The organism is Collinsella sp. HCP28S3_E9 (genome assembly GCF_052065455.1).
Lineage (GTDB): Bacteria > Actinomycetota > Coriobacteriia > Coriobacteriales > Coriobacteriaceae > Collinsella.
In genome coordinates, this window is sequence record NZ_JBQHTZ010000001.1 from 111,463 (window position 1) to 169,133 (window position 57,671).

49 protein-coding genes (2 of these 49 only partly in view) are annotated in these 57,671 nt (G+C 60.9%); 21 read left to right on the forward strand and 28 right to left on the reverse strand.

The genetic code is table 11. The features are described 5' to 3' along the window. Both ACTNA2_RS00570 and ACTNA2_RS00575 read left to right on the forward strand, forming a co-directional pair. Positions 1 to 512, forward strand: partial view of an HdeD family acid-resistance protein gene (locus tag ACTNA2_RS00570; RefSeq protein WP_118099399.1) — the 3' portion only. The gene continues 91 nt to the left of window position 1, outside the view; the window shows 512 of its 603 coding nt (coding positions 92-603); the start codon falls outside the window, past its left edge; the stop codon is at positions 510 to 512. Then, positions 513 to 995, forward strand: coding sequence for a YaiI/YqxD family protein (locus tag ACTNA2_RS00575; RefSeq protein WP_154515742.1), 483 nt, complete (start codon positions 513 to 515; stop codon positions 993 to 995). 132 nt (positions 996 to 1,127) lie between these two features. Here ACTNA2_RS00575 and ACTNA2_RS00580 read toward each other — a convergent pair whose 3' ends face one another. After that, entirely contained in the window at positions 1,128 to 2,210 is a 1,083-nt protein-coding gene (locus ACTNA2_RS00580) for a putative manganese transporter (RefSeq protein ID WP_154515745.1), read from the reverse strand. Between the two features lie 171 nt (positions 2,211 to 2,381). Here ACTNA2_RS00580 and ACTNA2_RS00585 point away from each other — a divergent pair, with 171 nt between their 5' ends. The 5 genes from ACTNA2_RS00585 to ACTNA2_RS00605 all read left to right on the forward strand — a co-directional run bounded on the left by ACTNA2_RS00585 (position 2,382) and on the right by ACTNA2_RS00605 (position 8,095). Next, positions 2,382 to 3,350, forward strand: a complete 969-nt coding sequence (locus tag ACTNA2_RS00585; RefSeq protein WP_441048241.1) for a 3'-5' exonuclease — start codon at positions 2,382 to 2,384, stop codon at positions 3,348 to 3,350. 432 nt (positions 3,351 to 3,782) lie between these two features. Next, entirely contained in the window at positions 3,783 to 4,982 is a 1,200-nt protein-coding gene (locus tag ACTNA2_RS00590) for a hypothetical protein (protein ID WP_441048243.1), read from the forward strand. A 410-nt stretch (positions 4,983 to 5,392) separates the two neighbouring features. Then, a complete protein-coding gene (locus tag ACTNA2_RS00595) occupies positions 5,393 to 5,761 on the forward strand; it encodes an ArsR/SmtB family transcription factor (protein WP_117794534.1) in 369 nt (122 codons plus the stop codon). Positions 5,762 to 5,824: 63 nt separating this feature from the next. Beyond that, the gene (locus ACTNA2_RS00600; protein ID WP_117583778.1) at positions 5,825 to 6,043 is read left to right on the forward strand and encodes a cation transporter; all 219 of its coding nucleotides are present in this window, start codon (positions 5,825 to 5,827) and stop codon (positions 6,041 to 6,043) included. Between the two features lie 99 nt (positions 6,044 to 6,142). Further along, a complete protein-coding gene (locus tag ACTNA2_RS00605) occupies positions 6,143 to 8,095 on the forward strand; it encodes a heavy metal translocating P-type ATPase (RefSeq protein ID WP_441048244.1) in 1,953 nt (650 codons plus the stop codon). A 98-nt stretch (positions 8,096 to 8,193) separates the two neighbouring features. Here the strand turns inward: ACTNA2_RS00605 and ACTNA2_RS00610 are convergent, their stop codons facing one another. The 8 genes from ACTNA2_RS00610 to ACTNA2_RS00645 form a co-directional block, all read right to left on the reverse strand. Continuing rightward, on the reverse strand, positions 8,194 to 8,964 hold the full coding sequence (locus ACTNA2_RS00610; protein WP_441048246.1) for a Cof-type HAD-IIB family hydrolase: 771 nt from the start codon (positions 8,962 to 8,964) through the stop codon (positions 8,194 to 8,196). A 6-nt stretch (positions 8,965 to 8,970) separates the two neighbouring features. After that, a complete protein-coding gene (locus tag ACTNA2_RS00615; RefSeq protein WP_441048247.1) occupies positions 8,971 to 10,830 on the reverse strand; it encodes an ABC-F family ATP-binding cassette domain-containing protein in 1,860 nt (619 codons plus the stop codon). A gap of 205 nt (positions 10,831 to 11,035) precedes the next feature. Then, positions 11,036 to 11,908 carry a phosphate ABC transporter ATP-binding protein PstB gene (pstB, locus tag ACTNA2_RS00620; protein ID WP_441048248.1) on the reverse strand — a complete coding sequence of 291 codons (873 nt, stop codon included), beginning with the start codon at positions 11,906 to 11,908 and terminating at the stop codon, positions 11,036 to 11,038. Further along, entirely contained in the window at positions 11,905 to 12,831 is a 927-nt protein-coding gene (gene pstA, locus ACTNA2_RS00625; RefSeq protein WP_441048250.1) for a phosphate ABC transporter permease PstA, read from the reverse strand. The genes pstB and pstA overlap by 4 nt, the downstream gene beginning before the upstream one ends. Beyond that, positions 12,824 to 13,732: a phosphate ABC transporter permease subunit PstC gene (gene pstC, locus ACTNA2_RS00630; RefSeq protein WP_427719566.1), complete on the reverse strand. Its 909-nt coding sequence runs from the start codon at positions 13,730 to 13,732 to the stop codon at positions 12,824 to 12,826. The genes pstA and pstC overlap by 8 nt, the downstream gene beginning before the upstream one ends. Before the next feature lie 24 nt (positions 13,733 to 13,756). Then, on the reverse strand, positions 13,757 to 14,692 hold the full coding sequence (locus ACTNA2_RS00635; protein WP_154515770.1) for a phosphate ABC transporter substrate-binding protein: 936 nt from the start codon (positions 14,690 to 14,692) through the stop codon (positions 13,757 to 13,759). 293 nt (positions 14,693 to 14,985) lie between these two features. After that, on the reverse strand, positions 14,986 to 16,422 hold the full coding sequence (locus tag ACTNA2_RS00640) for a M20 family metallopeptidase (RefSeq protein WP_427794615.1): 1,437 nt from the start codon (positions 16,420 to 16,422) through the stop codon (positions 14,986 to 14,988). 54 nt (positions 16,423 to 16,476) lie between these two features. Then, on the reverse strand, positions 16,477 to 17,139 hold the full coding sequence (locus ACTNA2_RS00645; protein WP_229770639.1) for an HAD hydrolase-like protein: 663 nt from the start codon (positions 17,137 to 17,139) through the stop codon (positions 16,477 to 16,479). Between the two features lie 157 nt (positions 17,140 to 17,296). Here ACTNA2_RS00645 and ACTNA2_RS00650 point away from each other — a divergent pair, with 157 nt between their 5' ends. Both ACTNA2_RS00650 and ACTNA2_RS00655 read left to right on the forward strand, forming a co-directional pair. Further along, the gene (locus tag ACTNA2_RS00650) at positions 17,297 to 17,455 is read left to right on the forward strand and encodes a DegV family protein (RefSeq protein WP_441048251.1); all 159 of its coding nucleotides are present in this window, start codon (positions 17,297 to 17,299) and stop codon (positions 17,453 to 17,455) included. After that, positions 17,431 to 17,592 (forward strand): hypothetical protein, encoded by a 162-nt coding sequence (locus tag ACTNA2_RS00655; protein ID WP_441048253.1) that lies wholly within the window; start codon positions 17,431 to 17,433, stop codon positions 17,590 to 17,592. Before ACTNA2_RS00650 ends, ACTNA2_RS00655 begins: the two co-directional genes overlap by 25 nt. Before the next feature lie 50 nt (positions 17,593 to 17,642). Here ACTNA2_RS00655 and ACTNA2_RS00660 read toward each other — a convergent pair whose 3' ends face one another. Together ACTNA2_RS00660 and tgt are read right to left on the reverse strand one after the other, a co-directional pair. After that, positions 17,643 to 18,401, reverse strand: coding sequence for a TIGR00730 family Rossman fold protein (locus ACTNA2_RS00660; RefSeq protein ID WP_154515782.1), 759 nt, complete (start codon positions 18,399 to 18,401; stop codon positions 17,643 to 17,645). 233 nt (positions 18,402 to 18,634) lie between these two features. Continuing rightward, positions 18,635 to 19,774 (reverse strand): tRNA guanosine(34) transglycosylase Tgt, encoded by a 1,140-nt coding sequence (tgt, locus tag ACTNA2_RS00665; RefSeq protein WP_195622157.1) that lies wholly within the window; start codon positions 19,772 to 19,774, stop codon positions 18,635 to 18,637. Between the two features lie 233 nt (positions 19,775 to 20,007). Here tgt and ACTNA2_RS00670 point away from each other — a divergent pair, with 233 nt between their 5' ends. Next, positions 20,008 to 21,780 carry a hypothetical protein gene (locus ACTNA2_RS00670; RefSeq protein WP_441048255.1) on the forward strand — a complete coding sequence of 591 codons (1,773 nt, stop codon included), beginning with the start codon at positions 20,008 to 20,010 and terminating at the stop codon, positions 21,778 to 21,780. A gap of 399 nt (positions 21,781 to 22,179) precedes the next feature. Here the strand turns inward: ACTNA2_RS00670 and queA are convergent, their stop codons facing one another. The 3 genes from queA to ACTNA2_RS00685 form a co-directional block, all read right to left on the reverse strand. After that, entirely contained in the window at positions 22,180 to 23,391 is a 1,212-nt protein-coding gene (gene queA / locus ACTNA2_RS00675) for a tRNA preQ1(34) S-adenosylmethionine ribosyltransferase-isomerase QueA (RefSeq protein ID WP_441048327.1), read from the reverse strand. 70 nt (positions 23,392 to 23,461) lie between these two features. Beyond that, positions 23,462 to 24,037 (reverse strand): epoxyqueuosine reductase QueH, encoded by a 576-nt coding sequence (locus ACTNA2_RS00680; protein ID WP_441048256.1) that lies wholly within the window; start codon positions 24,035 to 24,037, stop codon positions 23,462 to 23,464. A gap of 129 nt (positions 24,038 to 24,166) precedes the next feature. After that, a complete protein-coding gene (locus ACTNA2_RS00685) occupies positions 24,167 to 24,736 on the reverse strand; it encodes a DUF3267 domain-containing protein (protein WP_441048257.1) in 570 nt (189 codons plus the stop codon). 132 nt (positions 24,737 to 24,868) lie between these two features. Here ACTNA2_RS00685 and ACTNA2_RS00690 point away from each other — a divergent pair, with 132 nt between their 5' ends. Together ACTNA2_RS00690 and ACTNA2_RS00695 are read left to right on the forward strand one after the other, a co-directional pair. Then, complete coding sequence (locus ACTNA2_RS00690) at positions 24,869 to 27,019, forward strand: methionine--tRNA ligase (protein ID WP_441048258.1); 2,151 nt, start codon at positions 24,869 to 24,871, stop codon at positions 27,017 to 27,019. Positions 27,020 to 27,170: 151 nt separating this feature from the next. Further along, a complete protein-coding gene (locus ACTNA2_RS00695; RefSeq protein WP_441048259.1) occupies positions 27,171 to 28,274 on the forward strand; it encodes an RsmB/NOP family class I SAM-dependent RNA methyltransferase in 1,104 nt (367 codons plus the stop codon). Between the two features lie 21 nt (positions 28,275 to 28,295). Here the strand turns inward: ACTNA2_RS00695 and ACTNA2_RS00700 are convergent, their stop codons facing one another. After that, positions 28,296 to 28,466 carry a hypothetical protein gene (locus tag ACTNA2_RS00700; protein ID WP_427728972.1) on the reverse strand — a complete coding sequence of 57 codons (171 nt, stop codon included), beginning with the start codon at positions 28,464 to 28,466 and terminating at the stop codon, positions 28,296 to 28,298. Between the two features lie 189 nt (positions 28,467 to 28,655). Between ACTNA2_RS00700 and ACTNA2_RS00705 the strand changes: the two genes are divergently transcribed. Continuing rightward, positions 28,656 to 29,747 carry a hypothetical protein gene (locus tag ACTNA2_RS00705; protein ID WP_427728970.1) on the forward strand — a complete coding sequence of 364 codons (1,092 nt, stop codon included), beginning with the start codon at positions 28,656 to 28,658 and terminating at the stop codon, positions 29,745 to 29,747. A 107-nt stretch (positions 29,748 to 29,854) separates the two neighbouring features. Here ACTNA2_RS00705 and ACTNA2_RS00710 read toward each other — a convergent pair whose 3' ends face one another. Beyond that, positions 29,855 to 30,745: a DegV family protein gene (locus ACTNA2_RS00710; protein ID WP_441048261.1), complete on the reverse strand. Its 891-nt coding sequence runs from the start codon at positions 30,743 to 30,745 to the stop codon at positions 29,855 to 29,857. A 318-nt stretch (positions 30,746 to 31,063) separates the two neighbouring features. Between ACTNA2_RS00710 and ACTNA2_RS00715 the strand changes: the two genes are divergently transcribed. The 3 genes from ACTNA2_RS00715 (at position 31,064) to ACTNA2_RS00725 (ending at position 34,083) form a co-directional block, all read left to right on the forward strand. Next, complete coding sequence (locus ACTNA2_RS00715; RefSeq protein WP_441048263.1) at positions 31,064 to 32,980, forward strand: fructose-1,6-bisphosphatase; 1,917 nt, start codon at positions 31,064 to 31,066, stop codon at positions 32,978 to 32,980. A 78-nt stretch (positions 32,981 to 33,058) separates the two neighbouring features. After that, positions 33,059 to 33,454 (forward strand): GtrA family protein, encoded by a 396-nt coding sequence (locus tag ACTNA2_RS00720; RefSeq protein WP_441048264.1) that lies wholly within the window; start codon positions 33,059 to 33,061, stop codon positions 33,452 to 33,454. A gap of 221 nt (positions 33,455 to 33,675) precedes the next feature. Next, positions 33,676 to 34,083, forward strand: a complete 408-nt coding sequence (locus tag ACTNA2_RS00725; RefSeq protein ID WP_370450581.1) for a GtrA family protein — start codon at positions 33,676 to 33,678, stop codon at positions 34,081 to 34,083. A 585-nt stretch (positions 34,084 to 34,668) separates the two neighbouring features. Here ACTNA2_RS00725 and ACTNA2_RS00730 read toward each other — a convergent pair. The 7 genes from ACTNA2_RS00730 to ACTNA2_RS00760 form a co-directional block, all read right to left on the reverse strand. Beyond that, positions 34,669 to 35,559, reverse strand: a complete 891-nt coding sequence (locus tag ACTNA2_RS00730) for a DUF4430 domain-containing protein (RefSeq protein WP_441048266.1) — start codon at positions 35,557 to 35,559, stop codon at positions 34,669 to 34,671. Positions 35,560 to 35,568: 9 nt separating this feature from the next. Further along, positions 35,569 to 41,388, reverse strand: a complete 5,820-nt coding sequence (locus tag ACTNA2_RS00735; protein WP_441048267.1) for an InlB B-repeat-containing protein — start codon at positions 41,386 to 41,388, stop codon at positions 35,569 to 35,571. Positions 41,389 to 42,054: 666 nt separating this feature from the next. Further along, complete coding sequence (locus ACTNA2_RS00740; protein ID WP_441048268.1) at positions 42,055 to 43,818, reverse strand: ABC1 kinase family protein; 1,764 nt, start codon at positions 43,816 to 43,818, stop codon at positions 42,055 to 42,057. 8 nt (positions 43,819 to 43,826) lie between these two features. Continuing rightward, the gene (locus ACTNA2_RS00745) at positions 43,827 to 44,243 is read right to left on the reverse strand and encodes a hypothetical protein (protein ID WP_154515830.1); all 417 of its coding nucleotides are present in this window, start codon (positions 44,241 to 44,243) and stop codon (positions 43,827 to 43,829) included. A 147-nt stretch (positions 44,244 to 44,390) separates the two neighbouring features. Then, entirely contained in the window at positions 44,391 to 45,914 is a 1,524-nt protein-coding gene (locus ACTNA2_RS00750; RefSeq protein ID WP_441048269.1) for a C69 family dipeptidase, read from the reverse strand. A gap of 99 nt (positions 45,915 to 46,013) precedes the next feature. Next, complete coding sequence (locus ACTNA2_RS00755) at positions 46,014 to 46,868, reverse strand: bifunctional 5,10-methylenetetrahydrofolate dehydrogenase/5,10-methenyltetrahydrofolate cyclohydrolase (protein WP_441048270.1); 855 nt, start codon at positions 46,866 to 46,868, stop codon at positions 46,014 to 46,016. A gap of 2 nt (positions 46,869 to 46,870) precedes the next feature. Then, complete coding sequence (locus tag ACTNA2_RS00760) at positions 46,871 to 47,503, reverse strand: cyclodeaminase/cyclohydrolase family protein (protein WP_441048272.1); 633 nt, start codon at positions 47,501 to 47,503, stop codon at positions 46,871 to 46,873. Positions 47,504 to 47,753: 250 nt separating this feature from the next. Between ACTNA2_RS00760 and ACTNA2_RS00765 the strand changes: the two genes are divergently transcribed. The 3 genes from ACTNA2_RS00765 to ACTNA2_RS00775 all read left to right on the forward strand — a co-directional run bounded on the left by ACTNA2_RS00765 (position 47,754) and on the right by ACTNA2_RS00775 (position 49,498). After that, on the forward strand, positions 47,754 to 48,107 hold the full coding sequence (locus ACTNA2_RS00765) for a hypothetical protein (RefSeq protein WP_441048274.1): 354 nt from the start codon (positions 47,754 to 47,756) through the stop codon (positions 48,105 to 48,107). Positions 48,108 to 48,455: 348 nt separating this feature from the next. Continuing rightward, on the forward strand, positions 48,456 to 49,241 hold the full coding sequence (locus ACTNA2_RS00770; RefSeq protein WP_441048276.1) for an ADP-ribosylglycohydrolase family protein: 786 nt from the start codon (positions 48,456 to 48,458) through the stop codon (positions 49,239 to 49,241). Positions 49,242 to 49,276: 35 nt separating this feature from the next. Further along, complete coding sequence (locus ACTNA2_RS00775) at positions 49,277 to 49,498, forward strand: hypothetical protein (RefSeq protein ID WP_441048277.1); 222 nt, start codon at positions 49,277 to 49,279, stop codon at positions 49,496 to 49,498. Between the two features lie 267 nt (positions 49,499 to 49,765). On the opposite strand, the gene ACTNA2_RS00780 is transcribed toward ACTNA2_RS00775, so the two are convergent. Continuing rightward, complete coding sequence (locus ACTNA2_RS00780; RefSeq protein ID WP_441048278.1) at positions 49,766 to 51,103, reverse strand: hypothetical protein; 1,338 nt, start codon at positions 51,101 to 51,103, stop codon at positions 49,766 to 49,768. Positions 51,104 to 51,321: 218 nt separating this feature from the next. Between ACTNA2_RS00780 and ACTNA2_RS00785 the strand changes: the two genes are divergently transcribed. Then, complete coding sequence (locus tag ACTNA2_RS00785) at positions 51,322 to 52,503, forward strand: cation diffusion facilitator family transporter (RefSeq protein WP_441048280.1); 1,182 nt, start codon at positions 51,322 to 51,324, stop codon at positions 52,501 to 52,503. Between the two features lie 18 nt (positions 52,504 to 52,521). Here the strand turns inward: ACTNA2_RS00785 and ACTNA2_RS00790 are convergent, their stop codons facing one another. Beyond that, positions 52,522 to 53,478, reverse strand: a complete 957-nt coding sequence (locus ACTNA2_RS00790; protein WP_441048282.1) for a hypothetical protein — start codon at positions 53,476 to 53,478, stop codon at positions 52,522 to 52,524. A 138-nt stretch (positions 53,479 to 53,616) separates the two neighbouring features. Here ACTNA2_RS00790 and ACTNA2_RS00795 point away from each other — a divergent pair, with 138 nt between their 5' ends. Beyond that, the gene (locus tag ACTNA2_RS00795) at positions 53,617 to 53,853 is read left to right on the forward strand and encodes a hypothetical protein (protein ID WP_035137347.1); all 237 of its coding nucleotides are present in this window, start codon (positions 53,617 to 53,619) and stop codon (positions 53,851 to 53,853) included. A gap of 494 nt (positions 53,854 to 54,347) precedes the next feature. Here ACTNA2_RS00795 and ACTNA2_RS00800 read toward each other — a convergent pair whose 3' ends face one another. The 3 genes from ACTNA2_RS00800 to ruvA all read right to left on the reverse strand — a co-directional run. Beyond that, positions 54,348 to 56,015 (reverse strand): formate--tetrahydrofolate ligase, encoded by a 1,668-nt coding sequence (locus ACTNA2_RS00800; RefSeq protein ID WP_427794639.1) that lies wholly within the window; start codon positions 56,013 to 56,015, stop codon positions 54,348 to 54,350. 146 nt (positions 56,016 to 56,161) lie between these two features. Further along, entirely contained in the window at positions 56,162 to 57,229 is a 1,068-nt protein-coding gene (ruvB, locus tag ACTNA2_RS00805; protein WP_128620210.1) for a Holliday junction branch migration DNA helicase RuvB, read from the reverse strand. Beyond that, positions 57,229 to 57,671, reverse strand: partial view of a Holliday junction branch migration protein RuvA gene (ruvA, locus tag ACTNA2_RS00810; protein ID WP_441048284.1) — the 3' portion only. It continues 178 nt past the right edge of the window; 443 of the gene's 621 nt are visible here — the last part of the coding sequence; the start codon falls outside the window, past its right edge; it ends in the stop codon at positions 57,229 to 57,231. Before ruvA ends, ruvB begins: the two co-directional genes overlap by 1 nt.

Here is a 57,671-nt window from a genome sequence, read left to right on the forward strand (position 1 = left end):
GGATCTACGCCGCCACGGGTGTCATCGCGCTCATCGCCGGCATCGCGCTGCTGTTTGCACCCGCTAAGACCCTCGTCTTTTTGACGACCGTACTGGGCTTCTACTTTGTGATCACGGCTGGCGTCAGGCTGTTCACCGCCATTTTTGAGCCGCTGCTGCCCGCCGGCTGGCGCGTCACGAGCATCCTCGCCAACCTGCTCATCATCTTGGGCGGCGTGGTGATCCTGCGCAACCAGGCGCTTTCGACCGCGACGCTCAGCACGCTTGTGGTGGTCGTGGCCGGCTTTGGCTGGATTGTCGAGGGCATCATGTCGATTCTGGAGTCCGAGCTTTCTTCCAACCGCGCCCTCGCCATCCTAAGCGGCGCGCTCTCCATCATCGCCGGCGTGTTCGTGTTCATCTACCCGCTGTGGTCGGCAAAGATGCTCGTCATCTTTACCGGCGCTGCGCTCCTGGTGTTTGGCGTGACGCTGGTTATTCGTGCTATCCGCTTTGGCAAGCTGGTGCACTAGATGCCGCGAACGCTGTTTATTGATGCCGACGCCTGCCCGGTCACGCGTGAGTCGATCGACTGCGCGCGACGGGCGGGTGTTGCCGTGGTTGTCGCCGGCAACAGCACGCAAAACCTGGAGCGGCACATTCGCCGTGACGACCCGCGCGATGCCGAGCACGCGCGACGTGGCTTTTGGGTCACAACGCTCGACGTGAGCGTAGGCGCCGATAGCGCCGACTTTGCCATTATCGAGCGTCTGCAGGCAGGCGATGTGGTCGTGACACAGGACATTGGCCTGGCGAGCATGGTGCTCGGTCGCGATGCCGCCGCCATCGGCGTGCGCGGGCGCGTGTACGACAAAGCCACCATCGATATGCAGCTGTTTATTCGTCACGAAGAAAAGAAAGTGCGCCGCGCCGGCGGTCGCACCCGTGGACCGGCAGCCTTCACCAGCGAAGACCGCGCCCGCTTTAAGCGCAACCTCACCGACCTGCTGCGCTAACCAAGGTAGATTTTTGGGACATGCCTAAAAATCTACCTTTTTGTTTTGGCGATTGGCGCGCATCCAACGCCGGTCATGGCGGTAGATGTTTGAGGCATGCCCCAGTTTTTACGGGATACATCAAACATCTACTTAGAGGCCAAAGGCGGAAAGGATAAGGCCCCAGCCCGCGCCGATGACGTACATCATGACCAGGAACACGGCGTTTTCGCGGGCGCTGCGGTTGGTGCGGAACAGTACCAGGTAACCCACGCCGGCAGAAATGAGCGTGCCGGCGAGCATCGGTGCCAGCTGCAGCGCGCCTTCCAGATACAGCTGCGTAATGACCACGCTCGCCGAGCAGTTGGGAATGAGGCCGACAAGCGCCGAACCCAGGACAGCAAGCGTCTCGTTGCCGCGCAGGAACTGCTCGATCGCGGACTCGCCGAAGGTCTCGAGCACGGCGACTAGGACCAGCGTCACCAGGAAAATGAATACCGAAACCTGTACGGTGTGCGAGATCGCGCTGCGGATAATCGACAGGACAGGCGCGCCTTTGTGTGAGTGGGAGTGACCGTGGTGGTGTTCGTGCTCGCCCTCGTGTCCGTGGTCGTGGCCATGTCCGTGGTCACGCTCGTCCTCGTCTTCATCACAACCGCAATGGTCACGCTCGCACAGCTCATGGATGTGGTCGGCGCTCACGCCCGCCTCGGCCACCTCGTCGATGATGTCACCGCCGCTGTGATCGTCATGCGCGCAGTTAACGTGCGCCGGATTGGCAGCGGTTCCCAACACGGTACGGCGGATCGCCGCATGAGCACGGGCGTTGCGACGCAGGCCGCGAATGGCGGCATCCACGATAAAGCCCGTGACCAGCGCGATCAGCGCCTTCGAAGCCAAAAGCATCGCCATAGTCTGCACGGGAACCTGCTCGGCAAGTAGCAGTGGCAGCATCTCGTCGGAGGTCGAGAGAAACACCGCCACCAGGGTGCCCAACGTCACGACGCGACCGGCGTACAGCGTTGCCGCCATCGCCGAAAAGCCACACTGCGGCACCATGCCCAGCAACGAGCCAACCACGGGGCCAGCGGCGCCGGCACGCTTGATGGCGCCGTTGACGCGATCGCCCGCCACATGCTCTAACGTCTCGAGGGCCAGATATGTCACCAACAAGAACGGCACCAGCGAGAGCGTGTCCTTGCCGGCGTCAAGCAAAATATCAATCAGCAAATCCATGACGGATGGAACCTTTCGTGTCTTTCGGCAGCATTGTAAAAGTCCTAGCGGTCAACTAGGGTATTGTAGTTGTCCTAGGCGTGATGCCAATAGTTGCCTGTGGTAAACTATCATCTCGCCACATCTCAATGACCCCGAGCCGCACGACGCGGCCCGTCCAAGGAGCAGTATATGAACGTTTCACAAGCACTCGAATACGAGCGCCAGCCGTTTATCCCCATGTTCATCTATGGCGATCACGCCGCCATGGAATCCGAGCGTCAAAAAGGCGAAGAGGCCCTCAAGGTGCTCGAGACCGAGTACTTTACCGCCGAGGGCGACCCTGGCTTCGACTTTGCCACCGTGCGCGACCTGGCCGACCGCAACCGCGACCTATGCGACCAGATTGGCGAGGCGCGCCTGCGCAACGTGACGCCCGCGACGCTTTCGCGCGGCCTGTCCGACGCCGATACCTGCGCCGCCATCGGCAAGATGCAAAAGCGCACCGCCGCGTCCGTCATGCGCGAGATCCGCGGCGACCGCGATGCGCTCGGCGTGGCGTACGCCCGCAAGCCCATCCAGGGCACGGTGCTCGGCATCGACATCGAGACCACCGGCCGTGCACCCGAGCGCGGCTACATCATCAACGTGGGCTGGGAGATCATGGAGCTCACCAGCGACGCCGTCCCGCACGACGCCGAGGCACACTATTGCGGCCTGCCCGATATCTACCGCGGCGAAGATGTGCCGCTGTCGAATATCCACCACATCACCTGGGACGACATCGACGGCAAAACGCCCTTCCGCGAGAACAAGGAGCTGCAAAAGCAGCTGCTCAAGCTCATGAAGAAATACCCGTACATGGCGCACAACGCCGCCTTTGAGGACAGCTGGTTCAAGATCCATCTGGACGGCTATGCCGAGGCGCGCCGAGCCGGCAAGATTATCGTCATCGACTCGCGCCAGATCTGCCGCAGCCTGGACGCCGACGTGCGCTCGCTCCCCCGCGAGTCCGCACCCGCCGCACTCGAGAACTGGGCACGCCGTCGCGGCACCCTCGCGCCCGACGCCAACGAGCAGCACCTGGGCCTCGACGACACCGACCTCATGCTCCGCACGGTGCAGGCCGAGTTCAACCTCAAGAACCTGTTTGCCAAGTAGATTGCCAAGCAGAGGCGCCATTCGCGAGCAATACTTGCCGGACCATAGCGCCCCGCGCAAAAGCGACACGCCGAGGCGCCCCCCCCCTCAAGCGGCGCAATACGGGCCGATGTCCAAGCGGATATCGGCCCGTTTTTCGCGCCGTACAACATGGCCCTCCAGCCCCCGATGTCTAGCCGCCGCATAACCAAGTACTTCATCTGCGTATGTTCAAGCCAAATTGCACATTTTTGTTGACGCCGCCTTTGCATCAAAACGATGCTGACCAGCATCAGTTGTGGAGGTCTGCGTAGCCAGCGAGCTGCGACAATGCTCCAAATAGCATCTTTCTCCATCATTGGCGTCAAGCGCTTGGACAGCTTTTGTTATGCCGCGCCATTTTGCCTTGGCATTCATTGCGAGCCCCGCTGCCTGGTCTGCCATGCTATCTGTATGAGTATCGTACTTTCACATAACACGGCAAAAGCGGTCTACCAAGCCGCATACTCGGTATCCGCAATTGGCACCGAGCCCTGCAGCCCTGCCAAGATCTACGGGGCGCGCCCCAGCAAGGAGCTGCTCGACTCTGCCGCCGACTGGCTCGCCAGGCACAACGTCGCTCTGGATAACGATGCCCCGCTCGATACAACGGTGTTCGAGCGCGCAAACGTGCGCAGCATGACGGGCTGCAAGTGCCACGTATCATCCAAGCGATTCGCGGGCTCGCGCTTTATCAAGCTTGCCGACGACATCTATATTGTCGGCGTCGAACTCTGTGCGCTTCAGGCCGCAACCTATCTTCCCTTTCGAGAACTTGTGGAGTACTACTTCGAACTGTGTGGCGCCTATTCCCTTGGGCACGATGCCTCGACATCCTATACCGAGCGCTTCGCGCTCACCTCGACTTCGAGCCTTAAACATTTCTTTAACTCCCTCATCGACTGCAAGGGCCTCGAACTTGCCCGAAAAGCCATCCAATGCGTGCGGGACGGATGCCGATCGCCGATGGAAACGGCGTTTGTCATGATGCTCACGCTACCCAGGCGCGAGGGCGGTCTTGGCATTAGCGAGATCGAGACCGACTACGAAGTAAAGGTCACAGCTGCCGCAAAGAATCTCACGCGGCGCGAAAAGTTCTATATGGATGCATATCTCAAGCGGTCCCGAACCGACATCGAATACAACGGATTTCAGCACGATGCCGAAGAAGACCGCGCCATTGACGAAGAGCGCAAGAACGCGCTGGCGTCCATGGGCTACGGAATCATTACCGTCAGTCGCTATTCCTTTATGCACGCCAGCGCCTTCGCCAGGGTTATGGAGGCAATCCAGCGAAAGGAGGGCATTCGCCCATCGCGCCTGCCCAAAGATTTCGCAATCAAGCAAGAAGAGCTGCGACGGTTTGTGCTCAGGAGATTTATCGAGGAAAAGAAGCGTATTGAGGAGCTCCTCCGTCAAGACGCAGCGCAGGGTAATGCACTTGAGCTCGAGCGCGCAGTGCTCGAGGGCATCTCGCTGGACGACCCGACGATCAACAATGTCCCGGCCATCGACGACATGCAAGTCATCGAGCTGGATTGCCCGGAGTTCGCCCAAACAAGCACCTCCACACCCGAAGGCAGGGTGTACGGGGCCAGAACAGAGGCGGACTGACAGGGTGGGTACCCCGGCGACGTGCAAAAACGGGAGTTTTCAGCAGAGCCGAGTATCCGAGGGCGGCCGAATTGCCCCATTTTGCACCGAAGCCGCTGTTTTTGATGTAATTTAGGCAACAGCTGGGGAATATCTATTGCCATTTGCACTCCAGTAAAGCCCTGTGGCGGCAAACGACGCCGTATCATGCAATAAATAACCCCTCGTCGATGCTGAAAACTCCCGTTTTTGCACGTCGCCGGGATACCCACGTTGGCATCGGCGGCCTTAACCGCGTCCACAATGCCCTTAGCCGCCTCTGGGGCCAATCGATAGCAAAATATTTCGCAAATTATATTGACATATGAACATGCGCTCATATACTCGGAAGTAAGTTATATGAGCACATGTTCATATGAAAGGATATTGCAATGAGCGAACACGCCGATGAAATAAGGACCGATATCGACACCACCATCGTGCCCGACATCCCCACCACTTGCTCGCCCGAGGACCTTCCCGACGAGGAGCTGCTGTACGACCTTGCCGACTTGTTCAAGGTTTTCAGCGACACCACGCGTATCAAGATCCTCTACGCTCTCATGGGCCGCGAACTCTGCGTGGCCGACATCGCCGAGGCGACCGCAACCTCGCAGTCCGCGGTGTCGCACCAGCTGCGCACGCTCAAACAGTCGCACCTGGTTAAATTCCGGCGCGACGGGCGCAATATCCTCTACTCGCTCGCCGACGATCATGTCTACACCATGCTCAACCAAGGCATGAGCCACATCTGCGAATAGCGACCAACCACGGTACCAGCGCGGTCTGCACCCAAGCCGAAAATACAGGGAAAGGAACCCATCATGAAAAAGCAGTTCAAGCTCGACGAGATCGACTGCGCCAACTGCGCGCGTGAGCTTCAGGACGAACTCGCCAAGCTCGAGGGAGTCAAGTCCGTTTCGGTCAACTTTATGACTCAGAAGCTGACGCTCGAAGCCGACGACGCTGAGTTCGACGAGGTCCTTGATCGCGTCGTGGAGTTCACCGCCGACGCCGAGCCGGACTGCGAGATCATTCTCTAGCCTGCGCATACGCTGATACGCAAGGTCGCGCTTGTCGCGGCCTTTGTCGCGATGTTATATGAGCGGGTGTTCATACATTCAAATGGGAGGATACGAGTCATGGCCACCGCCGACCCCAAGAAGAAAAAGAAGAAGCGCAAGAAAAAAGAGTCACTCGAGCATAAACGCAACCGCATCCTGGTAGCGCTGGGTATTTTTGTCGTGGTGTACGCCCTCGATGAGCTCGGCGCCCTCACCGCCGCATTCGGCACCCCAGGCAACATCTACGCCAGCTTTGCGCTGTTCCTCGTGCCGTTTTTGATTGCCGGCTACGACGTGCTCCAAAAGGCATTCAGCAACATCCGCCGCGGCAAGGCGTTCGACGAGAGCTTTCTCATGGCCGTCGCGACCATCGGCGCGTTTGCCATGGTGCTCTTCCCCGATACCGACCCGCACATGGCCGAAGGCGCCGCCGTTATGCTGTTCTACCAGGTCGGCGAGCTGTTCCAGGCATACGCCGTGGGCAAGAGCCGCAAATCGATCAGCGCCATGATGGACATCGCGCCCGATTACGCCAACGTTGAGCAGGCTGACGGCACGCTCGAGCAGGTCTTTCCCGATGACATCGCCGTCGGCACCGTCATTGTCATCAAGCCCGGCGAGCGCGTGCCCATCGACGGCGTTATCGTCGAGGGCGTAACCCAGCTCGACACCGCCGCCCTCACCGGCGAGTCGGTCCCCCGTACCGCCAAGACCGGCGACGATATCATCAGCGGCTGCATCAACATGACGGGTCTTATCCGCGTGCGCACCACCAAACCCTTTGGCGAGTCCACCGTCGCGCGCGTCCTGGAGCTCGTGGAGAATGCCAGCGAAAAGAAGGCGCGCACCGAAAACTTCATCACACGGTTCGCCCGCGTCTACACGCCCGCCGTCACCGGCGCGGCAGCGGTGCTCGCGCTCGGCGGCGGCCTGGTGACCGGTGCTTGGTCCGATTGGATCCTGCGCGGCCTGACCTTCCTCGTCGTCAGCTGCCCGTGCGCACTCGTGATTAGCGTGCCGCTGAGCTTCTTTGGCGGCATCGGCGGCGCGTCCAAGCTGGGAGTTCTCATCAAAGGCTCCAACTACCTCGAGGCGCTCGCCGATGTGGATACCGTCGTCTTCGACAAAACCGGCACGCTCACCAACGGCACGTTCTCGGTCGTCGCGGTGCACCCCGAGGGCGGCTATACCGAGCAATCGCTGCTTGAAGTCGCAGCCCTCGCCGAGTCGTTCTCCGACCACCCCATCGCGCAGTCGGTGCGCGCCGCCTTCCAGGGCCAACTCGACCCCAAGCGTGTATGCGACTCCGCCAACGACGCGGGCCATGGCGTGACGGCGAACATCGACGGCAAGCACGTCGTCGTCGGCAATGCCAAGATGCTCGCCGCGGTCGGCATCGAAGCACCCGATTGCGAAGTCGTCGGCACTATCCTCCATGTGCTGGTCGATGACGTCTATGCCGGTCACATCGTAATTGCCGACACCGTCAAAGCCGATGCCGAGCAAACGATTCGCGACCTGCATGCCGCCGGTGTCAAGCGCACCGTCATGCTCACGGGAGACCGCGAGGAAGTGGCCGCCGCCGTGGCCAATCAGCTGGGAGTCGATGAGTTTCACGCGCAGCTTCTGCCAGGTGACAAGGTCGAGCGCGTCGAGGCATTGCTGGCGACCGAATCGGGCAAGGGCAAGCTCGCCTTTGTGGGCGACGGTATCAACGATGCGCCCGTGCTCACCCGTGCCGATGTGGGCATTGCCATGGGCGCCATGGGCTCCGACGCCGCGATTGAGGCCGCCGACGTTGTACTCATGGACGACAAGCCGTCCAACATTTCCCGTGCAATCCGCGTGGCTCGCAAGACCATGACGATTGTTTGGCAGAACATCATTTTTGCACTGGGTATTAAGATGCTGATTCTGGTACTTGCGGCACTGGGCATTGCCAACATGTGGCTCGCCGTCTTTGGCGACGTGGGCGTGGCGATCATCGCCATCCTGAACGCCATGCGCGCGATGGGTGTCAAGAACCTGTAGCATACGTGGCTTTCCGGCCGGGCGACGCGGCACACCACGCGCAAGGGGCGTCCCCAACTGCCGGCAGAAAAGGAACGTCCCCAAGTGCCGAGCCGCAGCTATAGCAGCCCAAAGTGCTTTGCGGCGTTGTAAATTCCGTCGTCGTCCACGGCAGTCGTCACGTAGCTCGCCGCGGCCTTCACGGTATCCTGCGCGTTGCCCATGGCCACGCTCGTGCCCACGGCGGCAAACATCGACAGGTCGTTCTCGCCATCGCCAAAGGCGATCGCCTCGCTCGCGTCGATGCCCAGACGCTCCAGCGTCGCCGCCACGCCCAGGTCCTTGCCGCCATTGGCCGGAATAATGTCGCAGAACAGGTCGCACCAGCGCGTGGTGAGCGAATGCGACACGGCGTCGGTCACGATATGCTCGTCGGCAGGATCCACAAAGGCGCAAAACTGGTAAACCGGCGCATCGAAGGCGTGCTCAAACGGCTCCTCGTGGTAGACGATTCCCGCGTTGTTACCGGCCGTCACCACGCGCTCGGACAGGCAGTTCACAAACGAGTTCTCGCCCTGCATGCACAGCGAGTCGTAGCGCCCCTCGGCCACCTGGTCCACAATCACCGCAACGTCCTCCGGATCAATCGGACAGCTGCGGTAGACGCCCTCGGCATCAAAGCAGTGCTGGCCCGAAAGCGTAATGTACGCATCCCAGCCCAAGTCGAACAGCCAATCCGGCATCTGGTAGGTCGGACGGCCCGTGGCGATCACGCACGCAATCCCCTGCTCGTGAAAGCTGTCGAGCACTTGCTGCGCCGACGCCGGAATCCGGTGCGTCTTAAAGCTCAGTAGCGTGCCGTCGATATCGAAAAACGCGGCTTTGATCATCCTCGTCTACTCCTCGCCCTCGAGCTTCTCGCTCGCCTCGAGCCACGCCATCTCCAGCTCGTCCATAGCGGCGTGAGCCTCGTCGATCTTTGCCTGCTGCTCGCCCAGCGCCGTGTAGTTGGTGGGGTCGACCTGAGCCATCGCGGCCTCGGCCTCCTCCACGCGAGCGCGCTGCGTCTCCATCTTGCGCTCGAGCGAGCTCACCTCGCGGCGGAGCTTCTGGCGCTCGGCATTGGAAAGGCCATTGGGCTGACCGCTCGCCTTGGGCTTTTCGGCCGCAGCTGCCGCGGTACCGGTGTCAAACGTGCCGGTCTTGGCGCTCGGCGCACCCACGGGCTCGCCCTCGGCGGTGGCATTGCACAGGCGCAGGTACTGGTCGACGCCGCCGGGCATGTGCGTCAGGTGGCCGTCGAGCAGCGCCCACTGCTGGTCGGTCACGCGCTCCATCAAAAAGCGGTCATGCGTTACCAGAATCAACGTGCCGGGCCAACCATCGAGCAGGTCCTCGACAATCGCCAGCATGTCGGTATCCAGGTCGTTGCCGGGCTCGTCCAGGATGAGCACATTGGGCTCGTCCAGGATCGTCAGCAGCAGCGACAGGCGACGGCGCTGTCCGCCCGAAAGATCGCCGATACGACTCCAGAGCTGCTGCGTCGTAAAGCCCAGACGCTCGCAGAGCTTCTCGGGCGAGGTCTCCTTGCCATCGATAACGTAGTACTTCTTGTAGTTGCTGAGCACCTCGCGGATCGTGTCGCCCATGTAGGGCTCGAGCTCCTCGAGCTGCTGCGACAGCACGCCAAAGCGCACCGTCTGGCCAATCTTCACGCGGCCGCGCAGGGGCGCGATCTTGCCCTGAATCACATCGAGCAGTGTGGACTTGCCGGCGCCGTTCTCGCCCAAAAGACCATAGCGGTCGCCCGCACCAATGAGCCAGGTCACGTCGGAGAGCACTTGCTTGGGCGCGCCGTCGGTATCGGCATAGCCGGCGTCCACATTGACCACGTCGATAACCTGCTTGCCCAGGCGACTCACCGCCAGGCGCTTGAGCTCCAGCTCGTCGCGCACGGGCGGCACGTCGGCGATGAGCTCGCGAGCGGCCTCCACACGAAACTTGGGCTTGGTGGAGCGCGCCTGTGCGCCGCGGCTCAGCCATGCGAGCTCCTTACGCGCCATGTTGCGACGGCGCTCCTCGGTAACGGCGGCCATGCGGTCGCGCTCTACGCGCTGTAGGATATATGCGGAGTAGCCGCCCTCGAAGGGGTCGACCTGGCCATCGTGGACCTCCCACATGCTGGTGCAGACCTCGTCCAAGAACCAACGGTCGTGCGTGACCACGAGCATGGCGCCCTGGCCGCGCTGCCAGCGGGCCTTTAAGTGGCGCGCGAGCCAGTTGATGGTGCGCATGTCCAGGTGGTTGGTGGGCTCGTCGAGCATGAGTACATCGTAGTCGCCGATCAGCAGGCGCGCGAGGTCCACGCGACGGCGCTGACCGCCCGAAAGCTCGCCCACCGTGCCCTCCCAGGGCACATCGCTAATAAGGCCGGCCAGGATCTGACGCGTACGCGGGCTCGACGCCCATTCGTACTCGGGCGTGTCGCCGACGACGGCATGATGCACGGTGTCGGTATCGACCAGGTTGTCCTTTTGGCCGAGCAAACCAATCGTCGTGTCGCGTCGATGCGTCACGCGGCCGTCGTCGGGCTCCAGCGTACCGGCGAGCACACTCAGCAGCGTCGACTTGCCGTCGCCGTTTTTACCGACGATGCCAATGCGGTCACCCTCGTCCACGCCGAGCGTCACGCTATCGAAAATATGCTTGGTGGGAAACTCTAGGCTGACGGAATCGCATCCCAAAAGAATCGCCATATGCCCTGCTCCTTCGTAGAAATTCAACGTTGTCCATGATAGCAGCGAGCCCCACCTCAAACCACCACGAAGGTGCCTGTCCCCTTTGTGGTGGTCGTTTCGGTCGCAGAGCAAAAAGGCGGGCCATCTCCCGCAAGAGATGACCCGCCTCTCCAATCAGTCCCGCGGCAACCATGGCCGCCGCGGGCCTCAAGCATGTCCCGGACTAGGAGAACATGCCGGTGAGGTAATCATTCAGCCGCTTATCCTTGGGCCGTTGGAAAATCTCGTCGGTCTCGTCGTACTCGACCATATCGCCCATGTAGAAAAACGCCGTGCGGTTGGACACGCGCGACGCCTGCTCCATGTTGTGCGTCACGATGACGATGGCGCGGTCGGCAACAATCGATGACATCAGGTCCTCGATTGCCAGCGTCGAGATGGGGTCGAGCGCCGAGCAGGGCTCGTCAAACAGAATCACATCGGGATTGAGCGCCAGCGTGCGCGCAATGCACAGGCGTTGCTGCTGGCCGCCCGAAAGCGCGTAGGCGCTCTTGTCGAGCTTGTCCTTGACCTCGTCCCACAGCGCCGCGCCGCGCAGGCTTTCCTCGACCATGCGATCGAGCTCGTCGCGGTCAGTAATGCCGTGGCGTTTGGGCGCAAACGTGATGTTGTCGCGAATAGACTTGCGAAAGGGGTTGGGCTGCTGAAACACCATGCCAATGGAGCGACGCAGCTCGTAGGTGTTCTCGGTCTTGGTGTTCACGTTGCGCCCGCGGTAGTTGATCTCGCCCTCCACGCGGCAACCGAGAATCTCGCGATTCATAAGGTTGAGGCTGCGCAAAAAGGTCGACTTACCGCAGCCCGAAGGCCCGATGAGCGCCGTGATCTCGCCCTTGTGAAAGTCGAGCGACGTATCGTGCAGCGCATGGTGGTCGCCATAGTAAACGTTGACGTCCTTGGTGGAAAGCACGACCTCGTCGCTCACGGCTTTGCCGCTTACGCGCACGCGCTTCTCGCTCTCCCCCACGCTCGACAAAAAGTCCTGGGTCTCGGACGCGGCCGCCTCGGTTGCGGGCGTTGCATTTATCTCGCTCATTCGGCCGTCATCCTCCTTGCCAGTTGCTTGCCCACGATACGGGCGACTACGTTAAACAGCAGCACGCATATCATCAGCAGTGCCGCGGTGCCCCAAACAATCTGCTGGGCCTCGGGGCTGCCCTCGCCGTAGATCTTATAGATGTGCACGGCGAGCGACTCACCGGGGCGGAACACGTTCCAGGCGCAAGTGGGACTCGACAGGTTAAAGCTCAAGAAGTTCAGACGCACCGGCGAGCTCATGCCCGAGGTAAAGAGCAGCGCCGCGGCCTCGCCAAACACGCGGCCGGCCGAAAGCACGATACCGGTCACGATGGCGGGCATGGCCTCGGGGATCAGGATGTGCAGCGTGGCCTCCCAGCGGGTGAGGCCCATAGCCAGGCACGCATCGCGCTGGGCCTGTGGCACGTCCTCGAGCGCCTGCTGGATCACGCGCACCAGGATGGGGATGTTGAACATGGTGAGCGCGACGGCGCCGGAGATGATGGAGTACTTCCAGCCCAGCTGCACCGAGAACACCAGAAAGCCGAACATGCCGACGACGATGGAAGGCAGCGAGGACAGCGTCTCGATGGCGGTGGAGGCGATGTCACGGATGGGGCCGTCCGGCGCGTACTCAACCAGGAAAACCGCGCCGCCCAAGCTGATGGGCACCGAGATACTTAAGGTGATCAGCAGCAGATAGAACGAGTCGAACAGCTGGTAGAGCACGCCGCCCTGGGTTCCGTTGGCGCGCGCGGGCTGCGTGAGAAATCCCGGCTGGAACAGCGTCGAGATGCCCTCGAACAGAATATAGGCCACCATGGAGACGACGATGAGCATGACGATGGCGACGATTGCCGTCAGCACGCCCGTGGCGATGCGGTCCTGCTTTTGGACGCGCCTGAGTCTCGCCTCGTCGATATGAATGCGCGTGCTAGCCACGAGCCTTCGCCCCCTTGCGGCCGATAAGGTGGATGATCAGGATAAAGATGAGGCTCATGCCCATCAGCAGCAGACCGAGCGCCCACAGGACGTCGTCTTGGGCAGAGCCCTCGGCATAGACCGCCATAGACGTGGTGAGCGTGGTGGTGATGGTGGACGCCGGCGACAGCAAAGACGTCGGCATGGCCTCGATGCCGCCGATAACCATGCGCACGGCGAGCGTCTCGCCAAAGGCACGGGTCATGCCAAGGATGACCGCGGTCATGAGCGACGGCATGGCGGATTTGAGTACCACGTGCCAGATGGTCTGCCAGCGGGTGTAGCCCAGCGCGAGCGAACCCTGACGGTAGCTATCGGGCACAGCACGCAGGCCATCGACCGAAAGGGTGGTCATCGTCGGCAAGATCATGACGGCCAGCACAATGGCGCCGGGCAAGATGCCCAGGCCCGTGCTCACGTGGAAAACGCTCTTCATAAGACCGACGACCACGTGAAAGCCGACCAGGCCAAAGACGACCGAGGGAATGCCGGTCAAAAGCTCAATAAGCGGCTGAAACACCTTGGAGCCAAACTTAGGGCTAATCTCGACCGCAAAGATGGCAGAGCCGATGGCGATGGGCAGCGCGATAAGCGTGGAGAGCACCATGACCGCAAACGAGGTGACGATCAGGGGCAGGGCGCCGGTATAGGGCAGGCCGTTTTCGGCCGTGTTGGCCAGGTCCCACTTGGTGCCGGTAAAGAACTCGACGACCGAAACGCCGTCCTTGAGAAAAGCCGAGAGGCCCTTTTGGGCGACCATAAAGATGAGCGCGGCAACGACAAGCGTCACGAGCGCTACGCACGCGCCCGTGACGCCCAGGCCCACGTTCTCAAGGTCGCGCTTTGGCAGCTGTTTTGCCATTGCAAACCTTTCCGGGGCGATTACTTATTTAGCGGAGACCTTGCCGCTGGCGTCCTTGACGACCTTCATGGCAGAGACGGGGATAAAGCCCTGCTCCTCGACAAGTTTGCCCTGGACGTCGTCGGAAAGCATGAACTCCAGGAAGGCCTTGGTGGCATCGTCGGCGTCCTTTGCGCAGTACATGTGCTCGGTCGCCCAGATCTTAAAGGAGTCGTCGGTGACGTTTGCGCTCTTGGGCTCCACGCCCTCGACCTTGATGGCGTTGAACTTGGAGTCGTCGAAGTGCGAGAAGTCGAGGTAGGAGATGGCGTTGTCGGTGCTGGCCATCTGAGTCTGGACGTCGCCGGACTTGTCGAGCTCGGCGTCGCCCTTAAAGTCGACGGCCTCGTCACCAAAGACGGCGGCCTCGAAGGTGGCGCGGGTGCCGGAGCCGGCCTTGCGGTTGAGAACGACGATGGTGGCGTCGTCGCCGCCGACCTCCTTCCAGTTGGTGATCTGGCCGGAGAAGATGCCCTTGAGCTGCTCGAGGGACAAGTCGTCGACCTTCACGTTCTTGGAGACGACGGGACCCATGCCCACGACGGCGACCTCGTGGTCGACGAGGTTCTTGACCTGGTCGGCCTCGAGCTTGGTCTCGGCGAAGACGTCGGAGTTACCGATGGTGACGGTACCGGCGGCAACGGCGGTCAGGCCCTTGCCCGAACCGTTGCCCGAGCCAGAGACGGAGACGTCCGGGTTGGCGTCCATGAACTTCTCGGCAGCGGCCTCGACGAGAGCCTGGAACGAGGAGGCGCCGTCGTAGGTCACCTCACCGGAGACGGACTCGGCAGCGGCGCTGCCCTTGTCGGCGGCGTTGGAAGCGCCTGCGCCGCCGCAACCAACGAGGCCGAGGCCCACGAAGCTGGCAAGACCACCAGCGAGGCCGAGGAACTGACGACGAGAATAAGCCTGATCGAGCATGATCTTCCTTTCATACATGCGACTCGCGGGCACCCTGCCCGCTTTGCTGTTTGGAAAGATACGGCCTCGATCGGGCGGTGCCCGCGCCAACTGCGGATTCTTACGGGCATTTGATAGACCCTTACCGCGAGCGCGACTCGGCTTTACAAACGAATAACAAACCCGCCCCCAAGCATGGCCCGCCTTTTACACCAATAAAAACAAAGTTGCGGTGAAATAGTTCCTGCTTGGCCATCAAATGGCCCATTCTAGGAACTATTCCATCGCAACTTAGATTAGGAAACCGCGTAACCTTAAAGCTCTAATTCATTCAAACGGAGGATCGCAACAATATAGATCTTGAGCGCCTGCTTGAGCTGTTCCTCGTTGGCGCACTCGTTGGGGCCGTGCATCTGGCCGCCCCATGCGGGCAGCTCCAGGCCGGTTTCCTCGGGGCCAAACGACACGGCGCGGGCAAAGTTGCGCGCGTACGTGCCGCCGCCCATGGCAAAGGGCTCGGCATGCTTGCCCGTAAACTCGTTATAGGTATCAATAAGCGCCTTCACGGCCGGATCGTCGGCGGACACCGAGAACGGTACCTTTGCACGACCCACACGGCACGTCACGCCAAAGCGGCCCACGAGCGGCTCGAGCTGCTCGCAGATGGTATCGGCGCTCGTGCTGTCGGGGAAACGTACGTCGATGACCTGCTCAATATGGCCATCCATCACACGGATAACACCGGGGTTGCACGTGAGCGGGCCAAACGCCGGGCTCGTCGCGTCGATACCCAGGCCGTGGCCATAGGCATCCGCATGTACAAAGGTCAGAAACTTGACAAACTCGTGCTCGGCGGGCGTCAGCAGGCGCTCGTCGCGTGCACCAAACGCGTCCTCGGCCTCGCGCAGATACGCCACGATGAGGCCGACGGCATTGATCGTTCCCTCGGGCATCGAAGCGTGACCGCCAATACCGTGGGCGAAAATCCGCGCATGCCCGTTATCGAGCGCCGTGATCTCCAGGCGGTCGGCGTTCTCAACGGGCGCCGGCAGCTCATCGGCGGCAATCGCGAGCTCGCAGATAGACTGCGACGGAATGGCGTTGCTCGCCTCGGCACCGCTCCACGATACGATGCGCCCGCCGTCGATCTTGGAGCTCACAAATGTCGCCCCAAACTGGCCCTTCTCGGCATTGCAGACCGGGAACTCGGCATCGGGCGTAAACAAAAAGTCGGGGTCTGCGTGGTTCTCCAGATAATGGTGAACGTCGGACATGCCCACTTCCTCATCGCAGCCCAGCAGCGCGCGGAAGGTATAGCGCGGCACAATGCCGTGCTTGATCAGGTAGGCACCGGCGTAGAGCGACAACACGGCCGGGCCCTTGTCGTCGATCACGCCACGACCGAGCAGCCAGCCCTCGCGGCGCTCCATCGCAAACGGGTCGGTGTTCCAACCGGGACCGGCGGGCACCACATCCACATGGCAGATGGTCGCAAGCTGCTTATCGCCGCGGCCGGGAATGTCGGCGATTCCCACATAGCCCTCGTCGTCGCTCGTCTGGTAGCCGAGCTTTTGCGCAATGCCGAGCGCACAATCGAGCGCATCACGGACCGGGCGGCCAAACGGCGCACCGGGCTCCGCATGGGCAGCAACGGCCACGGACGGATAGCTCACCAGCTGCTCGATATCGGCAACGACATCTTCCCAGATCTCGTCGACATACTCGGTAACGCTCTGCTCCACCTGATTCATGGACGACCTCCTTACCAATGAGCGACGGCCACACCCGCCCCTCGCATAACGTCATTAGATGGCGAAAAGTTTAGCAAGCTCGGCCACCGAGTGCACCACCGCATCGGCACCCGCCGCCTCGTGCTCGCCCGGCACCGCCGCGCCCGAATAGATGCCAATGCACGGCACGCCCCTTGCGTGCGCGCCCTCCACATCGTTAAAGCGATCGCCGATCATCACGGCATCGTCCGCCGTCGCGCCGAGCGCCGCCAGGGCATCGCGAACCGAATCGGCCTTGGTCTCGCGCCCCTGCGGCGGATTCATACCGACCACCGCCTCAAACTGCGAAAGCCCCAGCTCGCCCACCATGTCGATGCACTTTGCCTCCATGCGCGACGTCGCCACGGCCAAGTGATGCCCCTGGGCGGCCAGGCCATCGAGCAGTTCGGGAATTCCATCGAACACGGGGTACTCTTCCGGTCCCAGCTCATCAAAAAAGGCACGGTACTCGTCGGCCACCACAAGCGACTCCTCGCGCGAGAAGCCGTAAAAGTCGTGGAAGCTCTTCCACAACGGAGGCCCGATCATACGGCGCAGGTCACCCATCTGCGCCTCAGAAAACCCGCGCGCAGCCAGCGTTTTACGCGTCGAGGTCATCACCGCACGGCCCGTATCGGCCACCGTGCCGTCAAAATCAAACAGCACGACCGACCGCTTGCATATCTCCAGAGCCTCCATCGACATCCCTCTTCCCCCAGTTGACGATTTCCACATCGACACTTCAAACTGTTGACTATTCAACAATTGAACCTAGCAATGTGGAGCGACTCTACTATACTTGTCGCACTTTGCTCTCAGAAGGCGGCGCGCAAGCGCCCCAACGAAAAGTGCAATTATGTCTTTTGCCATCATAACCGACTCCACGTCGGGCATCTCCCCCGCCCGCGCCCAAGAGCTCGGCATTTACGTGATTCCGCTTCATGTGATTATCAAAGGCGAAGACCTGCTCGACCAGGCGCAGGCCAGCTCATGCAGATGCTCAATATTCGCCTGACCGTTTCGCCGGAGTGGAAATCGGGCAAGATCAAGGCGATCAAAAAGGGTCGTGGCGCCAAGCGCATCGTCGCCAATCAATCCCTATTCCACCGCAACTTGAAAGCAGTTCATTTGGGACGGGGCCAAAAAGACTGATATCAAACGTTTCAGACCAGTCTTTTTAGCCCCGTCCCATTTTACCTACCCTACATCAGCCCGCTCAGGACAATATCGACGGCCTCGTTGAGGTCATCGGTGATGTGGACGAGGTCTGGATCGAGTGGGCTGATCATGCCGGCGTCCATCACCGGGCCGTTGAGCCAGTCGAACAGGCCCTGCCAGTATTCGCTGCCCACCAAAACAAGCGGCATGCGCTTGACCTTGTGCGTCTGCACCAGCGTGAGCACCTCAAACATCTCGTCGAGCGTACCAAAACCACCGGGAAACACGATGGCGCCCGAGCTGTATTTGACAAACATGGTCTTGCGCACAAAGAAGTAACGGAAGTCCATGCCGAGGTTCACGTATTTGTTGAGCCCATGCTCGTGCGGAAGCTCAATACCCAAGCCGACCGACTTGCCGTTGGCGCTCGCCGCTCCCCTGTTGGCCGCCTCCATAATGCCAGGACCACCGCCGGTGATAACCGCCACGCCGCGCTGCGCGATCTTGCGGCCGACCGTGCGCGCCGCCTTGTAGAGCGGATCGGTCTTGGGCGTGCGGGCACTGCCGAAGATGGTCACCGCGGGCCCGAGCTCGGCAAGCGCGCCGAAGCCATCGACAAACTCGGCCTGAATGCGCAGCACACGCCACGGGTCGGCGTGCAACCAGTCAGTCGAGTCCTCGGGCGCCAGCAGGTTGGCGTAGGTGTTGTCCTTAGGAATCATAGGGCCGCGCATAACCACGGGGCCGCGTCGGTACGTCTCGTCGTAGGCCGGCTCGCCCTCGACGTTCTCATTCTTAATCATGGGATACTCCTATCGAAAATAGAAACGGGCGGGGTCGACGCCATGCGTCAAACACCCGCCCGAACATCAACCATTCGGTATGGTACCCACGATGCATCAAGCGCTTGCAAGGCATCGGTCAGAGGTCGTGCAACCGATGCCGACGCATGCGATGCCCGGCGCCGGCTACGCACGGTCGATTGGCACGTAGCCTCGACACCGCGCGAGCGCCCCCGCAAGCGCACCCGCAGCTCTTAGTAATCCACTGCCGCGGGGCTGTTCATCCAGTCGCTCACGAACGCACCGTAACGGCCCTCGATAATGGCCTGGCGGGCACGCTGCATAAGGTTGAGCAGGTAGTAGATGTTGTGCATCGAAAGCAAAATGCCGCCGAGCATCTCCTTCTGCGTGACCATGTGGCGAATGAGCGCACGGCTGTAGCCGCCCGTGCACACCGGGCAGGTACAGGTGGGATCGATGGGGCCGTCGTCGTGCGCAAAGCGGGCGTTGCGGAAGTTAAGGCGACCCTCGCTCGAAAACGCCGTCCCCATGCGGCCGGTGCGCGTCGGCAGCACGCAGTCGAACATGTCGATGCCCACGCCTACACCACGCACGAGCGTCGTCGGGTTGCCGACGCCCATCAGGTAGCGCGGCTTATGTTTGGGCATGTACTCGCTCGCGAGCGGTGCCAGCGTCTCAAACATGGTCTCGTGGTCCTCGCCCACCGAGTAGCCGCCAATGCCGTAACCGGGGAAGTCACCGCACTCCTCCAGATGGCGCAGCGAACGCAGGCGCAGGTCCAGATGCATGCCACCCTGAACGATGCCAAAGAGCGCCTGGTCGTCGCGGGTATGAGCTTTATAGCAGCGCTCGGCCCACATGCTCGACAGCTCAACGGCGCGCTCAACGTACGCGCGCGTGGCGGGATAGCCCGGGCACTGGTCGAGCTGCATGCAGATGTCGGAGCCGAGCTTCATGGCGATTTCCATGTTGTCCTCGGGCGTCCAGAACACGTGGCGGCCGTCGTAGTCGTTGACGATAAAGCGCACGCCCTCGTCGGTGAGCTTGACGGCGTCGTTGTGGCTGAACACCTGGAAACCGCCGGAATCAGTGAGGATGGGGCCATGCCAGTTCATAAACTTGTGCAGGCCACCCAACTCGGCGATGGTATCCTCGCCGGGACGCATGGACAGGTGATAGGTATTGGCGAGCACGATCTGGGCGCCGAGCTGCTTGACGGTCTCGGTAGGGATGCCCTTGACGTTTGCCTTGGTGCCCACGGGCATAAAGATCGGCGTCTCGATGTCGCCGTGCGGAGTGTGCAGCACGCCGGCACGCGCATGCGTCGTCGGATCCTCGGCGATCAGGTCGAATTTAAATAGGCTCTGGTCCATAAACTGGAACTCCTTGGTTGCGGTTCATACGCAAACCATTATAAAGACCGCGGCAGGTGAACGGCATAACGTCTTTCGGAGAAGGGAATGTCAAGCGCAAACTGAATAGAGCGGCCAAATTTTTGCTATCCAAGCGAGCCATCGAACACGTTTTGAAACTTTGCTGCGGCGCGCGGGATGCCGGCGCGAGACTTTATCATAGGGTGACAATCAACGATGAGGAGCACATGCCTATGACAGACGAGCTGGACCCCCAGACTCAGCAGCATATTGATGATTCCGCAGACGCCGTCGACGACTGCAGCACTCCTACCTGCGTCGCCGCTTCCGTCGATGCATCCGCCGAAGATGCGCACGCCGGTGCGGATAAGGCAACAGACACAGGCGATACTGTCGAGCATGACGAAGGCGAGCAACCGGAGTCGAACGACGCCGAGCCCGACGCGGACCCCGCGTCACAGGCGGCAGGCCCCATCGAGGTATCTTCGGAAGAAGAGCTCGATGCCGTCATGGACTCCATGATGGATGCCGTCAAAGCAATGAAAGACGCCGTGGCCGACGCCGATGTGGACGTCGAAGAAGAAAAGGCCGCCGAGGCCGCATCGACCTTCGTGCCTGGCGAGACCCCCGTTGCCGACCAAGGCAGCACCGTACCTTCGTTCTTACAGCTCGAGCACCCTACAATTGGCGCAGATGCAGTTGACCCGCACACTGCCGGCTTTTCCGTGATCGAGGGTGGCACCGGCAATATCGCCACGTCGCAGGCGCCCGATGTGGGTACGGCCGACGCCGGTCACCCGACCGCTCCACACGCCCCTGCAGCCAGCCGCGATCTGGGAACCGCCGTCTCAAATACAGCAAACGCCGTAGGCACTTTTATCGCCCAGGGCGCCTCTGCCATGCGCGAGATGAACGCCGCAAAGAAGGCGCTCGCGGACGCTCGTGCCCACCTGGCCGAACTTGATCAGCGCATCGCCGATCAAGGAGAGGAGCTCGAGACGCGCCAGGATATCGCAAGCCGCTACGACCAAATCGTCGCCGACCAGCGCCAGGCAATCGCCACGGCTCAAAAGACCGCCGCGGCGGCAGAAATCGGCCGCGATACCCATGCCGCCAAGACAACAGAGCTCAAAGCGCAGCTCGAACAAATAAAAGAAGAGGACGACGCCACCGAGCGGCGTCTCAAAGCCGCACTCGATGCCGTCGAAGCGCGCGAAGCCAGCTCGCGCGAGACCGGTAACCGCCTCGTACGACGTCTCGAGGATTCCAAGCGCATCCGCGACAAGGTACAGGCCGAACGCGACGCCGGCGTTGCCGCAGCGCAGCAAACCGTCGACGCCACGCGTGCTCAACTCGAAACGTTGCGCCGTGAGTATGCCGAGCTGCAGCGCAATCCCTCGGCAAATCCCGCCAACTATACGGTGCGCACTAGCGAGCTTTCGATGCAGATCTCCGACACGGCTGATGCCCTGCGTAAAGCCGAGGAGGATGTCCCGCGCATCACCGCCGATCTTGAGCACTCGCTCGCAGCTGCCGAGCACGCCGTCGAGCAGGCGCAAGCCCCCATCGCCGACGCCAAGCGCGCCCATCAGGCCGTGACGGCCGAGGCCGATGCCGCGCGCGACGAGCTGCAGACCGCAAAGGCGGCCGCTGCAACGCGCCAGCGCGAATTACGCGAGAAGATCGTCACCGAGGACAAAGCGCGTCAAGAGCAAGAGCAGGCTATCGCCAATGCCCAGGCGGACGTCGCGCATGCGCAGTCGATCATCGAGCAGGCGACCGAGGTGCACAACCATCCCGAGATCACCGAATCGCTCGCGGGCTCCCTGGCTCGCGATAAGGACGAGCGCGCCGAAACCGAGCGCGAAGTGGCTCAGCTCGAAGCCGCCGAGAACGACGTGCGCGAGCGCACCCGCGACTCACGCGTCAAATTCACCGGCGCAATCGTCTGCATTGTCGCTGTAATCCTCGTGATCGTCCTAATCTGGCTGTTTGCGAGCAAGTAAACCAGCTGCCAAAAAACACTCACCGCAACGTTTTGATTGGCGCAAAGGGGCCAGGCTACTTTGCACCAACTTGGTGCATATAAAGCAGTCCCCATTGCACCAACAACGTTTGCCCAGATAAAACCTGCCAAAATAAACCTGTCCCTTTTTGGCAGGTTGAACCACGGCAACGCCAATGTTTTGGCGAAGTCAGCGAAAACCCGCCAGAACGGCAATCTCTTGACAACCAAAGAAATGCCGATGTTTTGGCAGCGACAGCGAGCGGGTCGCATTTGAGGCAAGGTGACGTGAAACGAAAGGGCGCTGACCTTCTGGTCGCGCCCTTGAAGTTGAACGTCAGATTGTCCAAATGCGGCCCGCGCAGCGTCGAGCAGTTACGCGGTTCGTAGAACCGCGTAACTAACAAATGAGCATGGCGTCGCCAAAGCTGAAGAAGCGGTAGCGCTGCTCGATAGCGGCGGCATAGGCATCCATGATCTGATCGCGGGTGGCAAGTGCGCTCACGAGCATCATGAGTGTGGAGCGCGGAACATGGAAGTTAGTGATCAGCGCGTCGACCACGTGATAGGTCGAGCCGGGCATGAGGTAGAGCTGCGTCGTCGCGTTCTCGCGCGCCACGATGTCACCACGGCCGAGCGTGTCGGCCCCGTCCTCACGGCCCTCAAAATAGCGCGCCGTCACAGCCGGATCGGACACCGGCGCGTCCGCGTCAAACGCACTCTCGAGCGAGCGGACTGCGGTGGTACCGACAGCAATCACGCGATGCCCCTCGGCCTTAGCCTTATGCACGGCGTCGACAACCTCCTGCGACACGTGATAGCGCTCGGTGTGCATCACGTGCTGCGTGGGGTCGTCCTCCTCCACCAGACGGAAGGTATCGATGCCCACCTCGAGCTCGACAGCGGCAAACTTCGCACCCTTGGCCTCGATAGCCGCCATGAGCTCGGGAGTAAAGTGCAGGCCCGCCGTGGGAGCGGCAGCTGAGTGCTCCTCCTTCATGGCGTAAACGGTCTGGTACTTCTCGGGATCGCCCTCGTAATCGGTAATGTAGGGCGGCAGCGGCACGTGGCCGGCAGCATGGATGGCCTCGTCGAGCGTGCGCGGGTCGCCGGCGGCATTGCAACCGGCTGGCTCAAAACGCACCAGGCGGCCGCCGCGGCTATCGGTGACAAAGTCGACGACCTCGGCCGTCAGCACCACGGGCGCGCCCTCGGGCGCATGGGCGCCACCGGCGCGATACTCAATCTGAGCGCCGGGCTTTAGGCGCTTGCCCGGCTTGACCAAGCACTCCCAAACGTGACCCAGCGGATCCACGTCCTCGCGGCGCTTGAGCAGCAGTGTTTCGACCACGCCGCCCGAGCCGGCCTTGCGACCGATAAGGCGGGCCGGCATCACGCGCGTCTGGTTGATGACGAGCACGTCGCCCGGCTCGATATAGTCGATGATGTCGCGGAAGATGCGGTGCTCGACGGTGCCGCCATGCTCCAGCGGCGTTCCCGCCTGGGAGCCCTTGCGGTCAACCACCAGCAGGCGGCAGGAGTCGCGCGGCTCGGCAGGAGCCTGGGCAATCAGTTCCTCAGGAAGGTTGTAGTCAAAATCATCGGTACGCATAGACACGTCGAATACTCCTTATATAGCTAAAATCCGCTCTACATCCTAGCAGGCTGCCAGCCCAAAAGGACTACTTTTTGGCGGCTTTGCGCTCGTCGCGGATGCGGGCGCGGTCCATGGCCGCCTCGACGGCCGAGAATCGGCAGCCGCAATAGTTCTGCCGATACATGCCCAGCTCGCGCGAACGGCGTGTCGCCTCGGGATAATACGGGCGAAAATCGCGAATCACCGGGGTGAGACCATGTGCCGCCGCCAAGCGCTCCAACACATCGTTGCAGGTGTCGAACAACTGATACGGCGAGACGGCGAGCGTCGTACCCACAAACTCAAACCCGCACTCCTGGGCCACACGGCATGCCTCGGCCAGGCGCAGGGCATAGCACGCACGACAGCGACGGGGTCGATCGGCGCCCAGCGGGGCCACGCCGGCCTCCCAGCGCTCGCGGTCCTCCCCCGCCTCGATGAGCTCGATGTCGCCATCGGCACACCACCGGCGCAGCTCGTCCAAACGCCGCTGCCATTCATCGCGCGGCTGAATATTGGGGTTGGTCCAGCAAATCGTGGGCTCAAACCCCTCCTCACGCAGCAGACGAACCGGCTCAAGCGAGCACGGCGCACAGCACGCATGCAGCAGCAGCGGCTTCATGGACATCTCCTCCCAATCTTTGCCCAGGGTAGTCTTTTTGGGACGGGGCTATTTTGACTACTTTTGACGTAAAGCAGTCAAAAATACCCATCTCCAAAAAGTAGTCAAAATAGCCCCGTCCCAAAAAGACTACTGACCAAAAAAGCGAACGCCAAAGGACGTGTCCTCGCAGGCGACAATGCGGCGGTCGCGCAAAATGGTCCGCACGTAATACCAGTCGCCCACACAGCCCGACAAATGCAAGCCGGCTGCCAGGTAGCACAGCAGCGGATAGCCCGAAAACGCAAACCCCAGGGTAAACGCCGTCGTCACGACAACCGTCGGCGCCAGACAAACTGCCATGTACCGCCGGCGCGAATACACCACGCCCTCGGCGCAGGCGTAAATCATGCACGTCTCGAGGTTCGCCCCAAAGGTCACGTGCGCACCGGCGGGCGCAAACAGCTTAAAGAACACGCCGTGCACCAACTCGTGCACGGCAAATGACGCCGCCGAAACCGCAGCTAAGCCAACTATCCAGCCCAAGACAGCCGTCCAGCCACCCGCGTCAGCCGCATCCAAGTCCGTGGGCCCACCCAGCAGCATAAACACCGGCACCAGGCACACGGCAAATGCGCCAAGCACGGCCATCCCCCACACAAAGCAAGCGTGCAGGAAATCCTCGTCTTCAAACGCATGTATGTTGGAAATCTCATTCATAGCATCTTAGGATAGCGCCCCTGCCACGTACCCGTCCGCATGTGCGATAATGTCGAACGATATGCACGAATTGACCACTGCGTCGCCGAGCCCCGCGCCCGGCTGCGCTCTTACCATATACGAAGGAGTCCCATGGCATCCAAATACTCCATGAACGACCGTCCCAGCTGGCCCCGCCGCGCCATCGTTACCGCCGGCGAGCCCTATGGCAACAAGGGTCTTCACTTTGGCCACGTTGGCGGCGTCTTTGTCCCGGCCGACTTCTTCGCCCGCTTCCTGCGCGACCGCCTGGGCCGCGAGAACGTCATCTTCACCTCGGGCACCGACTGCTACGGCTCGCCCATCATGGAGAGCTACCGCAAGCTCAAGGAGAACGAGGGCTACGATAAGTCCATTAGCGAGTATGTCGAGTCCAATCACTCCCGCCAGGCCGCGACCCTCAACAACTACAACATCAGCTGCGACATCTACGGCGGCTCGGGCCTTGAGCCGGCGGCCCAGATTCACAACAAGGTGACCGCCGAGATTATCGAGCGCCTGCACGAGCAGGGCACCATCTCCAAGCGCTCTACCCTGCAGTTCTACGACGCCAAGGCCGGCACGTTCCTCAACGGTCGCCAGGTCATCGGCCGCTGCCCCATCCAAGGTTGCAAGTCCGAGAAGGCTTATGCCGATGAGTGCGACCTGGGCCACCAGTTTGAGCCCGAGGAGCTCATCGCGCCCAAGAGCCAGCTCACCGGCGAGGTGCCCGAGCTGCGCCCGGTCGACAACCTCTACTTCGACCTGCCGGCCTACCTCGACTTTATGAAGACCTACACCGCCAAGCTCGCCCAGAACCCGCAGGTTCGCTCCGTGGTCTCCAAGACCATGGAGGAGTGGCTGCTGCCGGCACAGCTCTACATCCAGAATAAGTTCCGCGAGGCCTTCGATGCCGTCGAGGATCAGCTTCCCGAGCACACCGTGCTGGAGCCCGAGGGCAACAAGAGCAGCTTTACCGTCACCTTCCCCAGCTGGAAGGAGCGCGACGATGCCCACGCGGTGCTCGCCAACGGCGGCGTGCGCTTCCGTAGCGGCAAGGCGCTCGTGCCCTTCCGCATCACCGGCAACATCGACTGGGGCGTTCCGGTGCCCGAGGTCGATGGCGTCTCCGACGTCACCTGCTGGTGCTGGCCCGAGAGCCTGTGGGCGCCCATCAGCTACACCCGCACCGTGCTCGCCCGCGACGCCCGCGCCGCCGGCGTGACCGAGGGCGTCGCCGCCCAGGATGCCGCCCTCATGGGCGAGCCCGCCGCCGATTCCACCCAGGTCCCCGCACCCACCTACCAGCACAGCTCGCTCGACTGGCGCGACTGGTGGTGCTCTGACGACGCACAGATCTACCAGTTTATCGGTCAGGACAACATCTACTTCTACTGCATCGCGCAGACCGCCATGTGGGAGGCCCTGGGTTGGAACCTCACGCAGAGCACCGTCAGCGCCTGCTATCACCTGCTCTACATGGGCAAAAAAGCCAGCTCGTCCTCGCAGACGCCTCCCCCGCCGGCAGACGACCTGCTCAATCACTACACCTGCGAGCAGATGCGTGCGCATTGGCTGTCGCTCGGCCTGTCCGAGAAGCCGGTGAGCTTTAGCCCCAAGGCATATGACACACGCGTGACCGGCAAGGACAAGGACGGCAACGAGGTGCGCGCCTGCGACGACAAGCGCGTTATCGACCCGGCCCTTAAGGAGAGCGCGCTTTTGACCGGCGTGTTCAACCGCCTGGCCCGCAGCTGCTTCTACGGCGTCGCCGTCAAGGAGGGCGACGAGAGCCCCTACCGCAACGGATGCATCCCCGCCGGTGCCGCCTCCGCCACCGTGGTCGAAGCCGCCGAGCAGGCAGCTCTCGCCTTTGAGCAAGCCATGTACAAGTTCGAGACGCACCGCGCGCTCGCCGTGTGTGACGACTACCTGCGTGCCGCCAACAAGCGCTGGAGCGACGCCTCCAAGGCTGCCAACAAACTCGAGGGTAGCGAGGCAAACACCGCAATGACGCAGGCACTGGTCGACGCCTTTACCGAGCTGCGCGTGGCGACCGTGCTCATGCACGGCATCGTCCCGGCCGGCTGCGAGCTCATCTGCGAGTACTTCGACATCGATCCGGTCGCCTTCTTTAGCTGGGACAACATCTTTGCCTCCACGGATGAGTTTGTGGAGAGCCTGGGCGAGAAGCCCGGCGAGCACCGCGTGAAGCCGCTGCCCCCGCGCTTCGACTTCTTCAGCAAGCACGAGAGCCAGTACTAGACAAACGCCAAGGCAGACTAGTCAATTTGGGACGGGGCTATTTTAGCTACCCCGTCCCAAATTTAACTGCAACGCCTGCCGAAACGGACGGGCAGCTAAAATAGCCCCGTCCCAAATTGACTACTTTTAATGGAATGGGAAGGAAGGACGGATGTCCAAGCCGCGTCGTCGTAAGCAGAAAAAGCAGGTTAAGCCCGAGCTCAAGCTTAGGCAGTTTGCCGCTACCGAGCTTTCCGACCAGCTTGCCGCCCAACACTCCGCCGCCGACCTGCCGCGCTTTATGGTCGACACGGTCGCCGGCGCCTATGCGCCTGCCGATGCCGAGCTCATGATCGAAGGCTTTGGCGCCGCAGCCACGCGCCCGGTCACGCTGCGCGCCAACACGCTCAAGGCAACCGCCGAGGACATCGCCGCCGCGCTCGACGCAGCCGGCATCGCCCACCAAACCGTTGCCTGGTACCCGGACGCTTTCATCCTGCCCGAGGCCCAGGTATCCGATCTGTGGGATCTCGACATCTACCGCAACGGCAAAATCTATCTGCAGAGCCTGTCGTCCATGATGCCTCCTTTGGTGCTGGGCGCTCAGGCCGGCGAGGATATCCTGGACATGTGCGCGGCCCCCGGCGGCAAGACGACGCAGATCGCCGCCCTTACCCAGGGACAGGCGCACCTCACCGCCTGCGAGATGAGCATTCCCCGCGCCGAAAAGCTCGAGGCCAACTTGGGCCGCCAGGGCGCCAAAAACGTGCCCGTCATGCGCATCGACGCACGCGAGCTCGACGAATTCTTTCGCTTTGACCGCATCCTGCTCGACGCCCCCTGCACCGGCACGGGCACTGTCATCAGCGGCAACGAGAAAAGCCTGCGCGGCCTGACCGAGCAGCTGCTCTGCAAGTGCGCCCGCTCGCAGCGCGCGCTTCTGGACCGCGCCATGGGCGCCCTCAAGCCGGGCGGCACGCTCGTCTATTCCACTTGTTCGATCTTGCCGCAGGAAAACGAGGACGCCCTGCAAGAGGCCCTCGACAAACACATGGACTGCGAGCTCATCCCCCTCGACGGCACGCCGAGCGAAAGCGAAACGCGCCGTGCTCAGGAAGCTGGCGAAGAGCCACGCGTCGAGAGCAACGCCCTCACCGAGGCCATCGCCACCGGCCACGTCTCGACCGTCGCCAACGGCATGCCCGGCACGCTGACCATCCCGCCCAGCCGCGACTTTGAGGGCTTCTACATCGCTCTGATCCGAAAACGCAGCTAGCGCACGGACCAACTCAACAAGCTATCTCCGTGCGCGCTTGTCCTGCTGGTCCTTATGCCGCGCAAGCGCTTCACGCTCCTTGCGCTCGGCCTTTTTGCCCTTAATGGCCGTAACCACAAAGTAGATGACCGCGGCGGCTACGATTGCGCCCACGCATAGGCCAATCGAGCTCAATATCGTCGTGATTTCCATACCGCGCCACCTCTCTTATAAACGGGACATTTAAGATAGCACCTCAAAACCTGCCACCACAGCTCCTTCACGTTCGCCGGCCCTTCGGTCTAACGGATAGCGCGGCGGGGAAAAATCAACTCGTCAAACGTTTTAGCAACGTAGCGCCGGTCGCACGCTGCCGACCGCACATTATAGAAACGGACCGCAATGGATTCTCTCAACGATTTGAACGAGCGTGTTGACGCTTTTGTCGCCACCAGCTCCTTCGACACGCCCGCCGCGACGAACGACCAAGCCCCCATCGATGTTCCCGCCGAGGTTCACGAGGACATCGTCGCCTCGGTCGATTTCTCAGAGGTTGAGCTTGCGGACGAATTTACCGAGCCCCAGGTGGCCGTAACCCCCAGCGGCCTTTTGCCCATGGAGCCGCTGCCCATCGATGGGCGCCTGCGCAAGGCGGCCCTCCGCATGCCCGATGAGATCGAGGAGGCCAGCGGCTTTACGCTCTTTGGACGCCGCATCAAATCGCTCATCTACACCACCGACGTGGCGGTCATCCGCAACTCCAATGCCGACGCCGTGTTTGCCGTCTACCCCTTCACGCCGCAGCCCGCCATTACGCAGGCGCTGCTGACTGTTGCCGAGTGCCCGGTCTTTGTGGGCGTTGGCGGCGGTACCACCACCGGTAAGCGCTCCGTGCAGATGGCGGCCGTCTCCGAGATGCAAGGCGCGGCGGGCTGCGTGGTCAACTCCCCCGCTACCGCCGAGATGGTCGAGCACATCACCAACATCGCCGACATCCCCGTCATCGCCACGGTCGTTCGCTGCGATGACGATGCCCACGCCAAGGTGCGCGCCGGGGCCAAGATCCTCAACATCGCCGCCGGCAAAAACACACCCCAGGTCCTGCGCGAGCTGCGAGAGCACTATCCCAGCCTGCCGCTCATCGCACCGGGTGGCAAGACGCCCGAGAGCATCCGCGAAACCATCGCCGCCGGCGCCAACGCTATCATCTGGACGCCGCCTTCGGCCCAGCAGCTGCAAACCGACATGATGGAGCGCTACCGCAAGATGAAGGAAGACGCCACGCCTGTCATCTCGCGCGACGATGTGCCCATTATCGACCAGGTCGCCGCCGCCGAGGTCAGCCAGGTCGAGAACATGAATCCCGACGTGCCGATTCCCGACGAGGTCATCGAACGCGTCGCCTCGATCCACGATCATATCGAGGAGCGTCGCGCCAACCGCGGACTCAAGCCCTCGCTACACGGTTTCTTCTTCCGTGGAAAGAAACGCTAGCCGCAACAGCAAGGCCCGCCCCGCAAACAACGGGACGGGCCTTTTTCTGTTATCAAATGTCAGGAGGACAGGCGTAGCCGTTAAAACCGTCAGCCAGCCCACAAACGTTAGTCCACGCGCTTGTCGCCCATAAAGAAGAGCGCCACCGTACCAGGTCCGGTATGCGAGCCAATCAGAGTACCGATGTCATTAATCTCAATCTTGCCTTTAAGCTGCGGAATCTGTTCCTCTATCAGCGCCGCAACTGCCTCGGCATCCTCGCGACACGCCGAGTGCGACATGATGCACTTACCCGAATAATCCGCACCGCCCTGCACGTGTGCCATCATGGTCTTAGCCATCTCGGAAATCGCACGCTTCTTGGTGCGAATCTTCTCACGCGGCGCCAGCTCACCTTCGCAATCGACCGTCATAAGCGGGCAAATCTTGAGTGCCGTGCCGATGATCGCGCTCGCGGCCGAAATGCGACCGCCGCGCAGGTAGCTCGACAGATCGGTCGAAAAGAACCAGTGGTGCAGGTTGAGTTTATGCTCCTCAATCCAAGCGGCCGTCTCGTCGAGCGAAGCGCCGCTATCGCGAACGTCGGCGGCACATTCCGCCAGCAGGCCAAGGCCCGAAGACGCCGCCAGCGAATCGATGACGCGCACCTTGCCGCCCTGGGGATAGCGATCCGCGAGCATCTGCGCCGCAACGCAGGCCGATCCATACGTGCCCGAAATACCCGACGACAACGTCAGGTGCAGCACGTCTTTACCCTCGGCAACAAACGGCTCCCAAAACTCCTCGTACTCACCCACGCTCACCTGAGACGTCTTGGGCATGGCGCCCGCGGCAATCTGGGCAAAAAACTCGTCCGGCGTAATCGACTGATACAGATCGTCCGTATAGACAACATCGTCGATCTCGTAATGAAAACACACGACAGGAATATTGCGCGACGCAAAGAACTCACGGGTTCGATCGGCGGCGGATTCACAGGTCAGGACAAAATCACTCATATGAGGCTCCTTACTCATTGTTGCGCAAATTATCGCACAGCATGCGTGAATACGGTACAAATGTCCGTTATTTACCAAATTGAACCAAAGGTAGTGAACATCTTTACCGTCATCATCTCTAGCGATCCCGGAGGTATGCGCCTGCAAAAACGACCCTACGTCTCCACTCAACCGCCATATCTACCTCGACTAAATCGATTTAGCAAACCGTTCGGCCAACAATTCAATCTCCTAACCCCAATTGAAACAAAAGCGGCGCATACTGATAAACGTTTGACGCTGTTTATCAGTTTTACCAACCACATCGGAAGGTGTTTCATGGTCGCATTCGATCGCAATCCGCAAGACTTCAAGTATCTGCGCCTGCTGTCGAGACAGTTCCCCACCGAGCAATCCGCATTCACCGAGATCATCAACCTCTCGGCCATCCTCAACCTGCCCAAGGGCACCGAGCATTTTATGAGCGATGTGCATGGCGAGTACGAAGCCTTTATGCACATCCTCAACAACTGCTCGGGCGTCGTGCGCGAGCATGTCGACGAAATCTTTGGCGACACGCTCTCCTTTAACGAAAAGGGCGAGCTGTGCACGCTCATCTACTACCCGCGCGAGAAGATCGATCTGGTCCGCAGCCGGCACGAGGACTCGCCCACCTGGTACAAGACCATGCTCAACCAGCTCATTGTGGTTGCCCGCTCGCTTTCGAGCCGCTACACCCGCTCCAAGGTACGTAAGGCCATCCCGCGCGATTACGCCTACATCATCGACGAGCTGCTGCACACGCATCCGGACGAGAACAACTACCGCGTGCGTTATCACGAGCGCATTATCGAATCCATCTTGGAGACCGCCAGCGCCGACGACTTTATCGAGTCGCTCGCCTCGCTCATCAAGCGCCTCGCCGTCGACCACCTGCACTTGGTGGGCGACATCTTCGACCGCGGCGGCGGCGCGGCCAAGATTATGGACCGCCTGCTCACCTATCATTCGCTCGATATTCAGTGGGGCAACCACGATCTGTTGTGGATGGGCGCCGCTGCCGGCGAGCCCGCCTGCATCGCCACGGTGCTACGCAACAACCTGCGCTACGACAACTACGAGATTCTCGAGAACGACTACGGCATCTCGCTGCGCGAGCTTGTCGCCTTTGCCAACGCTACCTATACCGCCGGCGAGCCCATCAGCCCGCTCATCAAAGCCATCAACGTTCTGCTCTTTAAGCTCGAGGGCCAGATTATCCAGCGCCACCCCGAGTTCGACATGGCCGACCGTCTACTGCTCGACAAGGTCGATCACGATGCCGGCACGGTCACCCTCGCCGACGGCAGCGTGTGGCCGCTCACGACTAACGACTTCCCCACCGTCGATCCAGCGGACCCCTACACGCTCACGCCCGAGGAGCAGCACATCATCGACAAGCTCGTGTCCGAATTTGTCACCGCCGATCATCTGTATCGCCACATCGATTTCCTCTATACCCACGGCTCCATGTATAAGGTCGCCAACGGCAATCTGCTGTTCCACGGCTGCGTACCGCTCAACGAAGACGGCACCTTTAGCAGCATGAACTGCCTGGGTACCTGGCACGCCGGCCGCGATTATTTTGATTTTTGCGACTATATCGCCCGTCGCGCCTGGCGCGTCGGCGACCGCGATGCCCTCGATTGGATGTGGTACCTGTGGATCGGCTTTAACTCACCCGCCAGCGGACGCGTGGTGCGCACCTTCGAGCGCGCCTACATTGCCGACAAGAGCACGTGGGTCGAGCCGATGGACCCGTACTACACGCTCACCACGTCCTCGTCCGTTTGCGACGACATCATGCGGGAGTTTGGCGTCGCCCCCATGGCTTGCTCGCCGACGGGCCATATCATCAACGGCCATACGCCCGTCAAGACCACCAAGGGCGAGCAGCCCATCCGCGCCAACGGAAAGTTGCTGGTCATCGACGGCGGTTTCTGTCGCGCCTACCACCCCAAAACGGGCATCGCCGGTTACACGCTCATCTCGAGCTCGCGCGGATGCCGCCTCAAGTCGCACCAGGCCTTTACCAGCGTTGCCGAGGCGCTCACCCGCAACATCGATATCGAAAGCGAGACCAACCGCTTTGACGAGGCCGACCGGCGCCGCATGGTGAGCGACACCGATACCGGCGTCAGGATTCGCAGTCAGATCCAAGAACTGCGCCAGCTCCTCGATGCATATAGAAACGGTGCTATCGAGGAGCGCGCCTAGCCCCGCCTGCGGGGATTGGTTAAACTTGCTGGGTTTGTCATCCCCGCGGCGCCCCGGCGCCACCCTAAGGCAGGTACCATGCAAAAGCTCCTTGCGCAGATCATAAAGTTTGGCGTCGTCGGCGTCGTTGCCACCGTCATCGACTTTGGCATCATGAATCTGCTCCACTACGGCCTGGGCCTCAACATCTTGATCGCCAACACCAGCGGTTTTATCGTCTCGCTCATCTTTAACTACGTCGCGAGCATGAAGTACGTGTTTGCACACAAGGAGGGCATGAGCCGCCGCCGCGAGTTCATCATCTTTGTCGTGCCATCCGTTATTGGCCTGGCGCTCAACGACGGCATCGTGCTTGTCCTCAACGCCGGCCTGGGCCTCGAGGCCAATATCGCCAAGATTTGCGCTACCGCACTCGTCATGGTCTACAACTTTGTAACGCGAAAGATCTTCCTAGAGGGCGAGCAGACCAAATAGCTCGGCTTCCTCGTTGCACCACAGGGACCTGCGGATGACGCGCGTCAAGCGCTGTGTTATTCGCGGGCCTTGCTCGTTTACGGGAAGATTTGCAGCGTTTGCGGATTACCTCTTGAATATTTGGCGAGTTCGTATAGTTCTTGCCAAAGACCTTACGTTTGCCATGCAAAAGCTCTAAAGTATCTCGTTGCTCGATTCATCAACGCATTGGATGTGATTACGTGCGCAACGCGCTGGCACAACCTCATACCAAGCAGTTCCTCAAGTTCGCTGTCGTGGGTCTTATCTCCTTTGGCGTCGACTGGGGCATGCTTATTGCGCTCGTCGAGCTGTTCCACCTCGACTTTTTGATGAGCACGACGGTCTCGTTTACCACGTCCGTCGTGGTTAACTACTGGCTCAGCATGAAGTACGTGTTCGACCATCGCGAGGGCATGAGCCGTAAGCGCGAGTTCACGATCTTTACCATCCTGTCGGTGATCGGCCTGGGCCTCAACGACCTGTACATGTTTGTGGGCGTCACGTTTTTGAGCATCGGCTACCAGGCCATGAAGGCCATCGCCACGTTCCTGGTCACCTGGTACAACTACTTTAGCCGTCGCTTTTTCCTCGAAGGCGCACGGTCGTAGACGGCCCAACATAATCTTGCTTCGCAGCCGGTTGGAATTCTCGTTCCAACCGGTTTTTTGTTTGCAGAGTCTGCCGAGGAAGGCGGGCTACGGTGCATGAATGGGACGCAGTTTCCCCATGAACGCCGTTCCGGAAAGTGTATCCCAGATTGCAGCCTCAGAATGGGATGCAGCTTCCGCAACGCCGTCCTAGCGGAAACAGTGTCCCGGAATCAGTCAACAGAACGGGACGCAGTTTCCAGATGAGCCCCCATGCGGAAAGTCCATCCCGGAATGAGCCCCCAGAGCGGGACACGCTTTCCGAAACCCGCCCCATCGGGAAACCGTATCCCGGTCTGAGCGTGGATTCCGGGACGCAGTTTCCCGCGGACGCCGAAACGGAAAGCGCATCCCGTTATCGATGTCTAGAACGAGATGCGCTTTCCCAATGGATGCTGATGCGGAAATTGCGTCCCGGAATTCACCTTCAGAGTGGGATGCGATTTCCGGTTGAGCCTCGATTGGGAAACGACGTCCCATTCGCATAAAAACGGGCGGCTCGGGTGTTGGTCCGAACCGCCCGTTTGGCGTGTTATGTCGAGGCATTTAGCCCGTTACGTAATACCAGACCACGCTGTCACCGTTGGAGAGAACGTAGTTGCTGCAAGCCGTGTTGGGCGTCACACCGTTAACGGAGTACATCCAGCCGCTTGTACCACCGTGCTCCTTCTCGGCCAAACCACCGATAGCGGCGACATACGTGCCGTACGACGAACCGTGCGCATTGACGGAAAGGCCCAGTGCACACAAAGCATCGTAGGGGGTAGCGCCCTCGTTGAAGGTGAACGTACCGCCAGAAGACACCGGGTTACCCACGGCACTCGACGTCACTGAGACCGTCACAGTAATGTAGCCAGGCTGCTGCGAGCCGCCCTGATTGCCAGCAGAAGCGTTGCCGCTGTTGGATGCAGACCCACCGCCGGCCGCCGAGCCGCCGCCCGAAGAGGAGCCGTTTGAAGAACTCGATCCACCAGCGGATTCGGAGTCCTGTCCGGCAGACGCGTTGTTGGACTTCTTGCCGCCCTTGCCTTCGGACTTCTTCCCTTTCGAATCCTTGTCTAACTTCTCGTCCGAAGACTCGGAAGCGTCCTTGGAATCCGATTCATTCGAGTCCTTGGACTCGGAGTCCACAGCGTCAGAAGACGAGGAGCCCGCTGTCTCCGTCTTGCGAGAGGCGATAGAGCCAGAGTCGGCAACGCTCCTCCCCGCCACGGCCCGAGCGATCCAATCGATGGACCAGGCACCGCTGGCGGAAGGGTGAACAAAGCCCAGCGAGACGACAATCAGCGCGATGCAGACGGCCGTCAGAGAGCCAAGCAGCGCCTTACGCCGAGAGGCGGACGCCGCCGAGGCGGCGCCCTTTTGCTTAGCATCGTCGAGCTGAATGAACGACGAGTCGGGTTGCTTGGAGTCGGCATCCTGAGGTTTATTGGACACAGCTCTCACCTACCGGCGCTTGGTAAACACGAACACGCCAATGACCGCAAGCCCGATCACGCCGGCCGCTACGCCGACAATGGCGAGCGGGTTGAAGCCAGACTCCTGTGCCAGAGCCTCAGCGGACTTCTTAGCGGTAGTCGCGGCAGCCGAGCCCGTATCGGACTTGGAGCTGGACTTGCTGGACTTCTTATCAGACTTCTTGCTGTCCTTCTTGTCGGACTTGTCGGAATCCTTCTTGGAATCCTTGCCGTCCTTGGTCTCGGTCTTGGTCGTGGTGGACACCGGCTTCTGACCCGGAGCAACAGCACCGCCAGCCTGCTGGCCGTTTGTGCCGTTACCGGAGCCAGAACCAGCATTACCCGAGCCGCCATTGCCGCCGTTGGAGCCAGAGCCGCCGTTACCGCCAGGGGTAACGGCATTCTTGGTCCACTTAGCGTAGAGCGTCATATCGGCCGTCACCGCAGCGCTAAAGTCATACGCCTTTGTGCAAGCCTCATCGGTATACCAGCCACCAAAGGTGTAGCCCTCACGCGTCGGATCGGCCGGCTTGGTGACGGTCGAGCCGGAAGCAGGCGTCTGATCGCCAGTCGCAGAGCCGCCCTGAGCATCAAACTTGACACGATGTGCCTGAGATTTCACACAGAAGAGATGGCCCGAATCGTTGGTGTAATACAGATTGCCGAACTGATCGCAGACAACCGAAGCCATGCAATAGTTGGCATATCCAGAACCGGGAACGAACACCTCGGTTGCCTCGGCATCGCCCAGCTTGTACATGTACACGCCACCGCCGGTAGTGTAGTTAGGCCAATTGCCCTTGGCGCCGTTCAAGGTGAAATATACGTACGTCTCGCCATCATGTGTTGAGACGAGCGGCGTGCCCTTGGACTCAAAGCCAAGCTCTTCGCCATCGGCCTTCGTAATCTGCTTCACACTCATATCGGAGAGGTCAATGATCGAAAGTAGGCCCTTAGCCGTAGCCTTGGCCTTAGCCTTAGCCTTCCAATTGTTCACGGTTGTCCCGCCAATAAAAGCATACTTACCACTGAAAACGGGCGTCGAAGTCGAATAAGCGGCAAACTGAACTTTCGCGGCCTCAGTAATGGAACCATCGGAACCAATGGTCAGCTTGTGCAACGTACCATCGTCGCGCGTAACAGCATATATATAGCCGTCATGAACGGTAAGCGCCGAACGGATGTTGCCACCAGACAGCTTAATCGAACCAACAAGCTTTGACAGATCGGCAGAATACACGCGCACCTGGCCGAAATCTCCGCCAACGACATAGTAGCCATTGACCATCAGGCCGCCGGACCAGTAGTAACCTCCGTCAGCGACGGAGGCGCTACCGGCGATGGCGCCCGTGTGAATATTGATGCGCCTGACCGTACCGTTTTGCACGTCATTGCCATTGGCAGACCAACAATCAAGGGTGTTGATATAGACGTAGTCGCCGTCAACGGTCAACGAAGATTGATTCTGCATAGCGAAGGCATCGGAATACCACAGCGTCTTAAACGTTTTCGCCGAAACAGCCTGCAGATAGCCACCGGAAAGCGGAATCAGAATGATGCCCTGCGCAATAACGGGACGGCAGGTGCTATCCATGGAAGAGCCAAGCTCAAGCGAGCGTACTACGGAACCCGTCTCGGGGTCGATCTCATTCAGAACGGCATTCCACGTCTTTCCGCCCCATACCGAAGCGCCCGTGACAAGGTACACCTTTCCGTTCGCGACAATGGGGTCAGACGCAGAGGCGCTTGCGCCTGCCTTCTGCTGCTCTTCGGTTAAAAGGTTGAGCGCCCAGGAAGGCGTATCGGTCTTTGTCGTAGGCGTAAGGGCATCCGTTGCGGATCCCGAGCCACCGTTCGCAAAGCCATTCCATGCCGTATCGACATCGGGATGCTCAGCCCCAGGATTGGTGGCAGGCGCCGACGAAGGCTTCTGTATGCCATCGCCCTTAACGTAACGGAACTCGACGCAATCGCCGTTCTTAAGGCAATAGCTCGAGGCGCCGAAGTTCGCAAACCCATTGTTTACGTAAAACGACCAGAAGCTGTACGGCGCGGCGCTCGTTGTGCCCAGCACGCGGCCATCGGGCATCGTCGCACTCGTAAGACCCAAGGCGTTTGCCTCAAGGTTCGTACAACCGGCAGCCGTCATAAGCTGCTCGAGTACCGACTCGGCCGTCGTGTCATCGTCGGCGGGAAGCGTAAGCTCGGTCAAGGGCACCACCGATTGCTCGGTGTAGTTGCCGTCGGCATCACTTGCGGAGACGCCCGTGACCTTGGCCGTCACCGTAATGGTCTTGCCCTCGTTCGGGTTGTCGAGCCCCGTCGTTCCCTTGACGTTTACCGTCGCAGAAACATCCAAGCCGGCAAGCACCGCGTAGTCCGAGTTGTCGGGATAGCGCTCGGCATAACGGGCAAAACGTTCGCTCTTTAGACGGCCGCTAATCGTGACTTTCGTGTTGTATTCGGGCTGAGTGAGGATAAGGGTCTCATGCGCGATAACCCTCGGTTTGCTCGACTTGAGCAAACGATAGGTGTTCTCCGTGCCACCGGGGAGCTCACTAAACACGAAGCCGTAATGTCCCGAAGCCTCTTCGGTGGAATAGCACCAGTTAACGCCGAGTCCTTGGCCATACACCTTAAGCGGTGCATGCAGGTTGCCCGTCACGCTGGAGGCATTTTGGCCATCAAGAATACCCAAGTAGAACGAAGACTTCGCAAGGCTAAGGTGGAACAACTCGGCATTGAGCTCGTCCTGATTCTGAGGAGAAATCGCAAAGTCGAGGGTCCTGCTTGCCGTGACTTCGGCGTTGGACTTATCGGTCACCGTAAGGGTGACTTTGGTCTTCGCTGCCTCGGCGCCAGGCAGCGGCTGATAGACCGTACCCTTGTAACCGTTAAACGTGATGTCATCGGTGCTGGCGGAGTACTCGACCTTGTAATACTTGCCGTCGACGCCAAGGTTCTTGGGCTGTGGCATTTGCAGGTCGGCGGTTAGGCCGTCCTTGTCGGCAACCGTTTTGGTGCCGTAGTACTTGATATTGTCGTAGGTAAAGGCCGCATCGACCTTTGCCTGCAGGTCGGCCTTGTCGGATGCAACCTTATCGGGGTCGCCCTTGACAGTAACGGCATGCGTGGCCCCACCGGTCACCTTGACATCGGAGACGTTCGACAACACCGAGACTTTGGCGGTCAGCGTGACCTCGCGGTCGCTCGACTTGCGCGCGACCTTGCCCGTGTAGTCGTCCCAGCCGTTGCCCGAAACAGACAGGGCATCGGTATCGGAGCTCGTCCACTCGACGGAGAACTTCTTGTTGGCGCCCGCCCTGTATGGCAGCGTCAGATTCTGGGTAACGCTCTCGGCGGTATCGCCCGTGGCATAGCCGATGGAAAGCTGCTCGGCGGCGTTGTCGAGCAGGTCCTGAAGCTTGCCTTCGTTCCAAGCGATTTCAACAGTTTTAGTCGGCTTGTATTCAACCGACTTGCCATCACGCGAGAGCACGAACGTAACGCTCGCGCGACGCAGCTGGTCAATGCTGCAGCCGCTAGACGCGTTGGGATCGAGATAGAAGAACGTGACATCGCCGTTAGTCTTATCGTACGTAGAGGAGATGCCGACCTCAGCGCCCTCATACGAAGAGCTGAAGCTGGCGGTCTTAGTCTTAACGTCGATATCATCAAAGCCGAGCTGCTTGAGCTGAGCCTTCAACGCGTCGTTGACGTTACCGCCATCAGCACTGTAGGCGACGCTTATCAGCGCGTTTTTATCGCTGAGCTTCTGAGCAGCAGCCTCGAGCGAACCGGCCTTGATGACCTTGTTGGCCGAGACGACCTCGACCTCGGAAGAGCCACTCGCAGCAACAGCCTTAAGGTACTTGTTACCGGCCGCATCGGGAACCTGGATCTTGGCACCCGTTACTTCGAGCTTAGTCCAATCATCATCCGCCGCATCGGAGGCGTCGGCCGCATACCAAGAGATATCGGCGCTGTCGGCAGAAAGCTTAACGCCGTTAGTGGTCGAGCCGTTAGTGGTCGAGCCGTCGACGCGCTTAGCGTACACATCGGCAGAGACGCTATCGCCCGCGACAAGGTTGGTCGACTTGCTCTGGAGCTGAGGCGTGCTCACGACGCGCAGCAGGTTATACTCCCCCACCGGCAGCACCGTGTCCCTAGAGGTCCACGTAACGGTGTTGTCGAGCGCCGAGGCCTCGAGCTTGAGGGATTTGCCCACAAGCGCATCGGTGATAGTCAGCGCACCGGTGGAGGCGTCAAGGTTATCGGTGACCTTGGTCCAATTAGCGTCATCGGCGCCCTTGGCATACCAGGTGACGGTCAGCTTGGCGTCATCGGGCAGAGCGGAATCCGACCAACTCGAAGAGTCGGGGATACGGACCTTGGGCGTAAGCGTCGTGCCCACGTTGAGCGTAGCCGTCGAAGCCTCTGCCGGCTCGACAGATTTAAGCGTGTACTGACCGGCAAGCGTCACCGGACCCACGGGGTCAACCGAGGTGGTGCTGCCGTAGTACTTCTTCTGTGTGCTCTTAACGGAGTTTTCACTCGTGGCGATCACGCGGATGTACTTGCCCACCATATCGGCCGCAACCGTATAGCTGGCAGAGTCGGCGGCACCGTCGATATTCTTGAACGCGGCGTCGGACGTCGACTTGGCGTCGGCGTACTGCCACTGATAGTGAACGGTATCGGTAGATCCAACGTTCGTGTAAGAGTTGCCCTTGGTCGCCTTAGCCGTGAGCACGTTGCCCACATGCACGGCCCCAGTAGAAGAAGCGCCCTCGACCGTAACGCCGTACAGCTCGACCGCACCAGCCTCCGAAACAGGACCAACGGCAACGTCAGGAGTAGTCTCGCCAGAAGCGCTCGTAGCTTTGGCAACGAGGTATTTGCCAAACAGGTCAGCCGTAACCGTAAAAGTACGACTCGTTGCCCCAGTGATTTTATTGGTGCAAGCGCTAACGGAACTCGAGTCGCCGTAGTACCACTGCCAGGAAACGCGAGAGTCCGCGGAGACGTCCGTTGTACCCGACTTCGCCGTTGCAGAAATCACATCTCCGGCGTAAACCTTACCGCTCTTATCGAGGGTGACGCTCGAAACACTAACGCTATCGGCGGCGGTGACCAGAGTCGTCCCGCGATTAGCATATGAGTCGCCACCCGCTTTAGGTGTCACCACGCAACGGACAGACTTACCGGCATACTCGGCAAGCTTTAGGGTCTGCTCAGTAGCGCCGGGAATATCGGTGTAATCCGAGTCTTTCCTGCTCTGTTTAGGACCCTCTTGCCACTGATAACTGAGATCGGATGAATCAATTTCGGTCCTAGCCCCATTAACTTTTTGAAAGGCATGGACCAAAATCGTATCCGACGTAGTGTAACCGGCATAAGACTGCTCGCCGGTCGATAGGTTCTCGAACGTTAGAGAGAAAATCGTAAGTGCGTCATCGCTCTGCACCGCGACGGCGCTGCTCCCCGCTGCGCTCTGGACAGCACTCGGCTGCGGTGCGCTCGACTGCTCGGAGGTCGCAACGGTACCGGAAGACGCGGCGGCATCCGTACCGGCAGCATCGGCGTCACCCTCGCCGGCAGCCTGCTCCTCCGCCGACTTCGTCTCCGCAGTCTGCGTCACGGCCTCGGCAATGCCCTCGGCGCCCTCGGCCCAAAGTTGCGCCGGTGTGGTACCAAAAGCCATGGCAAAAGCCAGGAACGCCACCAGACCGCGCTTGGCTACGCCGCGGGCAATCGCTCCATGACGACGCCACGAGGCGCGCTGGCGCTCGTCCTCAAACATATCCATTTGTCTCCTATTGTCTGAACTTGGAGCATTGCCCAGCGGCTGCCCCACGTCATCGCGCACATTGCGCTCGAGTACCCCCATCGGGGTCCCCCTTCCCTCCAGAGCCCAACGTGTACCGGCGGCATGCGCCGCGGCCGCGTACAAGATGGGAGGCGATCCGACTTAACCTTACCGGCCCGGGCACGCCGTCCGATCTGCGACGCGACCATCCCGGGCCAAGAGGAATTACGGTTACTGGTACAGCCGGGGACTTGCACCCCGATTCTCCCAAACACGCAGGAAAACCGCGCATTCGTGCGTCTCCGCACCACCATCTAGGCCATCGATTATTACTGTCGGTATGGTAGCACGCAAAAGGGCCCCGCACGCAGGCGAAGCCCAAGGTAAAAGCTATGGTTTGCGATAGGAAGGACTGTCGTCGGACCATGCAAGAACAGCCCGTTTCAAAACTATGTCGGTTTACGGGGCTGATTCAGCACTTCGCAACCATATCTGCCATTTTCGAAAACCAACGACTCATCTACCTGCGGTTTTAAAAGCGCGAATTTCGGTATGCTCGAGGTTCGGCGCTCCAGCCCCGTAAACCGGCATAGTTTTGTTCGGACCAGCCCACGCCGGCGCGACGCAAGGCAAAATGATCCGTTTTCCTCCGTCCCCCAGGGGCCATTAACGCTTGCCGCCGTGACTGTTGCGCCAGATCTCGCGGCCCAGCATCAGCGCCAGCACCAGCGCACTCACGTAGCCCATAAAGCCAATGACCGGAATACCGAACACAACCGGCTCGATGCGCGCGTAGTACACAACCGACGAGCCGATAAACAGGCCGGCGATCACAATTGCCATCGACATGCGGTCGATAATTCCACCCAGCTGTCGCAGCGCCTTATCGCTGCTCATGATCTGCGTGTTCACCTTAAGCTGGCCGCGCGTGAGCATGCGCGACGCCAAGCCCAGATACTCGGCCGCCTCGAGCGAGCCTTTTGCCGCGCGATAGCTGCTCGCGGCAAGATCGCGCCCCATTTCGCGGACGCGCGCATAGGTGCTCTTCTCGTTTTTGATGTGCGCCTGGATGATCTGGATCATGTTGACGTCGGGCATATACTCGGTCAGCAGACCCTCGAGCGTCACCATGCCGCGCGCGAACATCGTCACCACGCTCGGCAGCTCAACGTCGTTTTTGCGCGCCAGATTTAACAGCGAGGTCAAAAACTCGCCGATATCCAGGTCCTTAAGATCAAGCCCTGCAAAGTCGGCGACGATAAAGTCCAAGTCGGACAAAAAGGCCGAATGGTCGAGCTCGGCAGAATCGCCGCGCGTCACGGCAAAGCGCATAAGCGAATCCTTGAGCTTGGGCACGTCACCTTCGGCCACGGCGAAAATCATGTCCTTGACGATACCGCGGTCGTGACTCGACATGCGCCCGACCATGCCCAGGTCAATAAAGTAGACGATCCCGTCTTTAAGGATGATGTTTCCCGCATGCGGGTCGGCATGGAAAAAGCCGTCGTCGAGCACCTGCGTCGAGTAGTCCTCGACGATCGCGGCGCCAATCTTTTCCAAGTCATAACCCTCGGCCACCAGGCGCTCGGGATCGGCAATGGAGATGCCGTCAATGTAGTCCATGACCACGACGTGTTCGGTACAAAGGTCCAAGTAGGATTTGGGACACGAGACGCCATGCACGCTTTTGTGGAAGTCATAGAAATCGTTGAGGTTTTTGGCCTCGGCCAAAAAGTTGGTCTCCTCGCGAAACGAGGTCCACAGCTCTTCGACCACGCCATGCAGGTCCACAAACTGATCAGTGTTGACGAACTTGGAAACGATGCGTACCACCGAGCGAATGATGTCGATGTCCTGAGCCATCACCTGCTGCGCGCCGGGGCGCTGCACCTTAACGGCCACGTCCTCGCCGGTCACCAGACGGGCGCGGTGCACCTGCGCGAGCGACGCGCTACCGAGCGGGTTGGGGTCAATCGCGTCGAATATCTGCCCCAGGCGCTGGCCGTATTCCTCTTCCAAACAGCGGAGCACTACCTCATACGGCACCGGCTCTACGTCGGAGCGCAGACGGCGCAGCTCGTCGCAAAACCGCTGCGGCAAGATCTCGGAGCGGTTAGCCAGAATCTGCCCCATTTTAACGAACATGGGGCCGAGCTCTTCGAGCAGACGACGCAGGCGCACCGGCGTGAGGTTGTCCCATACGCGGTACTTTTTGATCAGACGAACGATCTGCCCAATGCGCTCACGACGACCTGCCGGCGTGAGCTGGTATTCCTCGTCCGGCGCCATCGCGTCGGGCTCCTCAGGGACCATATCGACAGCGCGCGGCTTCTTGCGAGCGCCCGAGACGGCGGCCTCGACCTCGTCGACAACCGCCGTCTCGTCACCCAAGGGATCTTGATTGTTGTAATCGGTGGTGGAATCTGCCATCTGCGCTGCTACTCGGCCTCTTCGGCGTCCTCTGCATCGTCGGGCTCAACGGACTCGACGGGCACCGAGGTCACGTTGTCCTCGACCGAATCGACGATGTCGCGCACATGGGCCAAAAAGGCCGTGCGCTCGGGGGCGGTCATGACGCGCACGCGGGCGAGGATGAGCTCGTCGAGCACGCGCTGGGCCGCGGTCTCGCCCTGCATGCCCAGGCGCTCGGTCAGGTCGGAGATGGTGCCGCCGGCCTGCTCGAACATGTCGGACACGCTGCGGGCGATATCGGGGGTGCCGGCGTCCTTGCGCACCTGCTCGCCCTTGGCATTGAGGTCGTCGAGGACCTTCTTGCCGCCCTCGACGGCAACGGCGGCGGCACCGAAGCCCACGTTGATGGCACCGTTAACAAGCTGATCGAATTTCATAACCATGGTTGGCTCCAATCGTGAACAACTTCATTGGCCTACTTGTACCCAAGATTGGGCAAACGACACAAAATCGTTTGTCGCCGGGATAGAAATCGAGCGAGGCAAAGCCTTTGACGGCGTTTGCCCCGCTCGTTCGCTGCAATGTGGCTTTTACCTAATGTTATCGTTCATCGCGAAGGAATTCTTCATGGCACAGCTCGTGGTGTAGAGCACCTTGCCCAACAGGGCATCGGTCTCCACGCGCACAAACTCGGCAAAGGCCTCGTTGGCGCGGGCGAGCTCGGCGGGCACCTCGGCCTCGGGCAGTACGGCTACAACGGCGTCAACGTCGTGAATCTGCTTGTGGCCCATGCCGCCGACCTTCTCCTGATAATCCTCGACCGCGCGACCGCACTCATGGAAGCGAACATCGGCCAAGGCGCCAATCAGGCGATTCGCCCAATAGAAATTCTCGGACGTCACGCGAGCCTGCGTGTCGGCATAGTACTCGGGCATGGTCTCGACATTGGCGTACAGCGGCACAAGCGCGTTAAACGAGTTAGAGCCAAACGCCATCCACTGCACGGCGCGATACGCCGGCTGCGCATAGGGGCGCAGCTGCAGCACGGCGAGCTGGCTGTTGCGGTTGATGCCGATGGGACGATAGGCGCCGCGCGTGGCGGGCGTGCCCTTGCTGCCGTAGCAGTCGTACTCCGTGCCCTGGTAGTGGCTCGAAAGCACGTACTTGATGTCCTCGAGGGTCACCTTGCGCTCGGGCACGCGACTCCAGGGAATGTCGTCGCTCTCGGGCGTGTAGTCGGCGTCGGGACCGTCCCACACATCGCTGGGGTTGAGGCAGCGCTGCATGTACCAGGCACGCGGTGTGTTGTAGACGTGGTCGCTGTCGCTGTGCGAGCCAAAGGCCTCGCGCGGGTTAAAGACCGCGGCGGGACCGTCGCCCTTAACGCCCAGCGTCAGGTCCAGATGCCACTCGGCCATCCAGGTGCGCAGGTCGGCAGAGCACATGTGGTCGATCTGCGCGCCCTCGGCGTCGTCCAAGTCAAAGCTGTCGATACCCAGCTGGTTGGGCATGGTCACATAGGCGTCGTCGGGTACGCGCTTGGCGATCCAGTGGTGGCCGCCGATGGTCTCGAGCCACCAGATCTCGTCAACGTCACTAAAGGCGATGCCGTTGTTCTCGTAGGTGCCGTAGCGCTCGAGCAGGTCGCCCAGAATGCGCACACCGTCGCGGGCGGACTTGGCATACGGCAACACCAGGGTCACCATGTCCTCCTCGCCCAGACCACCGGGCTGCGCCGGCACATAGCCGTCCTCGCCCTCGTTACCCTTGGCGGGCACGTAGTCCACGAGCGGATCGGCGCCGCGGACGCGCTCGTTGGTGGTGAGCGTCTCGGTTGCGGACATGCCAACATTGAGCTCGTTGAAACCGGCCTCGGCCCAAATGCCATGACCCGGGACAACGTCGGGGACGCTTGTGTAACGCATGGGATTGTCGGGCAGCTCAACGGTCAGGTGGCTCAGGACACTCGTGTAGACACGCGGCTGCTCGTCGGGATGCACTACGCGCATGCGCTTGGGCTCAAATACCCCATTGGGCGAGTCCTCGTTGCGGGCAACCAGCGTCGACCCGTCGTAGCTCGCGTTCTTACCAACCAAAATCGTTGTGCACGGCATGCGCATCCTCCTTGAGCGAAGAAATCAAACGGCAACAGTGTATCGCTTCGGTGCAAAAAGGGCGAAACCACAGCCTCGGCAGCCCCCGTGGTCAAAAGCCTATTTCGATGCGCGCTCGGCCGCTTCGATCACGTGTTTGGCGAGAATCGCGGTGGTCACAGCCCCCACGCCGCCCGGCACAGGTGTGATGGCGTTAACGATTGGCTCCGCAGCATCAAAATCGACGTCGCCGACCAGCTTGCCGGCGGCCTCGTCCCAGTTAATGCCCACATCGATGATCGTTTGACCCTCGCGAACCGCATCCGCGCCAATCGTGCGCGCGCGCCCAACGGCCGCAACCACAACATCAGCCGCACGACACTCGGCAGCAAGGTCGCGCGTATGCGTATGGCACGTCGTCACCGTGGCATTGCGAGCCGTAAGCATGGCGGCAACGGGACGGCCAATCACCAGAGACCGACCGACGACCGCGACCTTGGCCCCATCCAGCTCAACACCGTAATGGTCCAGCAACGCCAACACGGCCTCGGCCGTGCAAGGAGCAAAGCCCTCGCCTCGCCCCGAAAGCGTGGCAAGCAGCGAGGCCGGCGTCATGGAGTCAACGTCCTTGGCAGGATCGAGCGCCGCGGCAACCGCATCCTCGTCAAGCCCGGCGGGCAGCGGGCGAAACACTAGGCATCCATGAACGGCGGGGTCGGCATTGATGTCCTTAATAGCCGCCAGCAGCTCATCCTGCGAAGCATCGGCAGGAAGCAAAACGCTGCGAGCATCGATGCCAGCCTTTTCACAGCGCTTGAGGGCGCCGCGCTCGTACGATAGATCGTCCTCGCGCTCGCCCACACGAACGATGGCCAGCGTCGGCACAACGCCGCGTTCGCGCAGGACGGCGCAGCGAGCAGCGAGTTCCTCGGTCAAGGCACGGGCAACGGGAGCACCCTTGAGCAGCTCGGCCATGGCTATCCCCTCTTCCTGGCTGCGTCGGCGGCGCGGCGCGCCAGCGCATCGGCGCGCGGCAGCCACGTATCCAACAGATCATCGCACGCCGCCTCGAGCTCCTCGGCGCGCGCCCGGTCTTTCATAGATGTGGTGTTGGCAAAGAGCGTCAGACTCGCGCCCTGCATGGCGGCGCGGCAGAACACGGCACCGCACGCCACGTCGGACAGCAGCTGGCGCGACCCCTTGTCCGCCATGTCCTCGAGCAGCGCCAGCGCGCGCCCGCAGGCATCCATAATGCGATACGGTGGCATAGCCGCCACGTGCAGCGCATCCTGAATCGCAGCCGGTCGAGCCGGATCGTCACGCGGAATACCGTACGCCGCGGACACCTGGCCGTACGCGCGAACGTCCTCGGCGACCAACTCGACAAGTTCCTGGGCCAGCTCATCAGCCTGAGCAAACGCGCGCGTCAGGTCATCTGCACGATCAGCAAGCGCGGGATTGGTCGACCCATAACGAGCGACCATCCCGCACAGCGAGGCGCCCAGCGCGCCCACAAAGGCGCTCGCGCTGCCGCCGCCGGGAACCGGCTCGCGCGCGGCAAGCGCCTCGGCAAATCCGCGACAGGTTTTATCCATCATCTCTTGGCTCATACGCACGCACCTTCAAGTCATATAGATCGGTCGGGCGGCAACCGCCGGCCAACTGTATCGATCAAGTAATGGTGCTAAGTCTAGCCCATAAGCACATGAGCGTCAGCGCATCTGGCCATCGCGGATTTCTATGACACACGATAGGCGTCGGCACCGCAAGCATGGGACACATGGCCCACCCGCGCGAGCCGCCCGTGCGTACAGTAAAGGCAGGTAATCCATGGGCGGTTACAGATGAGGAGACACGACCATGAAAAAGAAGGCCTTTGCGATTGTCACCCTCTGCATCAGTCTCTTTGCCGCGGTTGCCCTGGTGGGTTGCGGCGGAAGCGGTGGCGCTACCGGCAGTGGCGGTGGCGGCGGAACAGAAAAGCCAGCCGTGGATATGCGGACCGACTTCATTTGGTTTAAGGTCGAGGTCCCCGAGGGCGTCGAGATCATCGACGTTGACGGTGGTAGCGTGTATGTGCGCATCGACAACGTCGAAGAGCACAAGGACGCCGTCGAGACCATGATGAAGTCCCTGGAGTTTGCCGATGACATCGCCCAGGCCAAGACCGAGGCCATGGACGTCAAGCTCGACGATATCGAGATCAAGCGCTAAAGCTCCAACGGCATGCAGCAGCGCCGCTTTAACTCAGCCGGGATGCAAGGTGCGACTCCTTGCATCCCGGTTTTTTGTGTTCGAAAGCGCCCGATCACATCACCATATTGAACACGTTGACGAATTCCTGCGCCTTCGCGTGGCTGCTGAGGCCAAGGTGCAGGCGGTCAACAGCCGGCTACTGCGCCTCTGTTTTCCCTAGCATTTCATTCTAGTAGCCACGAGACCCTTTCTCGAAGACCTCCGACGACGTCGCAGTTTCTGTCCCCGCCAGGCTTTATGATAATCGCCATTAGCCAGCCATTATCTATTAAGCAGCATCCCTCAAGAGGAAAGCGGGAGATACGAATGGGCACACCAAAACCGTCTTTGCGCGACTGCATCTACGGACTTGCCGTCGGCGACGCGCTGGGCGTTCCATACGAGTTTATGCCTCGCGGCACGTTCGAATGCACCGACATGATTGGCTACGGCACACATGGGCAACCCGCCGGCACCTGGAGCGACGACACATCTATGACGCCTGCCACCTGTGACTCGATTAGGGAGCTCGGGTATATCGACACCGCGGACATGCGCGACAAGTTCGTAGGCTGGATTGCCCGTGGCGAGTATACGATCGACGGCGTTTTCGATTACGGCGGCACGACCGCCCGCGCCTTGCGTACCGGCAAAGGAGGCTCCGGCGAGCGCGACAACGGCAACGGTTCGCTCATGCGCATCGCGCCCCTGGCGTTCACCGATGCGACGGACGAAGAGATCCGTGAGGTCTCTGCAATCACCCACGCTCATAGAACATCGACCGACACATGCGTCATATTTATCGAGCTGATGAGAGACGTGCTGAGCGGCGCACTCCCCTCGTGGGCGCTGCAGCTGAAAAGCGCGCCCGAGCACGAAATCAGATCCGGCGGCTTCGTGCGCGACACGCTTAAGGCAGCCACCTGGTGCTTCGTCAACACCAGCAGCTACGAAGACTGCGTGCTTGCCGCCGTCAACCTAGGCGACGACACCGACACCACCGCAGCCGTCGCAGGCGCCCTCGCCGGCACGGCCTACGGCATGGACGCAATTCCACAGGAGTGGATAGACACCCTACGCGGCAAGGAGCTGATTGAGAACTGCCTGTTTTAGATCGCGGCGGCAGCAGAAACAAGCTAGGAGGCATCATGGAGAGGAAGACTGCACACATAGATGAGTTCCAAGTGGACGAGCACGAGATTCCGCTACTCCCAGCAGGGATGAAGGAGGAAGGAGACCTCTATGTCCTCCCCGACGGGCGTTATCTTCCCTGCGGAGTCTACAAGACCGCGGACGGCGACTTGCTCCTTTATGAGCCATCCGAACTTAGTTTCTTCGGGCAGATGACTACCCAATTCAAAGAGAGCTAGAGGTTTGATTGCCCGTTAGATCGACACTGTTCCAAACCAGGGGATGGGTGGAGAAGGGGGTCATAGAAAAGGGCCGGTTGCAGCCGGCCCTTTAGACATTAGCTCCTGCGTTGCCCGCGCTTCCAAAGTTGACCGACTGAGGAGCGGGTTCCGCGGCACACCTTGATTTTACCCGGTGGGGCGGCTCTTTTGCAGCCGTCCCACCGTTTATTTAGATCTACTACGACGGACAGCTCGCACTACTGCGTACTGTCCCGTACCGCCCCCCTACTTCCCAAAGATCGCGCCGAACAGGCCCTTGCGTTTGGGCTTTTCCTCTCGGTAGGAGCCCTCGACTGCCGCTGCCACCTGACGCGGTTGCCCGCCGCCTCCATGGCGCACGATCTGGTACAGAAACGGCGATTTAACGTATTTGACCTCGATGGGCGTGGCGTGCACGGTACTTTCGCTAGACAGGTGCAGGCTCGGGCTGAGCGGTGCCACCACATGTGTCTCGCGCTTGTCGCTAAACACTACCGCGGCCGCACGACCCGTCTGGCCGTTTACGGCAATGCGCACCTGCTCGCCTTCGCGGCTGTCCGACGCCGGACGATCGACAAAGTAGACCGGCACCATCACCAGACCATCCTTGTGCTTGCGGGCCTTGCGCGCCCACGTGCGGATACTCTTTTTATTGAGCCCCAACACCGCCTCGGCATCGTTTCCGGCAATGTCGAGCGCCAGCTTATCAATGACCACCTGGTCCTTGGTAGACGCATCGACGGAAACAACGCGAAAGTCGCCTTCCTGCATGGCGGGATCGAACGGCCCAACCTTGGCAAAGTCCCACGGCTCCAAAATGCCCATAAGACGAACGTCCAGGTAGTTTGCCCGCGGATATGCCCAGTCGAGCACCTCGTAGTACACCAAGGTCTCCTTGCTCAGCCCCTTGCCCGGGAAGGACGCCATCATGCGCAAATCCGCGAGCGCCATGGGAAAGTAGAAGAGCATCATGTCGTTTTGGATCGCGTCTTCTACATCGTGACCGGCAAAGGCTTCCGCATACTGGCGCACCAGCTGCAGCGCGTTGGCACGTGCCTGCTGCGGCGAGATTTCACAGGGAATACCCTGCTCGGGTACATACTCCGCACCAACGCCCATGGTCAGGCGCTTGCTAAAGGTACCGGGCTTGAGTAGGTCTGCAACGCCGATCTTATTGCCGCAGGACGGGCACTCAAACACGCGCTGGGTCGACTCGCCTTCGAAGGATGCGCCGCAGAAGGGGCACGGGATGCTCACGTGCGTGGCCTCCTGGAACTCCTGCGCCGTGCCGCGGTCCTCCCACAGTAGATGCTCTAGAACCGACTGGTTGCGCCAGTGCGCATGAAAGAAATACCAGTCGGGGTCCACCGGGCGCTCGAGCTGCGACACATGGGTGAGCTTAAGCAGCCCATCGACAAGCGTCAGCGGCGCATGGCGAATGCCCAGGGCGCTCTTGGGCTCCCCCGCATCGGCCTGCCACGGAACGACCGTGCCGCAATAGGCACACTCAAAGCTGCGTTTAGCCTGGTGTGAGTACATGGGGCCGCCGCAGTTTTGGCATTTGATGGCAAACATCTCGTCCATGGATACGTCCTCCTTTACGCAGGGGCTGTCGACATTAAGTATGTCGAGCAGGCAGGCACAAGCCCATACCCATGTGGCCCAAAATGGAACACCCGGTCGGACAAGAAGCCCCGCTCGTTAGCTCCAGCAGACCATTACTGCATTTTCTGAGCATCGGCGCACGGCGCGCCCATGCGAGCTACACTATCCCCTTAAACGAGGATGCGAGGAGGTACGCCATGCTATTTGTAAATCGGCTGGTACATACACTTGTTCCTGGCTGCGAGGGCGAGCCGGTCGATGCATCATGTCGCACCAACGCGGGCTTTGCCGCAAGCCTCATCTGCATTGGCCTCAACATTACCCTGTGCCTGGCCAAGGGCATCGCGGGTCTGCTCGCCGGCTCTGTCTCTCTTGTCGCCGACGCCTTTAACAACCTCTCCGACGCCTCGAGCAACATTGTGAGCTTGCTCGGGTTCCGCCTTGCCAGCCGCCCGGCCGACGAAGGCCACCCCTATGGCCACGGCCGTTACGAATACCTCGCCGGCTTGTTTGTCGCCGTCCTCGTTTGTGCCGTCGGCATCAACCTGGTGCTCGAGTCCATTACCAAGATCATCAAGCCCTCCCCCACCGCCTACACGCTGGTCTCCCTAGCCGCCCTCGTCTTGTCCATGCTCGTCAAATTATGGATGGCCGCATTCAACCGCGCGCTGGGCGACCGCATCGACTCGGAGACGCTCATCGCCACGGCGCAGGACTCCAAAAACGACGTCATCACCTCGGGCTCGGTCTTGGCGGCGGCGCTTATTTCGCAGACGACCGGCTTTGACCTCGATGGCTGGGCAGGCCTGGGTGTGGGCATCTTCATCTGCATCAGCGGCATGGGCCTGGTGCGCGACGCCATCAGCCCGCTGTTGGGACAAGCGCCCGACCCCAAGCTCGTCCAGGAAATCCGCGACAGGATCATGTCGTACCCCCAGGTCTTGGGCACACACGACCTCATGGTGCACGACTACGGCCCCGGCCGTCAGTTTGCCAGCGCACACGTGGAAATGCCCGGCGAGGGCGATGCCTTTGAGCACCACGAGATCCTGGACACCATCGAACACGATATTAAACGCCAGATGGGCATCGACATCACGCTGCACTGCGACCCCATCGCCACCACCGGCGACGACCTGCGCAGCTGGGTCAAGCGTGGCGTCATGCAGATCGATCCCGCGCTCTCCATCCATGACCTGCACGAGCACGATGGCTTTGTGTCATTTGACCTGGTGCGTCCCGACGGCTTTCGCATCTCCGACGACGAGCTGTTGGAGCGCGTAACGCATATCGTGCACGAGCGCAGGCCCGATGCATCATGCGTTGTCACGTTTGACTCGGGTTTTAGCTCGCCCGACCGTCCGGCCGAGCAGTTGTAGCCCCGCTCCGCTCGACCGCTAGTTTCCCTGCGCGCCCGAAATGCCATTTTGCAGGGCATCCCAGGCGTTCGTTGCCATATCACCCAGGTTCTGTGCAGTATCACCGAGGTTCTGGGCTGTGTCGCCCAGCTCTTGGGCCTTATCCCCAAGCTCCTGCGCCTTGTTGCTCAGGTCCTCCAGCGTGTTGGAGCTCGAGCTGTCCGTGGTGCCCTGGTCGCCGGACGCGTTGCTCGACGAGCTGTCCTTGCGCGTGAGCTGAATCTCAAGGTTGCCGTCACCGTTGTAGTAGGCAGATGTGACGACCCAGTTGGCATCGACGACGGGCGTCGAGCCGTCGTCGGTCAGAATCACGGCATTCGAAAGATCGGCCCCGCGCGACTTGAGGAGCTTCTTGGCGTTTGACCAGTACTGACCCGGGATATCGCTCAGGTCGACGGTGCCGGACTGGGCAGTCTCGGTCTGCTCGGCCATGGTATCAGTCGTGGCGCCCCGCTTGTTGAGCATGCCCGACACGATGGCAAACACAACCGACAAGGCAAAGAAGATCGCCAGCACGATAAGAATCTTCTTGATCACGCTCGACGAACGCGAAGGCTTCTTCTCCTCGTCCTCGCCATACTGGGGGATGGACTTGGGATACTCACGATACGGCTCGCGCGCGTATCGGTCGTGCGACTCGTAGCGCGGCTGTGCCGTGCGCGGCATATATGTCGTCTGCTGGGGCTGCGGAATGGGATTTTGCAGCAGGTCATCATAAGGGTCTACCGCCGCGTTGCCGTAGGGGTTCTGCGATGAGACACCATGCGGGTCCTGCGCCGCGTTTCCGTAATTCACAACGCGCGTAGGATCGGCCGACACCTGCGTCGTATCGGGGGCAGCGTAGCCGGGATTCGGCACGACGCGGGTCTCATCGGCGCCATTGCCCGTCCGCGGGGAGCCGTAGCCACCCATTACGGTCGTCTTGTCCTGGTCCATGCAACGTTTCCTTTCCGTCGCCTGTAAGCATCAAGTTATCCATGCATTCTACCCGCGCAAAAGCCTATGATGGACAAAGCCCGCCGGTATCTACAAGACATGCGCGGCCGACGGTCACAAGCGAATCGAGGATATGTCATGGCAAAAAGCAAGCTCATCAAGGACACGACGCGTGCCGAGCGTGAGGAGATCATTAAACTGGCGCTCGCTGGCTGCGGCAACGGCAGCTGCGACAACTGCGGCAGCTGCAGCTTGGGAGCCGGCGATCCGTACGGTACCTACCAGCCCTACATTGACGGCGAGATGGAAATCGCCGATATCAACATGATGGTCGCCGAGCGCAACGCCAAACTCTTCGGCCTCCAGCGCGGCTAACGACCTCTTCTTGGGCTGTGCACCACAAAATGCGCCCATCTACTACGTTTAACCCAAGGGTGCCAACCATAGCCAAATTTGCGTTAACAAAACCGCAGGTAAACGTCTTGCCGCATTGTTAAAAAACGCTCCATGGTCGGTCCAACCCTGGCAAACGTAGTAGATGGGCGCTTTTCGTGGCGCGGCTGGCCCAGACAGCTTGTCTCGGAGCCAATTTGCATCAAAAAGTCCCCGGCGGCGCTGCGTTTTGCGCCACCGGGGATTGTTCAGTTCACTCCCTGTTGCTTTGCCCTACTCGTTGGGCACATGCGTGGCGCAAGGATACTCAGGCGTCACATCCTGGCCGTTGGAATAGCTCGAATTTTGTAGTACGCCGACCTCGTCACCTGTTCCGAACGATACGGAGAAACGTAGCTATCGGTATAGGTACGCACAAAGCCCCGCCGGGCCTTGGTAGGCACGGCGGGGCGGGCAAGCGGCTATGAGCAGCAGGCTTAGAAAAGGCCGGTGATGTTGCCGTCGTTGTCGACGTCGATGTTCTCGGCCGCGGGAACCTTGGGTAGACCCGGCATGGTCAGAACGCTGCCGGTCAGCGCGACCACAAAGTGGGCACCGGCGGAAACCTTGAGCTCGCGCACGGTGATGCGGAAGCCCTCGGGCGCGCCCAGAGCCTTGGCGTTATCGCTAAAGCTGTACTGGGTCTTGGCGACGCACACCGGCAGGTTACCAAAGCCGTTCTCGCGCAGCTCGGCGAGCTGGCGCTTGGCAGCCGGCGTAAAGTCGACACCATCGGCGCGGTAGACCTTGGTGGCAACGGCCTCCAGGGCGTCGGCCACATCGGCGCCGTCCTCGTAGGCAAACTTGAGCTCGCTCGGCTGCTCAATCAGGCGCATGACCTCATCGGCCAGGTCGAGCGCACCCTCGCCGCCCTTAGCCCAAACCTCGGACAGCTTAACGTTGACGCCGAGCTTCTGGCACTCGGACTCGATGAGCGCAAGTTCGGCCTCGGTGTCCGTCGGGAAGCGGTTGATGGCGACCACGCAGGGAAGACCATAGACGTTCTGGATGTTGTCGACGTGGCGCAGCAGGTTGGGCATGCCGGCCTTAAGGGCCTCGAGGTTCTCGTCGTTGAGGTCGGCCTTGGCGACACCGCCGTTGTACTTAAGCGCGCGGGCAGTGGCGACGACCACGACAGCGCTGGGGCGAACGCCCGTCATGCGGCACTTGATGTCCAGGAACTTCTCGGCACCAAGGTCGGCGCCAAAGCCGGCCTCGGTAATCGCGACGTCACCAAAACGCATGGCCATGCGGGTGGCCATGATGGAGTTGCAGCCGTGGGCGATATTGGCGAAGGGACCGCCGTGGACAAACGCGGGCGTGCCCTCGAGCGTCTGCACCAGGTTGGGCTTGAGCGCGTCCTTAAGCAGCGCAGCCATGGCGCCCTGAGCCTTGAGGTCGCGGGCGCGGACGGGCTCGCCGGCATAGCTGTAGCCGACGACGATCTCGCCCAAGCGCTCCTTGAGGTCGTTGATGCTCGTGGACAGGCACAGGATTGCCATGACCTCGGAGGCAACGGTGATATCGAAGCCGTCCTCGCGCGGCACGCCCTGGGCTTTGCCGCCGATGCCATCGATAACATGGCGCAGTTGACGGTCGTTCATGTCGACGACGCGCTTCCAGGTGATGCGCTTAACATCGATGCCGAGCTGGTTGCCCTGCTGAATATGGTTGTCGAGCATGGCGGCCAGCAGGTTGTTGGCGGCACCGATAGCGTGGAAGTCTCCGGTAAAGTGCAGGTTGATGTCCTCCATGGGGATGACCTGGGCCCAGCCGCCGCCGGCGGCACCGCCCTTGACGCCAAAGACGGGACCGAGCGAAGGCTCGCGCAGGGCAACGGCGCTCTTGACGCCGCGACGACGCAGACCGTCGGCCAGACCGATGGTCGTGGTGGTCTTGCCCTCGCCCGCAGGCGTGGGATTGATAGCGGTCACGAGGACAAGCTTGGCCTGGTGATCGGTCGGCTCGTTGAGCAGGGAATAGTCGACCTTAGCCTTGTCGAAGCCGTACGGAATCAGGTGCTTAACGTCGACGCCGGCGTTCTTGGCCACCTCGGTAATGGGCAGCGGCGTGACGGAACGTGCGATTTCGATGTCAGTAGGCATGGGCGGTCCTTTCGTTACCGGATGAGAAAAAGACCAATTCAGCATAGCACGGGCGCGCAATAGTAAAACGCCCATAACCGATGAACGGCGATATGTTTATCCAATGCCCAGCGATAGCCTACAGACCAGCCAAAACAAACCCGCCCCTAAACGGTAGGTTCAATCCCCAGGTGTTCAAAGGTGCGAAGGGTTGCCTGACGGCCCTGCGGCGTGCGAATCATCAACCCGCACTGCAACAGGTAGGGTTCGTAGACATCTTCGAGCGTACCCGGATCCTCGCCCACCGCGCTGGCAAGGGTGGTCAAGCCAACGGCACGGCCGGAGAACGTCTTGGCGAGCGTCTCCAAGATGCGAATGTCCATCCAGTCCAGACCAAGCTCATCAATCTCAAAGAACTCGAGCGCCTGACGGCAGATATCAAGCTCAATAGGACCGTTGCCGCGCACCTGGGCGTAATCGCGCACGCGCTTGAGCAAGCGGTTGGCAAGACGTGGCGTGCCGCGCGAGCGTGAGCCGATCTCGAGCGCGCTCGGATGGTCTATTGTCACGCCCAAAATGGTTGCCGAGCGCGTCACGATCTGGGCAAGCTCCTCGACCGTGTAGTAGTCCAGGCGATACGAAATACCAAAACGGTCGCGCAGCGGGCCGGTCAGCATACCCGAGCGGGTCGTTGCCGCCACCAGCGTAAACTTGGGGATATCCAGGCGAATCGAGCGCGCCGCCGGACCTTTGCCAATCACGATATCGAGCGCAAAGTCCTCCATCGCGGGATACAGGACCTCCTCGACCGAACGATTGAGGCGGTGGATCTCGTCGATAAACAGCACGTCACCCGGCTGCAAATTGGTAAGGATGGCCGCCAGGTCGCCGGTGCGCGCGATGGCTGGGCCACTCGTCGTCTTAATCTGAGCGCCCAGCTCGTTGGCTATAACGGTGGCCAGCGTGGTCTTGCCCAGACCCGGAGGGCCCGAGAAGATCACGTGGTCGAGCGTCTCGCCACGGCTCTGCGCCGCCTCGATCAGCACGCGAAGGCTCTGCTTGATATGCTCCTGACCGCAGTAGTCGTCCAGGCGCTGGGGACGCAGGGTACGGTCGACATCGAGGTCCTCGGGCGTCAGCTCCGAGCCCACCATGCGCTCGCCATGCGCCATGGATGCCGCCGGCGAGCTGCCGGGCGTCGCCCACAGGTCCTGAGAGTCATCGGCTTCCCACATCACGCATCCATTCCGAGTCGCTTAAGCGCCGCGCCGAGCAGATCCTCGACACGCATATCCTGCCCATCATACCCGCTCAGAGCGACATCGGCCTCCTGCGGGCTAAAGCCCATGGAAAGGAGTGCCGCGCGGGCATCATCGATGGCCGAGGGAGCGGCAGCGGGCACGGGCATCGCAGCCTGTCCGGGAATCACGTCGACCGGCACAAAGCCCTTATCCTTGGCAAAGGTGCTCTTGAGTTCCAGAATGAGACGCTGAGCTGTCTTTTTACCCACACCGGGTACCTTGGCCATGCCCTTGTCGTCCTCGGCCATCACCAGCGAATACAGCTGCCCCACGGTATAGGTGGAAAGCACGGCGAGCGCCAAGCGCGGGCCAACGCCCGAGACGGACACGAGCCGGTCGAACATTGTGCGCTCGTCCTTGGAGGCAAAACCAAAGA

Coding starts and splice junctions, on each gene's coding strand:
- ACTNA2_RS00575 (WP_154515742.1), top strand. CDS start 513: ATGCCGCGAACGCTGTTTATTGATGCCGACGCCTGCCCGGTCACGCGT.
- ACTNA2_RS00580 (WP_154515745.1), bottom strand. CDS start 2,210: ATGGATTTGCTGATTGATATTTTGCTTGACGCCGGCAAGGACACGCTC.
- ACTNA2_RS00585 (WP_441048241.1), top strand. CDS start 2,382: ATGAACGTTTCACAAGCACTCGAATACGAGCGCCAGCCGTTTATCCCC.
- ACTNA2_RS00590 (WP_441048243.1), top strand. CDS start 3,783: ATGAGTATCGTACTTTCACATAACACGGCAAAAGCGGTCTACCAAGCC.
- ACTNA2_RS00595 (WP_117794534.1), top strand. CDS start 5,393: ATGAGCGAACACGCCGATGAAATAAGGACCGATATCGACACCACCATC.
- ACTNA2_RS00600 (WP_117583778.1), top strand. CDS start 5,825: ATGAAAAAGCAGTTCAAGCTCGACGAGATCGACTGCGCCAACTGCGCG.
- ACTNA2_RS00605 (WP_441048244.1), top strand. CDS start 6,143: ATGGCCACCGCCGACCCCAAGAAGAAAAAGAAGAAGCGCAAGAAAAAA.
- ACTNA2_RS00610 (WP_441048246.1), bottom strand. CDS start 8,964: ATGATCAAAGCCGCGTTTTTCGATATCGACGGCACGCTACTGAGCTTT.
- ACTNA2_RS00615 (WP_441048247.1), bottom strand. CDS start 10,830: ATGGCGATTCTTTTGGGATGCGATTCCGTCAGCCTAGAGTTTCCCACC.
- pstB (WP_441048248.1), bottom strand. CDS start 11,908: ATGAGCGAGATAAATGCAACGCCCGCAACCGAGGCGGCCGCGTCCGAG.
- pstC (WP_427719566.1), bottom strand. CDS start 13,732: ATGGCAAAACAGCTGCCAAAGCGCGACCTTGAGAACGTGGGCCTGGGC.
- ACTNA2_RS00635 (WP_154515770.1), bottom strand. CDS start 14,692: ATGCTCGATCAGGCTTATTCTCGTCGTCAGTTCCTCGGCCTCGCTGGT.
- ACTNA2_RS00640 (WP_427794615.1), bottom strand. CDS start 16,422: ATGAATCAGGTGGAGCAGAGCGTTACCGAGTATGTCGACGAGATCTGG.
- ACTNA2_RS00645 (WP_229770639.1), bottom strand. CDS start 17,139: ATGGAGGCTCTGGAGATATGCAAGCGGTCGGTCGTGCTGTTTGATTTT.
- ACTNA2_RS00650 (WP_441048251.1), top strand. CDS start 17,297: ATGTCTTTTGCCATCATAACCGACTCCACGTCGGGCATCTCCCCCGCC.
- ACTNA2_RS00655 (WP_441048253.1), top strand. CDS start 17,431: ATGCAGATGCTCAATATTCGCCTGACCGTTTCGCCGGAGTGGAAATCG.
- ACTNA2_RS00660 (WP_154515782.1), bottom strand. CDS start 18,401: ATGATTAAGAATGAGAACGTCGAGGGCGAGCCGGCCTACGACGAGACG.
- tgt (WP_195622157.1), bottom strand. CDS start 19,774: ATGGACCAGAGCCTATTTAAATTCGACCTGATCGCCGAGGATCCGACG.
- ACTNA2_RS00670 (WP_441048255.1), top strand. CDS start 20,008: ATGACAGACGAGCTGGACCCCCAGACTCAGCAGCATATTGATGATTCC.
- queA (WP_441048327.1), bottom strand. CDS start 23,391: ATGCGTACCGATGATTTTGACTACAACCTTCCTGAGGAACTGATTGCC.
- ACTNA2_RS00680 (WP_441048256.1), bottom strand. CDS start 24,037: ATGAAGCCGCTGCTGCTGCATGCGTGCTGTGCGCCGTGCTCGCTTGAG.
- ACTNA2_RS00685 (WP_441048257.1), bottom strand. CDS start 24,736: ATGAATGAGATTTCCAACATACATGCGTTTGAAGACGAGGATTTCCTG.
- ACTNA2_RS00690 (WP_441048258.1), top strand. CDS start 24,869: ATGGCATCCAAATACTCCATGAACGACCGTCCCAGCTGGCCCCGCCGC.
- ACTNA2_RS00695 (WP_441048259.1), top strand. CDS start 27,171: ATGTCCAAGCCGCGTCGTCGTAAGCAGAAAAAGCAGGTTAAGCCCGAG.
- ACTNA2_RS00700 (WP_427728972.1), bottom strand. CDS start 28,466: ATGGAAATCACGACGATATTGAGCTCGATTGGCCTATGCGTGGGCGCA.
- ACTNA2_RS00705 (WP_427728970.1), top strand. CDS start 28,656: ATGGATTCTCTCAACGATTTGAACGAGCGTGTTGACGCTTTTGTCGCC.
- ACTNA2_RS00710 (WP_441048261.1), bottom strand. CDS start 30,745: ATGAGTGATTTTGTCCTGACCTGTGAATCCGCCGCCGATCGAACCCGT.
- ACTNA2_RS00715 (WP_441048263.1), top strand. CDS start 31,064: ATGGTCGCATTCGATCGCAATCCGCAAGACTTCAAGTATCTGCGCCTG.
- ACTNA2_RS00720 (WP_441048264.1), top strand. CDS start 33,059: ATGCAAAAGCTCCTTGCGCAGATCATAAAGTTTGGCGTCGTCGGCGTC.
- ACTNA2_RS00735 (WP_441048267.1), bottom strand. CDS start 41,388: ATGGATATGTTTGAGGACGAGCGCCAGCGCGCCTCGTGGCGTCGTCAT.
- ACTNA2_RS00740 (WP_441048268.1), bottom strand. CDS start 43,818: ATGGCAGATTCCACCACCGATTACAACAATCAAGATCCCTTGGGTGAC.
- ACTNA2_RS00745 (WP_154515830.1), bottom strand. CDS start 44,243: ATGGTTATGAAATTCGATCAGCTTGTTAACGGTGCCATCAACGTGGGC.
- ACTNA2_RS00750 (WP_441048269.1), bottom strand. CDS start 45,914: ATGCCGTGCACAACGATTTTGGTTGGTAAGAACGCGAGCTACGACGGG.
- ACTNA2_RS00755 (WP_441048270.1), bottom strand. CDS start 46,868: ATGGCCGAGCTGCTCAAGGGTGCTCCCGTTGCCCGTGCCTTGACCGAG.
- ACTNA2_RS00760 (WP_441048272.1), bottom strand. CDS start 47,503: ATGAGCCAAGAGATGATGGATAAAACCTGTCGCGGATTTGCCGAGGCG.
- ACTNA2_RS00765 (WP_441048274.1), top strand. CDS start 47,754: ATGAAAAAGAAGGCCTTTGCGATTGTCACCCTCTGCATCAGTCTCTTT.
- ACTNA2_RS00770 (WP_441048276.1), top strand. CDS start 48,456: ATGGGCACACCAAAACCGTCTTTGCGCGACTGCATCTACGGACTTGCC.
- ACTNA2_RS00775 (WP_441048277.1), top strand. CDS start 49,277: ATGGAGAGGAAGACTGCACACATAGATGAGTTCCAAGTGGACGAGCAC.
- ACTNA2_RS00780 (WP_441048278.1), bottom strand. CDS start 51,103: ATGGACGAGATGTTTGCCATCAAATGCCAAAACTGCGGCGGCCCCATG.
- ACTNA2_RS00785 (WP_441048280.1), top strand. CDS start 51,322: ATGCTATTTGTAAATCGGCTGGTACATACACTTGTTCCTGGCTGCGAG.
- ACTNA2_RS00790 (WP_441048282.1), bottom strand. CDS start 53,478: ATGGACCAGGACAAGACGACCGTAATGGGTGGCTACGGCTCCCCGCGG.
- ACTNA2_RS00795 (WP_035137347.1), top strand. CDS start 53,617: ATGGCAAAAAGCAAGCTCATCAAGGACACGACGCGTGCCGAGCGTGAG.
- ACTNA2_RS00800 (WP_427794639.1), bottom strand. CDS start 56,015: ATGCCTACTGACATCGAAATCGCACGTTCCGTCACGCCGCTGCCCATT.
- ruvB (WP_128620210.1), bottom strand. CDS start 57,229: ATGTGGGAAGCCGATGACTCTCAGGACCTGTGGGCGACGCCCGGCAGC.